Annotated in this window: 57 protein-coding genes and 1 riboswitch (2 of these 58 running past the window's edge); of the genes, 41 read left to right on the top strand and 16 right to left on the bottom strand. The window is 42.6% G+C overall.

Annotation, left to right across the window (positions count from 1 at the left end; translation table 11 throughout):
* A protein-coding gene (locus IEW05_RS20050) for a hypothetical protein (protein ID WP_188541651.1) crosses the window boundary here: on the top strand, positions 1-205 show its 3' end. Its footprint begins 281 nt before the window's first position; the window shows 205 of its 486 coding nt (coding positions 282-486); the start codon falls outside the window, past its left edge; it ends in the stop codon at positions 203-205.
* A 24-nt stretch (positions 206-229) separates the two neighbouring features.
* Here IEW05_RS20050 and IEW05_RS20045 read toward each other — a convergent pair whose 3' ends face one another.
* Positions 230-1066 carry a DUF4367 domain-containing protein gene (locus IEW05_RS20045; RefSeq protein ID WP_188541650.1) on the bottom strand — a complete coding sequence of 279 codons (837 nt, stop codon included), beginning with the start codon at positions 1064-1066 and terminating at the stop codon, positions 230-232.
* 3 nt (positions 1067-1069) lie between these two features.
* Positions 1070-1645: an RNA polymerase sigma factor gene (locus IEW05_RS20040; protein WP_188541649.1), complete on the bottom strand. Its 576-nt coding sequence runs from the start codon at positions 1643-1645 to the stop codon at positions 1070-1072.
* Between the two features lie 176 nt (positions 1646-1821).
* On the opposite strand from IEW05_RS20040, the gene IEW05_RS20035 reads away from it, so the two are divergent.
* Positions 1822-2325 (top strand): DUF3189 family protein, encoded by a 504-nt coding sequence (locus IEW05_RS20035; RefSeq protein WP_188541648.1) that lies wholly within the window; start codon positions 1822-1824, stop codon positions 2323-2325.
* Positions 2326-2336: 11 nt separating this feature from the next.
* Here the strand turns inward: IEW05_RS20035 and IEW05_RS20030 are convergent, their stop codons facing one another.
* The 4 genes from IEW05_RS20030 to deoD form a co-directional block, all read right to left on the bottom strand.
* Positions 2337-3074, bottom strand: coding sequence for a GntR family transcriptional regulator (locus tag IEW05_RS20030; protein WP_188541647.1), 738 nt, complete (start codon positions 3072-3074; stop codon positions 2337-2339).
* Positions 3075-3226: 152 nt separating this feature from the next.
* Positions 3227-4405, bottom strand: coding sequence for a phosphopentomutase (deoB, locus tag IEW05_RS20025; protein ID WP_188541646.1), 1179 nt, complete (start codon positions 4403-4405; stop codon positions 3227-3229).
* Between the two features lie 18 nt (positions 4406-4423).
* A complete protein-coding gene (locus IEW05_RS20020; protein ID WP_268238761.1) occupies positions 4424-5434 on the bottom strand; it encodes an MFS transporter in 1011 nt (336 codons plus the stop codon).
* Between the two features lie 138 nt (positions 5435-5572).
* The gene (gene deoD / locus IEW05_RS20015; protein ID WP_188541645.1) at positions 5573-6289 is read right to left on the bottom strand and encodes a purine-nucleoside phosphorylase; all 717 of its coding nucleotides are present in this window, start codon (positions 6287-6289) and stop codon (positions 5573-5575) included.
* Positions 6290-6572: 283 nt separating this feature from the next.
* Between deoD and IEW05_RS20010 the strand changes: the two genes are divergently transcribed.
* From IEW05_RS20010 to IEW05_RS19990, 5 genes are all read left to right on the top strand, one after another.
* Positions 6573-7532 (top strand): acetylxylan esterase, encoded by a 960-nt coding sequence (locus tag IEW05_RS20010; RefSeq protein ID WP_188541644.1) that lies wholly within the window; start codon positions 6573-6575, stop codon positions 7530-7532.
* A 99-nt stretch (positions 7533-7631) separates the two neighbouring features.
* Positions 7632-8363 carry a response regulator transcription factor gene (locus IEW05_RS20005; protein ID WP_229753572.1) on the top strand — a complete coding sequence of 244 codons (732 nt, stop codon included), beginning with the start codon at positions 7632-7634 and terminating at the stop codon, positions 8361-8363.
* A gap of 1 nt (position 8364) precedes the next feature.
* On the top strand, positions 8365-9303 hold the full coding sequence (locus tag IEW05_RS20000) for a sensor histidine kinase (protein ID WP_188541643.1): 939 nt from the start codon (positions 8365-8367) through the stop codon (positions 9301-9303).
* A gap of 124 nt (positions 9304-9427) precedes the next feature.
* A complete protein-coding gene (locus IEW05_RS19995; protein ID WP_188541642.1) occupies positions 9428-10351 on the top strand; it encodes an ABC transporter ATP-binding protein in 924 nt (307 codons plus the stop codon).
* Positions 10344-11051 carry an ABC transporter permease gene (locus tag IEW05_RS19990; protein WP_188541641.1) on the top strand — a complete coding sequence of 236 codons (708 nt, stop codon included), beginning with the start codon at positions 10344-10346 and terminating at the stop codon, positions 11049-11051. The genes IEW05_RS19995 and IEW05_RS19990 overlap by 8 nt, the downstream gene beginning before the upstream one ends.
* A gap of 76 nt (positions 11052-11127) precedes the next feature.
* Here the strand turns inward: IEW05_RS19990 and IEW05_RS19985 are convergent, their stop codons facing one another.
* Positions 11128-12423 (bottom strand): MFS transporter, encoded by a 1296-nt coding sequence (locus tag IEW05_RS19985; protein WP_188541640.1) that lies wholly within the window; start codon positions 12421-12423, stop codon positions 11128-11130.
* 206 nt (positions 12424-12629) lie between these two features.
* Here IEW05_RS19985 and IEW05_RS19980 point away from each other — a divergent pair, with 206 nt between their 5' ends.
* The 3 genes from IEW05_RS19980 to nagZ all read left to right on the top strand — a co-directional run bounded on the left by IEW05_RS19980 (position 12630) and on the right by nagZ (position 14840).
* The gene (locus IEW05_RS19980) at positions 12630-13271 is read left to right on the top strand and encodes a class I SAM-dependent methyltransferase (RefSeq protein ID WP_188541639.1); all 642 of its coding nucleotides are present in this window, start codon (positions 12630-12632) and stop codon (positions 13269-13271) included.
* A gap of 14 nt (positions 13272-13285) precedes the next feature.
* Entirely contained in the window at positions 13286-13489 is a 204-nt protein-coding gene (locus IEW05_RS19975) for a hypothetical protein (RefSeq protein WP_188541638.1), read from the top strand.
* A 70-nt stretch (positions 13490-13559) separates the two neighbouring features.
* Positions 13560-14840, top strand: coding sequence for a beta-N-acetylhexosaminidase (nagZ, locus tag IEW05_RS19970; protein WP_188541637.1), 1281 nt, complete (start codon positions 13560-13562; stop codon positions 14838-14840).
* An 11-nt stretch (positions 14841-14851) separates the two neighbouring features.
* On the opposite strand, the gene IEW05_RS19965 is transcribed toward nagZ, so the two are convergent.
* Positions 14852-15178, bottom strand: coding sequence for an MGMT family protein (locus IEW05_RS19965; protein WP_188541636.1), 327 nt, complete (start codon positions 15176-15178; stop codon positions 14852-14854).
* Positions 15179-15227: 49 nt separating this feature from the next.
* Between IEW05_RS19965 and IEW05_RS19960 the strand changes: the two genes are divergently transcribed.
* The 3 genes from IEW05_RS19960 (at position 15228) to IEW05_RS19950 (ending at position 17237) form a co-directional block, all read left to right on the top strand.
* Positions 15228-15515, top strand: a complete 288-nt coding sequence (locus IEW05_RS19960; RefSeq protein ID WP_188541635.1) for a GNAT family N-acetyltransferase — start codon at positions 15228-15230, stop codon at positions 15513-15515.
* Between the two features lie 100 nt (positions 15516-15615).
* Positions 15616-16389: a DUF1361 domain-containing protein gene (locus tag IEW05_RS19955; protein ID WP_188541634.1), complete on the top strand. Its 774-nt coding sequence runs from the start codon at positions 15616-15618 to the stop codon at positions 16387-16389.
* 236 nt (positions 16390-16625) lie between these two features.
* A complete protein-coding gene (locus tag IEW05_RS19950; RefSeq protein WP_188541633.1) occupies positions 16626-17237 on the top strand; it encodes a GNAT family N-acetyltransferase in 612 nt (203 codons plus the stop codon).
* A gap of 159 nt (positions 17238-17396) precedes the next feature.
* Here the strand turns inward: IEW05_RS19950 and IEW05_RS19945 are convergent, their stop codons facing one another.
* Positions 17397-18209, bottom strand: coding sequence for a histidinol-phosphatase (locus IEW05_RS19945; protein ID WP_188541632.1), 813 nt, complete (start codon positions 18207-18209; stop codon positions 17397-17399).
* 24 nt (positions 18210-18233) lie between these two features.
* Positions 18234-19136 (bottom strand): LysR family transcriptional regulator, encoded by a 903-nt coding sequence (locus IEW05_RS19940; RefSeq protein WP_188541631.1) that lies wholly within the window; start codon positions 19134-19136, stop codon positions 18234-18236.
* 301 nt (positions 19137-19437) lie between these two features.
* Between IEW05_RS19940 and IEW05_RS19935 the strand changes: the two genes are divergently transcribed.
* The 3 genes from IEW05_RS19935 (at position 19438) to IEW05_RS19925 (ending at position 25779) form a co-directional block, all read left to right on the top strand.
* A complete protein-coding gene (locus tag IEW05_RS19935; protein WP_188541630.1) occupies positions 19438-24288 on the top strand; it encodes a DUF2252 family protein in 4851 nt (1616 codons plus the stop codon).
* 232 nt (positions 24289-24520) lie between these two features.
* Entirely contained in the window at positions 24521-24973 is a 453-nt protein-coding gene (locus tag IEW05_RS19930) for a chemotaxis protein CheX (protein WP_188541629.1), read from the top strand.
* Between the two features lie 29 nt (positions 24974-25002).
* On the top strand, positions 25003-25779 hold the full coding sequence (locus tag IEW05_RS19925) for an SDR family NAD(P)-dependent oxidoreductase (RefSeq protein ID WP_188541628.1): 777 nt from the start codon (positions 25003-25005) through the stop codon (positions 25777-25779).
* Between the two features lie 39 nt (positions 25780-25818).
* Here the strand turns inward: IEW05_RS19925 and IEW05_RS19920 are convergent, their stop codons facing one another.
* Positions 25819-26604, bottom strand: a complete 786-nt coding sequence (locus IEW05_RS19920) for a response regulator transcription factor (RefSeq protein ID WP_188541627.1) — start codon at positions 26602-26604, stop codon at positions 25819-25821.
* On the bottom strand, positions 26589-28193 hold the full coding sequence (locus tag IEW05_RS19915; RefSeq protein WP_188541626.1) for a sensor histidine kinase: 1605 nt from the start codon (positions 28191-28193) through the stop codon (positions 26589-26591). The genes IEW05_RS19920 and IEW05_RS19915 overlap by 16 nt, the downstream gene beginning before the upstream one ends.
* Positions 28194-28365: 172 nt before the next feature.
* Between IEW05_RS19915 and IEW05_RS19910 the strand changes: the two genes are divergently transcribed.
* The 4 genes from IEW05_RS19910 (at position 28366) to IEW05_RS19895 (ending at position 33949) form a co-directional block, all read left to right on the top strand.
* Entirely contained in the window at positions 28366-30147 is a 1782-nt protein-coding gene (locus tag IEW05_RS19910; RefSeq protein ID WP_188541625.1) for a flavocytochrome c, read from the top strand.
* A 399-nt stretch (positions 30148-30546) separates the two neighbouring features.
* The gene (locus IEW05_RS19905; RefSeq protein ID WP_188541624.1) at positions 30547-31959 is read left to right on the top strand and encodes a DEAD/DEAH box helicase; all 1413 of its coding nucleotides are present in this window, start codon (positions 30547-30549) and stop codon (positions 31957-31959) included.
* Positions 31960-31984: 25 nt separating this feature from the next.
* Positions 31985-32731, top strand: coding sequence for an ABC transporter ATP-binding protein (locus IEW05_RS19900; protein ID WP_188541623.1), 747 nt, complete (start codon positions 31985-31987; stop codon positions 32729-32731).
* 3 nt (positions 32732-32734) lie between these two features.
* A complete protein-coding gene (locus IEW05_RS19895) occupies positions 32735-33949 on the top strand; it encodes an ABC transporter permease (RefSeq protein ID WP_188541622.1) in 1215 nt (404 codons plus the stop codon).
* 80 nt (positions 33950-34029) lie between these two features.
* Here the strand turns inward: IEW05_RS19895 and IEW05_RS25840 are convergent, their stop codons facing one another.
* Positions 34030-34155, bottom strand: coding sequence for a YjcZ family sporulation protein (locus tag IEW05_RS25840; RefSeq protein ID WP_229753570.1), 126 nt, complete (start codon positions 34153-34155; stop codon positions 34030-34032).
* A 109-nt stretch (positions 34156-34264) separates the two neighbouring features.
* Positions 34265-35560 carry an aminotransferase class I/II-fold pyridoxal phosphate-dependent enzyme gene (locus IEW05_RS19890; RefSeq protein ID WP_188541621.1) on the bottom strand — a complete coding sequence of 432 codons (1296 nt, stop codon included), beginning with the start codon at positions 35558-35560 and terminating at the stop codon, positions 34265-34267.
* A gap of 237 nt (positions 35561-35797) precedes the next feature.
* Between IEW05_RS19890 and IEW05_RS19885 the strand changes: the two genes are divergently transcribed.
* Together IEW05_RS19885 and IEW05_RS19880 are read left to right on the top strand one after the other, a co-directional pair.
* Positions 35798-36583 (top strand): helix-turn-helix domain-containing protein, encoded by a 786-nt coding sequence (locus IEW05_RS19885; RefSeq protein WP_188541620.1) that lies wholly within the window; start codon positions 35798-35800, stop codon positions 36581-36583.
* A gap of 172 nt (positions 36584-36755) precedes the next feature.
* Complete coding sequence (locus IEW05_RS19880; RefSeq protein ID WP_188541619.1) at positions 36756-37682, top strand: DUF4097 family beta strand repeat-containing protein; 927 nt, start codon at positions 36756-36758, stop codon at positions 37680-37682.
* A gap of 80 nt (positions 37683-37762) precedes the next feature.
* Here the strand turns inward: IEW05_RS19880 and asd are convergent, their stop codons facing one another.
* Positions 37763-38578, bottom strand: coding sequence for an archaetidylserine decarboxylase (gene asd / locus IEW05_RS19875; RefSeq protein WP_229753568.1), 816 nt, complete (start codon positions 38576-38578; stop codon positions 37763-37765).
* Between the two features lie 152 nt (positions 38579-38730).
* Positions 38731-38842: riboswitch (TPP riboswitch) on the top strand.
* 92 nt (positions 38843-38934) lie between these two features.
* Here asd and IEW05_RS19870 point away from each other — a divergent pair.
* From IEW05_RS19870 to IEW05_RS19860, 3 genes are read left to right on the top strand one after another with little or no spacing between them, the layout of a single operon-like run.
* Positions 38935-39540, top strand: coding sequence for an ECF transporter S component (locus IEW05_RS19870; RefSeq protein WP_188541618.1), 606 nt, complete (start codon positions 38935-38937; stop codon positions 39538-39540).
* A gap of 51 nt (positions 39541-39591) precedes the next feature.
* Positions 39592-41133, top strand: coding sequence for an ABC transporter ATP-binding protein (locus IEW05_RS19865; protein WP_188541797.1), 1542 nt, complete (start codon positions 39592-39594; stop codon positions 41131-41133).
* Positions 41130-41933, top strand: coding sequence for an energy-coupling factor transporter transmembrane component T family protein (locus tag IEW05_RS19860; protein WP_229753566.1), 804 nt, complete (start codon positions 41130-41132; stop codon positions 41931-41933). Before IEW05_RS19865 ends, IEW05_RS19860 begins: the two co-directional genes overlap by 4 nt.
* 83 nt (positions 41934-42016) lie before the next feature.
* Here IEW05_RS19860 and IEW05_RS19855 read toward each other — a convergent pair whose 3' ends face one another.
* Positions 42017-43168 (bottom strand): YheC/YheD family endospore coat-associated protein, encoded by a 1152-nt coding sequence (locus IEW05_RS19855; RefSeq protein ID WP_188541617.1) that lies wholly within the window; start codon positions 43166-43168, stop codon positions 42017-42019.
* A 228-nt stretch (positions 43169-43396) separates the two neighbouring features.
* On the opposite strand from IEW05_RS19855, the gene IEW05_RS19850 reads away from it, so the two are divergent.
* The 16 genes from IEW05_RS19850 to wecB form a co-directional block, all read left to right on the top strand.
* Positions 43397-44551 carry a glycosyltransferase family 4 protein gene (locus IEW05_RS19850; protein ID WP_188541616.1) on the top strand — a complete coding sequence of 385 codons (1155 nt, stop codon included), beginning with the start codon at positions 43397-43399 and terminating at the stop codon, positions 44549-44551.
* Positions 44552-44619: 68 nt separating this feature from the next.
* Entirely contained in the window at positions 44620-46017 is a 1398-nt protein-coding gene (locus IEW05_RS19845; protein WP_373285853.1) for a deoxyguanosinetriphosphate triphosphohydrolase family protein, read from the top strand.
* Positions 46018-46239: 222 nt separating this feature from the next.
* Positions 46240-47070, top strand: coding sequence for a glycosyltransferase family 2 protein (locus IEW05_RS19840; RefSeq protein ID WP_188541615.1), 831 nt, complete (start codon positions 46240-46242; stop codon positions 47068-47070).
* Entirely contained in the window at positions 47067-48206 is a 1140-nt protein-coding gene (locus IEW05_RS19835; RefSeq protein WP_188541614.1) for a glycosyltransferase family 2 protein, read from the top strand. The genes IEW05_RS19840 and IEW05_RS19835 overlap by 4 nt, the downstream gene beginning before the upstream one ends.
* On the top strand, positions 48203-48949 hold the full coding sequence (locus tag IEW05_RS19830; RefSeq protein WP_188541613.1) for a glycosyltransferase family 2 protein: 747 nt from the start codon (positions 48203-48205) through the stop codon (positions 48947-48949). Before IEW05_RS19835 ends, IEW05_RS19830 begins: the two co-directional genes overlap by 4 nt.
* Positions 48950-48976: 27 nt before the next feature.
* Positions 48977-49708: a sugar phosphate nucleotidyltransferase gene (locus IEW05_RS19825; protein ID WP_188541612.1), complete on the top strand. Its 732-nt coding sequence runs from the start codon at positions 48977-48979 to the stop codon at positions 49706-49708.
* A 181-nt stretch (positions 49709-49889) separates the two neighbouring features.
* Positions 49890-50852, top strand: a complete 963-nt coding sequence (locus IEW05_RS19820; RefSeq protein WP_229753564.1) for a GT-D fold domain-containing protein — start codon at positions 49890-49892, stop codon at positions 50850-50852.
* 9 nt (positions 50853-50861) lie between these two features.
* The gene (locus IEW05_RS19815) at positions 50862-52211 is read left to right on the top strand and encodes a glycosyltransferase family 2 protein (RefSeq protein WP_188541611.1); all 1350 of its coding nucleotides are present in this window, start codon (positions 50862-50864) and stop codon (positions 52209-52211) included.
* 103 nt (positions 52212-52314) lie between these two features.
* The gene (locus IEW05_RS19810; protein WP_188541610.1) at positions 52315-52602 is read left to right on the top strand and encodes a nucleoside-diphosphate sugar epimerase; all 288 of its coding nucleotides are present in this window, start codon (positions 52315-52317) and stop codon (positions 52600-52602) included.
* A 24-nt stretch (positions 52603-52626) separates the two neighbouring features.
* A complete protein-coding gene (locus IEW05_RS19805) occupies positions 52627-52971 on the top strand; it encodes an alpha-helical endospore appendage domain-containing protein (protein WP_188541609.1) in 345 nt (114 codons plus the stop codon).
* Positions 52968-53276 carry a hypothetical protein gene (locus IEW05_RS19800; protein ID WP_188541608.1) on the top strand — a complete coding sequence of 103 codons (309 nt, stop codon included), beginning with the start codon at positions 52968-52970 and terminating at the stop codon, positions 53274-53276. Before IEW05_RS19805 ends, IEW05_RS19800 begins: the two co-directional genes overlap by 4 nt.
* Positions 53276-53623 (top strand): hypothetical protein, encoded by a 348-nt coding sequence (locus IEW05_RS19795; protein WP_188541607.1) that lies wholly within the window; start codon positions 53276-53278, stop codon positions 53621-53623. Before IEW05_RS19800 ends, IEW05_RS19795 begins: the two co-directional genes overlap by 1 nt.
* Before the next feature lie 223 nt (positions 53624-53846).
* Positions 53847-54938 (top strand): CgeB family protein, encoded by a 1092-nt coding sequence (locus IEW05_RS19790; protein WP_229753562.1) that lies wholly within the window; start codon positions 53847-53849, stop codon positions 54936-54938.
* Positions 54939-54976: 38 nt separating this feature from the next.
* Complete coding sequence (locus IEW05_RS19785; RefSeq protein WP_188541605.1) at positions 54977-56113, top strand: CgeB family protein; 1137 nt, start codon at positions 54977-54979, stop codon at positions 56111-56113.
* Between the two features lie 82 nt (positions 56114-56195).
* The gene (locus IEW05_RS19780; RefSeq protein ID WP_188541604.1) at positions 56196-57629 is read left to right on the top strand and encodes a glycosyltransferase family 4 protein; all 1434 of its coding nucleotides are present in this window, start codon (positions 56196-56198) and stop codon (positions 57627-57629) included.
* Positions 57626-57671: the 5' end (the start) of a non-hydrolyzing UDP-N-acetylglucosamine 2-epimerase gene (gene wecB / locus IEW05_RS19775; protein ID WP_188541603.1), read on the top strand. The gene runs 1046 nt beyond the window's last position; the window shows 46 of its 1092 coding nt (coding positions 1-46); the start codon lies at positions 57626-57628; the stop codon falls past the right edge of the window. The genes IEW05_RS19780 and wecB overlap by 4 nt, the downstream gene beginning before the upstream one ends.

The following is a 57671-nucleotide window of genomic DNA, read 5'->3' as shown; positions in this document are numbered from 1 at the left end:
CGTGCAAAGATGGACCGGAACCGCTTGGGTTGATTATTATACAGGTAATAGTGCTACTAAATCCAATAATAGTTATATTTTAACTAGTGAAGAAAAAACAGTGAGCACGGGGTATTATTATCGAACCGTATCTACTCACTGGACGATTAATGGTGGAGTTAGGGAAGAAGGAACGAAAACTTCCTCAAGCATAGCCGTAAGCTAAGATTTCATAAAGAAGGCAGAGGATCTAGTGATCCTCTGCCTTTGTAGTTGATTTAGCCATTCTTAGTAGTTGTTCTTCAGTTAAGTTTCCTGAAATTTGTAATAAGGTAGAAGTATCAGGGGTAAGCCACTCTATTCTTCCGCCGCCATGTTCGTACATAATGGTTACACCTTCGCTATCATTTAATTGAACACTTTTGATCGTACCGGCATTTTCTTGAACGTTTGTCTGCATCTGCGTTCCGGATTCATTCATCCATCTTTGCATATAAGAGATTAGCTCCGTGTCCTTGTTGTGGTATTCAATTCTCAGAATATGATATTCTCCATCTGAATTAGGATACAGTTGAATGGAGTCAACCTGATATCCATTAGGAATCCATTCAGGGCTTAGTACATGAAACTTCGCAAGCTTGGTAGCTTCTTCTATTGAAACTTGCTTGGGTTCAGTAACGAGAGGGACGCTCGTTATTGGAGAAGGAATAGTCTTCTCTCCGGTAATATCCGGAGGAGGAGGTGTTAGCATGCCATTAGATGGTGGAGCATCTCTTTCCCCGAAAAAAATGTGTATGATCCCTTCTTGTGTATCTTTAATAATCTGTATAACCTGTTTAACAGCATAGGCTGGATTAGGGTTAGCTGCAAAAATTCCAATAGCTATAGAAATACAGGCAATCGCAACGCCAAGCTGGGATGCTCTTAACCACCTGGAACGTTGATTACGCTTTCTAAGCTGGATACGCATTTTCTTCCAAGATTCTTCCGGATCGGGAATTTCAATTTGAGCGTGTATGGCTTGAACAGCGCATTTCGTGAATTGTTCTAGCTGTTCTTCTGTTATTTCGTTGTTGTCCGGGCTCATGCTTCATTCCCCCCATTTGTCCAAGAATAATTCGGCTAATTTGGCCTTAGCGCGTTTGAGGCGCTTGCTCATTAAAGGCTCTTTAATACCGAGTAGACGGGCAATTTCTTTGCTAGGTAATTCCTCAATATATTTCAAATACAACACTATACGGTATTCCCATTTTAGGTGTTGCAAACACTCTACAAGTGATTGGCGTCGATTTATTTCTTCAACGATTTTTTCGACAGAGTCCATCATAGAGATCAATTGAAATTCGTTTTCTTCATTATCTATAACGGATTCAATGTCGGTAAATTGCCGATATTTTTTATTTTTTCTTAAAATATCATAAGCCGTATTTCTGGCTACTTGTTTCAACCAGGCTTTAATATTGGAATCCTCTCTAGTCTGAGGACCATGTTTCATAGCTTTGATAAAAACTTCATTAATAGCGTCCTCTACTAAATTATGATCATTAAGTAAAAAAAATAGATTGGAATATATGAGTTGATGTAACGCATAATACAAATTGCGTTGGGTGGCATCATCTAAATTACGAACATTACTTCGGAACACGCCAAATAAATCATCCGACAACTACATATCCCCCTCAGTTGCATTCAACCGTTCCCTAAATATATGTTGAATTTATAGTATTTTCCTATATGTACTTTCTTAATTATATGGATAGCATAGGAAGGATTCAATCATCTTTTGAATAATATGGGTAATTGGGGAAATATTAAATTCATCCTGATTGGAGGTGGGTAGTTTTGATTTATATATACAATTGTTTTGGTGGGACACATACGTCAGCTTTAGCTGCAGCATATCATCTTAGGAAGTTACCTTTGGACAGAGTTCCTTCAAAAGCTGAAATTTTAAATACGGATGCATTCAATAGATTAAGCCCTCAAGAGAGGGGGAAGATGGTATATCATGGCGATGATGGTGAAGGAAATAAAGTATATAGTGTAGGAAGAGGTAACTCAAAAGCGCTTATCCCTGCTATGAGAAGTGTGTTTAGGCTGTTTGAGAACAATAATAAATTAGAGGAAACGGTTGTTTTCTCCAATACGTCACCTACGGTTCCTTTGGTGATGACGGTTGGAGGCTTCCTTTCTAAGGCGTTAAAAATGGACCTTATTGGTGTTCCACTCTTGGTTATGGGATCCAAGCAGGCACACTATGATATTATCACATTGGTTGAGGAGACCGTTCGTGCTGGAAAGATAAGCTCTGCTAAGGTTGTAACGCTGAACAATAAGCACATATAAACCTCGTCAGTTTAATATGCGTTTAACTTAATATTGGAGAACTGCTGTGGTATATAAAATTTATTATACATTAACGGATAATCTACCTCTGTATTACTATAAAGAGATTCCAGTAGTAGAAAACATTCATTTTGACCAATTAATTTATCTTTCCGATCGGCTAAATTAACGGTATGTGTATATTTTATTTCAATATTTGCATGGTTAGCGCCTATATAGGCTTCATTCTCTAAAAACTCTAGTAATTGTTCCTTATTATTGAGGTCCAAGGATAAACTCTCTACCGTTTGCATTGACATAAAAGTAAAAGCATAAGCAAGTAGTTGGCCTTCCTTTCTATATAACCGTTCAAAAGCGATAACCCCCGATGAATCCCTCTTTAACACTTGTTTCGTATGTTCTGTCTCCGGGTCTATCCGATAATGTAAATCAATTTGATCAAATGTACTTATGTGGCATTTATGCAAAGGGTTACTTAGTTTTTCTAATTGAACATCCGCTTGTTTATAAAAAGTTTCGATAACATAGTTACCCTTACCACGTATATTTCTTACTAATCCATCATCTTGTAAAAGAACTAATGCTTGTCTTAAAGTGGCGCGACTAACCCCTAAATTTTTTGCTAGATCCGGTTCTGAGGGCAGTCTACTGCCTACGGGGTATTCTCCTTTTGAAATTTGAAGCAAAAGCTCGTCATATACATTTATATAAAGTGGTCGTTTCAATTTATCTAGTTTGTATGAATTCATGTTGTATTCCTCCAACTTCTCTGTTTAGGCAAATATAATATTCCATTATTGCATATCATTTTTCAGACGACAATGAATTGCATTTTTTTCTCCAAAATGTAAAGCATACAAACCTCCAAAAAAGATTTTGGAGGCTTGTACGAAGGAAGTTATTATTTTAGAAGTTGCAAGAAAGACTCACCAAACTCTGGCATAGTTACTTTAAAGTTGTCTGCAATCGTTGCACCAATATCAGCAAATGTATCATGTTCAGGTAATTTGCCGCTATCCTTCAATTGCTTGGAGTAGACCAACACAGGGATATACTCACGCGTATGATCTGTACCTGGGAATGTTGGATCATTTCCATGGTCGGCCGTAATGATTATCAAATCATCTTCACGGATTGAGTCGAACACTTCATCTAATCGTTTGTCAAACGCCTCTAGTGCTTGCCCATAGCCTTCTGGGTTACGGCGATGACCGTACACGGCATCGAAATCAACCAGATTCAAAAAGCTAATTCCAGTGAAATCTTGCTTCATAACTTCAAGCAGTTTATCCATGCCATCCATATTGTCTTTCGTACGAATAGCTTGTGTTACTCCTTCACCATCGAAGATATCATTGATTTTACCAATAGCGATTACATCATAACCGCCGTCTTGCAGACTGTTCATGACCGTTTTATTAAACGGCTTTAATGCGTAGTCATGACGATTGGATGTTCTCGTAAAGTTTCCAGGCTCACCTACATAAGGTCTTGCGATGATCCGACCGATCAAATAAGCAGGGTCTTTCGTGATTTCCCGAACCTTTTCGCAAATATCATATAACTCTTCGAGTGGAATAATTTCTTCATGAGCGGCAATTTGCAGAACCGGGTCAGCAGATGTATAGACGATCAAGTCCCCTGTTTTCATCTGATGCTCGCCATATTCATCAATAATTTCTGTTCCACTAGCTGGCTTATTCGCTACTACTTTTCGTCCTGTGATGTCTTCAATCTGCTGAATTAATTTCTCCGGGAACCCATTTGGGTATACATTAAACGGTTTATCAATATTGAGGCCCATGATCTCCCAGTGCCCTGTCATTGTATCTTTCCCGACGGATTTTTCTTGTAATTTAGTGTAATAGGCTAGAGGTTTATCCGCTTTGGGTACACCAGGAATTTCTTCAATATTGGACAGTCCTAATTTGGCCAGGTTAGGCAGATTTAATCCGTTCATATGTTCTGCAATGTGTAAAAGGGTGTGGGAACCAACATCATTAAATTGATCCGCATCTTTTCCTTCACCAATACCTACAGAATCCATGACAATCAAATGTACACGTTTAAATTTGTTCATACTACACGCTTCCTTCCATTAGTTCTGTGGAGTGCGATTATCAATTTTACGACCCAATAAGAACCAGAACAATACAATCGACAATACAGCAATCGCTGCAAGAATGATGATAATACTGCTATAGTTCAATGCGGTTGGATCATCTGTTACAAAACTTAAAAAGCTGAATTGTAAATCTTTCTTATCGATCAATAAGGCTGAATAGGTGAAACCAACGGACATCGCGATATTGAGACATAAATTGTAAAATCCTAATGCAGTCCCAGATTTTTGAGTCGGTACATGTTTAATACTAATATCAATAAGCGGGGCATACAACAATGCAAAACTGCAAGAGAACAAAATAAGTGATATAACAAATACTGCGATGGATGTTGTTATGAAGAAGGCACCTAGTAGTAAGCTGACAAAAATTAAACCAAAGGCTAGATATACACACTGCTTACTATTGAGGTGTTTTCCTATTTTACCAGACAGAGCCCCAACCAATGCCGCTAATAAACATGCGGGTATGAACAATAAAGACACCGTATCTAACTGAATGTCATATACGGTTGTTAACAAAAATGAAAGTGTATTCAGCGCATAAGCAGAATATAGCGTATTAATGATAAATGCAACCACTAACGCAAATAGGAATTGCTTATTTTTAAAGAAATCAATGGTAATAAAGGCATTCTTATTTTTACTTATATAGAATAGGAATGCGATCACAGAGACAATGAAGAGGATAAACAGTCCCCAGTTAAAAGAAGACATATACAGCATAATCGAAGTAGCAATAATGGCAACGATGAAAAGTCCTAAAAAGTCTACATTATTCTTCTTATTTTCTTCTTTTGGTAAATGCTTAAGAATAGAAGGTAACAGTAACAAGCTGAGCAGAGGAATCAAAAACAAGGTTTGCCATTCTAGATAAGTAGCAACAAATCCACCTGTTAATGTACCAATAACGGTCGCAATTTGGAAACTACTTGTACTAAACCCCATATATTTCTTCTGTTCTGCTTCAGTTGCATATTTCGTAATGAAGACTAGGTAAAGGGTTTCTCCTCCAATGTCAATGATGTAATAACAAGATGAATAATAACGCTTACATTGGGTGTGTAAGGCTCCCTTCTCTTCACCTCAAATTAGATGAAGTGAAGGAAGCTATAAATGCGAAATTTACGCTAATTCCAAAGCGATTTCCATCATTTTAGTGAATGCAGTTTGGCGTTCCTCTGGAGTCGTTTTTGCTCCTGTAATTATGTGATCGCTAACAGTTAAAATACATAATGCGTTTACACGTGCTTGAATAGCATTCCAATAAAGTGCTACGGACTCCATTTCAACAGCTAGTATGCCCATCTCCTGCCATTTATTCATCGCTGTTGGATCCGCACTATAGAAGATTTCACTGGATAAGATATTTCCAATATGAACATTTTGTCCTTTATCATCTGCTATTTTCTTTGCTTTTTGCAGAAGATCAAAAGAAGCAGTTAATGGGTATTGTCCAGGTAGATTAAATTGATGACCATAATTGGAATCTGTTGCAGTTCCCATACCAAAAATAACATCATACAGTTCAATGTTTTCTTGCATTGCACCACAAGTACCAATTCTGATTAGATTTTTAACTCCAAACACATTGATTAATTCCCAAGAGTAAATCCCCATGCTGGCTGGACCCATTCCAGTACCCATTACTGAGACCTTTTTTCCTTTGTAAGTACCGGTATAACCTAACATACCTCTTACTTCGTTAAAGCACTTGTAATCTTCCAAAAAGTTTTCCGCAATAAATTTTGCTCTTAAAGGATCTCCCGGCAATAGGATGGTTTCCGCAATTTCTACCCCGTTCGGTTTAATATGAGGCGTCTCTTTGATTGTAGTTGTCATTTGATTTACTCCTTTAAATAGAAAATTTACTTGTATGTTTTTTAGACAAGTACAATTTATCATAACTTTTTAGCCTATGCAAGTGCTTTCAAAAACACAAATTTTGGTTTTGCACAAAAAATTAACGTAGAAAAATCAATAGTATAGTAGATTTCAGTATAGCCAAGCATTTCAGCGATTGGGATGATGACTTGTTGAGGAATATGCAGGACTTTCACTTCACGATCAAGAACTAACAAGAGACATTAAAGTGAAATATTCACTAAGAAGAGGAGAAATCGAAATGCCTATTATCGATATGCCTATGAATGAATTGCATCAATATAACGGGAGTAATCCGAGGCCCGAGGACTTTGATGCGTACTGGGAAAGAGCACTTGCTGAGATGAGAGCGGTAGATGCTCAAGTTGAACTGATCCCCAGTAGCTTCAAGGTGCCTTATGCAGAATGCTATGATTTGTATTTTACAGGCGTAGGCGGGGCTAGAATTCATGCGAAATATGTAAAGCCAACTCATGTTCAGGGACCTCATCCGGCGATTATTCAATTTCATGGCTATACCGGTAATACGGGCAGTTGGACAGATAAACTCAGCTATGCATCTCTTGGTTATTCTTGTATAACAATGGACTGCCGCGGCCAAGGGGGATTATCCGAAGATGTGGGCGGAGTGAAAGGCACAACGATGAATGGCCATATCATTCGTGGGCTGGATGACCACCCGGATCAGCTGTTATTCCGCCAAATCTATTTGGATACGGCTCAACTAACGGGCATTGTCATGGAGTTTGCTGAAGTGGATGCAACCCGAGTCGGCGTCATAGGTGGTTCCCAAGGGGGTGGCTTGACATTAGCATGTGCTGCGCTGGAGCCTCGAGTCCAGAGATTGGCGCCATATTTCCCGTTTCTATGTGATTTCAAGCGGGTATGGGATATGGATTTGACCAAGGATGCGTATCAGGAGCTTCGGACGTATTTCCGTAATTATGATCCACAGCATGTAAGGGAAGAGGAAATATTTAAGAAGCTTGGATATATCGATGTACAATATTTAGTTGACAGAATTCAAGGCGAGGTACTTATGGGTGTTGGCTTAATGGATACCGTATGTCCTCCATCGACCCAGTTTGCCGCTTATAACAAAATTCGTTCACAGAAAAACTTGGAAATCTATCCTGACTTCGGACACGAGGAGTTGCCTGGGTTCTCGGATAAGACGGTTCAATTTATGCTGCAACTATAAAGAACAATTTATTAATATTGATGCTTACAGAAGCCCGGAGGGCTTCTTTTTTTATCGAATTAATAACCTAATTTCAATGCGGATATAGTATCATCAAGTATGACACTGTATTTTAATGGAATGGACGGGATAAATATTATGCATCGCATTTTATTAATAGAAGACGATATTTCTATCGTAGAAATGGTAGAAAAGGTACTCAGTAAAGAAGGATTTCATGTTACAGCAGCATATAACGGCGAGGATGGTATTTTTGCTTTTGCTAAGGGGGCCTTTGATCTTGTTCTAGTAGATTTGATGATGCCTAAGATGGATGGGATGGAAGTTATTCGAATCATTCGCTCGCGTAGTGCCCTTCCTATTCTGATTATGTCGGCTAAGGACAGCGATGTGGACAAGGCGTTGGGGCTTGGATTTGGTGCCGATGATTATATTGCTAAACCATTCTCCATGATTGAACTGTCCGCTCGTATTAAATCAGCAATTCGTAGAGCAACGACATATACACAGGTTGATCTCAAACAAGAGAAGATCACGACTGTTGGAGATTTGGAGATGGATTTTGATCATTTCTCGGTTAAAAAGCAAGGAGAAGAGCTTAAGCTTACGGCTAAGGAATTTGAGATACTGAAATTGTTCGCAGGTAATCCGAACCGTGTATTCACGAAATCTCAATTATACGGATTTATTTGGAACGATGAATATATGGGCGACGAGAACGTGATTAATGTACATATTAGGCGCCTTAGGGAAAAGATTGAGGATGATCCTTCCAATCCGGTCTATATTAAGACATTATGGGGTATCGGATACAAATGGGAAGGTGTCTAACATGTTAACCCTAGCTATCATCGTAATTATAGTTCTAGTTATAATCATTTACCTTCAGCACAGAGCGAAATCAGTGCGAAGCGCCCAAATCAATAAAATTGGCGAGCGACTAGAAGTCATTATGGCAGACAAATCTGGAGAGAAGTTGTTGCTCTTCACAAGTGATCCGGCACTACAGGTGTTAATGACGAAGATGAATGCGCTGCTTGAGATGAACCTGAAGTCAATTGCTGAGAATGCCAAATCGCAAATCATGGTCCGCAAAATGTTATCTAATATCTCACATGATTTGAAGACACCATTGACCGTTGTGTTTGGATATGTGGAGGCGTTAGCTCTAAATCAGGATATGAGTACAGAAGAACGCCAAGAATTACTCTCTAAGGTGCATCAGAAAACATCTCAGACGATCCATTTGATTGATACCTTCTTTAATTTAGCTAAGTTAGAATCGGGTGATACAGCTTTTCCACTTACTCGTCTGGATATGAGTGAACTATGTAGGGTGAATATACTGCAATTCTATGACATGTTAGCAACCAAGGGTTTTGAAGTACATATCGATATTCCAGACCATGCGGCATTTGCACTTGGCAACGAGGATGCGATAAACCGAGTTCTGAATAATTTAATATCCAATGCCATTCGGTATGGAGCAGACGGAAAGACATTGGGACTGAAATTGTATGAAGAACAAGATGAGGTATGCGTAGTTGTATGGGATCGTGGACAGGGGGTTCGGGATAGTCATAAGAATTTCGTGTTTGAGCGAATGTACACATTAGACGACTCACGAAATAAAGCGGTACAGGGTAGTGGATTAGGCCTAACTATCGCTAAAAGACTAATAGAAACGATGGGCGGAAGTATTCATCTGTCTAGTAAGCCGTATGAGAAAACGGAATTCTTGTTTCGGTTAAAGAAAGTGAAAATGAACTAATCTCTCCGATACCTAAAGAATATTTCTTGCATACTTAAGAAACACGTAAGATTTGAGTAAGAAAAATAAATCATTTCGTTTATTACAATGAGACCATAAGAGATAAGCGAAAGGAGAAATAAGTATGGCTTACGTATTACGAACACATAGTTTATCGAAATCATTTAAAGAGAAAGACATTGTATCTAATGTCAGCATGAACATCAAACAAGGTGAAATTTACGGTTTTCTTGGCCCCAATGGTGCAGGTAAAACAACAGTTATGAAAATGATAACGAACCTAGTGAAACCAACATCGGGGGAGATCGAGTTATTTGGTCAGAAATTAACGTCTATGTCCTACGATGTACTTGGTAGAATGGGGACGATCATTGAATACCCGATGTTTTATGATAAGCTGACTGCACGTGAAAATCTGGATCTGCATTGTGAATATATGGGCTACTATAATAAAAAAGCCATTGATGAAGCGCTTGAGCTTGTTAATTTGAAAGGGATTACTAACAAGCAGGTAAAAGACTTCTCTCTCGGTATGAAACAGCGGCTCGGTATTGCAAGGGCGATTATGACGAAACCAGAGTTACTCATTCTCGACGAGCCTATAAACGGACTTGATCCGATTGGCATTAAAGAGATCCGAGAGCTATTTATAACACTAAGTAAGGAATATGGCATCACAATTTTAATTTCAAGTCATATTTTGGCTGAAATTGAATTAATGGCAGATACGATTGGCGTTATCAATCACGGATTGCTGATCGAAGAGGTTTCGATGGACCAAGTTCGGGAGAAAAATACAGATTATATCGAGATTGCAACGAATGATTGTAATAAAGCAGCCTATGTACTATCGCATCAACTGAACATTGATAATATTCGGGTGATCGATCAACAGTATATCCGCGTTTATGATAATAGTATTCCGTTGAAACAGATTACCAAGATGCTAATTATGCACGATGTGGATGTGAATTCTATCCACTATAAAACTAGTTCGCTCGAGGAATATTTCATGAATCTGTTAGACGGAGGTGTTGTTCATGCTTAAATTAATGAGACTGGAATTCAAGAAGTTTCGTTTCGCCACTTACATTCGGGCAGCATTGATTGCGAACCTATGCATTTTTGCATTGATAAGCCTGATTAGTATTGATTCATTGAGTGAGAATGTAATTGAGTTTTCTAGTTTTGAAGGTATTTTTGAAATTCTGGATGCCCTGGTGAGAGGCACATTTATTATATTCGCAGGAGTTCTGTTGTCAAAATTAATTATTGACGAATTCAAAAGCCAGTCGATTACGGTATTGTTTATGTATCCGATCAACCGGAAAAAATTAATGGTAGCAAAACTGCTTATTGTTATTTGCTTTACCTTTTCAGCTATAATTTTATCCTCGCTTATTCTCACATGCGCTATATATTTACTTGATCGGTTTATAAATATCATTCCAGGGAAGTTAACTCTTGAGATGGTCGTCAAATACGGAACTTCCACGATTGCGAATGCAGTGGCTGCGAGCTTTATGAGCTTGATTCCATTATATTTTGGAATGCGTAAACATTCGATAACAACTACACTTGTTAGTTCGGTTCTCATAGTTATGGCTGTTTGCTCAAATAATGGTGGCTTCAACTTGAATTCAATTATTTTTGTTCCGATTACCTTGGCCTGTATTGGAGCATTGATTGCCTACGCAGCGATTCGAAGAATCGAAGATGTCGACTTATTATCGAAATCCGGGACGTAAGAATGCATCCCATCTAAAAATTAATAAGGGGATTATCTATCAGTTATTAGACAGCTGATAGATAACCCCCTTTATTTTATAAACTAGTGGATACTAGTGATTCATTCATTACAGGTTGGGAAGGCTTGCGGAACATTATGTAATAAAGGGCTGCGGCGCTGACATAGAGCGCTCCTGTTATGCTGAAGGTAACTGCGTAACCCCAATAATAACCGTATGTAGTAACTAAGTAAGATTGAATTGATCCCATGAAAGCCCAACCCATCATGAACGCAGTTTGGGTGACGGAATTTGCTATTCCACGTTTGGAATCAGATACCCTTTCAATGAGAACAGTGGATTGAATAGGATTAGCTGCATTCATTAATGCTTGCCTAAATAGGAAACTTACTGCGGCGATCGCAAACAAATTCGTAAAACCAGTTAATATGAGGAATGGAAGAGAAAGTACCTGGAAACATACCACGGCTTTTACGGAACCAACCCTAGCGGCTAAAGAAGGGCCGATGAGCATGGATATGATCGTCATGATTTGCCCAAGTGAGATAAGGATGCCTACAGCACTTAGGGATACAGAGAAACGGTTAGTGAAATATAAGTTTAAGTAGGGAACAACTAGTCCAGAGCCAATACCGATGATCAATTGAACAAGTGCGAACTGAGCGATCTTTATATAATCCGATTTTGAATTTCTAGTGGGACAAGAAACCTGTCTCCCTGTCCTAGCGGTAGAGATTTTTGGCTGCGTCGATACAACCTTATGTGGCATTTCCCTGATGAAAAGTAATGGAATGAAAGCAGCTAACGTAGCGATTCCACCAGCTGCCAGAACGATTTGCAAACTATAAATACGACTTATACCGAATGTTTGTAATAGATCGGCTAACATGCCACCTCCCATACTACCAAAGACTTGTGATGCAAGTACGATAGAAGAGAAATAACTGAAAATACGTAGTCTCTGATGATCAGGAATACTCTCAGCTAGGAATGGAATAGCCAGCACTTGAAATATGGCAGCAAACAGACCAGAGCAGACGGCAAGGGATAATAGACTAAACTCCGATGCAAAAAAGGATCGACCCACAAAAGCTAAACCACTAAACAGAGCTCCTATAATTAGTAATCGTTTACGGCTAGTCCGATCCCCTAGAAGTCCGACAGGAATGAACATAAGGGCCGTGGCTAATGATTGAATACCTACCACTCTACCGTTCATAGCATCTCCATAGCCTAGACCTTGGATGTAGAGATTATATAATACGGAGAACATACCGCCTCCGATTTGAAATAACATATTTGCTAGAAAGAATAATTTAATATTTAAGGATAAATGATCCCATCCCGTTTTTAATTTATGTATGTATCGCATGATGAATTAATAATCCCCCTAATTTTTACTAGCCAACTTTACCATTCTAGCAGTTTTGGAGAGACATAGGAGTAATCTTTTTTATAAAGGGGAGTAGAGGAAAGTAAAGAAGACAAAAAACATTGAAGGTTAGTGAAAATTGAAATAATATGGGAAATACGTATGGGCTGACCTATTAACGAATTGAACTGGGGGAAGTGGATTTAGTGAGCGATTATTGGAGTAGGAGATTCAAGGTAGAAGGGATGATCTGGGGTAAAGAACCGAGTCCAACAGTGCTTCATTCCCGTAATATTTTTAAAAAATATGGTGTGCATAAGGTTCTTGTTCCAGGAGGGGGTTATGGTCGGAACTCCAAAGCCCTTTCTTCCCACTTTCAAGTCGATGTGATAGAGTTGTCACCAGATGCTATTGCAATAGCAAGAGAGTGGGATCCTGCATCGCAATATATCGAAGGATCAGCCCTAGAAATGAATTTGGACAAGACCTATGAAGGAATCTATTGTTATGACTTACTTCATTTATTTTTATGTCGTGATCGACACCGTTTGATACAATGTTGTGCTCAGCAGCTGAGTACGGATGGTGTAATGTACTTTACTTGTTTTTCTGACGAAGATCCCAATAACGGTATCGGTAAGAACCTTGAACCTGGTACCTATGAATATAAGGAGGGGAAATACGCACATTTCTTCTCTGAAGCGGATTTAAGGGAACATTTCCATGGTTATCCTATATTAGAGATGGGGACGATAGAGGAAGTATTAATCAAACAAAACCATGATCCGTATTCATATTTGTTAAGATATATTGTAGTGCAGAATAATAATAGCAAATTATTAAATTGAAATGAGTGATCGTCATGAAGTTAGAAAAAGGGATGAAAGTTTATTTAGTTATATCAGTGGTGTTTCTGGCCTATGCCATAGGATTTGCGGTTTATTTCAAGAGTCAATCCGATGAGATTCCCATGTGGTTTTTAGGGTCACTGTTATTGGCACCATTATTGGTATTCTTCCGTGGCATATGGAGTTTTATCAAGCAATGGAACCAACCACGTTCATAAGCATGATTCGATTCGTAAAGTGGAATGGTAATACTTCATAGAATCATAAGTGCGATATGGAGGTTAGAACATGAGATATGCTTTGCGGGTTTGCTTGCTAGTTATACTTAGTGTTGGACTTATGGTTGGGTGTTCGTCCCAGAACAATCCATCTGGAATGGTGAAACCAACTCCTTCCAACAGCCAAGATCCACAGGGAGGAGAAGTCACAGAGCCTACACCTACGGAGCCCAGCGAGTTAACAGACCCCATTAAGGAACAGCTTAAGACTCTCAGCACTGCCGAGAAGGTAGGACAACTCGTCTTAGTAGGTATGGAAGGGACGAAGCCTGATTCATCTGCTCTAGAGTTGATCGAGACTTATCAGGTGGGAGGTTTTATCTTTTACAAGGATAATATAAAAGACAGTGCTTCAGCGCTCTCCCTGTTTAATGAGTTAAAGCTGGCAAATGTTAATGCTGATCATTCAATTCCATTGTTTATGAGTGTGGATGAGGAAGGTGGACGGGTTACCCGGATGCCCAAAGAATTTACTAAGGTGCCAACAGCCGCAAAGATCGGGGAAGCAGGTAGTACAGAATTGGCAAATGGTATAGGTCAAGCGATAGGTACACAGTTGTCCGGCTTTGGCCTAAATATGGACTTTGCCCCTGTACTAGACGTGAATAGTAACCCAGACAATCCGGTTATAGGTGATCGCTCATATGGGGATACGGCGGAGATTGTTAGTGAAATGGGGATTGCGGCGATGAAGGGACTTGACTCGCAGGGTGTTGTGCCGGTTGTTAAGCATTTTCCCGGACACGGGGATACCTCGGTGGATTCTCACCTTGGATTACCAGTAGTGAATCATGGGATAGACCGATTAAGGAATCTAGAGTTGCGCCCATTTAAGGATGCTATTGCTGAAGGGGTCGACGTCGTCATGATTGCTCATTTGTTGATGCCTAAGCTGGATCCTGATCATCCAGCCTCTTTCTCGAAGATTGTTATTAACGATCTGTTAAGAGAGGAGCTTGGATTTGAGGGTGTGGTTATTTCCGATGATATGACCATGGGTGCGATTGCAGAGCATTATGAAATTGGAGAGGTCGCGGTACAATTCATACAGGCTGGTGGAAATATCGTCCTCATTGGTCATGACTATGAGAAAGAACGAGCAGTAATCAATGCTTTGACTGAAGCAGTGGAACAGGGAACGATATCAGAAGACATGCTTGATGAACGGGTATATGCTATTTTGAAACTGAAACAAAAATATCAACTAAGCGATGAGCCAGCCAAAGGACCAGATGTTAAGGAAATTAACGCTGAGCTTAGCCGTTTATTGAAGGATTATGGATTGAAGTAAGGGAAGCAACTCTAATCACCTTGTACAGAAGGGCTCGGGTGAAATTGATAGGTATCCAGATTTATTCGGCCCCCTTCCATCACTTCGACGCCTTCTGCCTCTAGAAACATTCTCTGCATAAATCTCGACTCATCATCCGAAATGGCGATTTCCCCAGCTTTATTAAGCACTCTATGCCAAGGGAGAGCGTATTTACTGCTCATAGAATGTAGGATTCGAACTACTTGTCTCGCGGCACGTGGGCTTCCTGCTTCTCTTGCGACTCCGCCGTAAGTCATGACTTTCCCTTCGGGAATCGCAGCTATAACTTCGATGACTTTTGCAGTGAATGGTTGCATGGTCTGAACTCCTATCTTTTTTTTATAAAGAAATAAATGAGGTGGTACTATGGATACTATTTTACATTCGGATCGGCTAGTATTGAAAGTCCTTGATGAGTCCCATGTAGAAGCTGTATTGAATTTTGTGCAACGCAACAGATCTTATCATGAGCCATGGGGGCCCCTTAGAGATCCAGATTACTACACAATTCAGGATCAGCGAAATGGTGCTTCATTAAGAATTGCGGAGAAGCTAGGATTTTACCATGAAGGATTGGCCCCTAAATATTTAAAAATTAATGGAGTCTGGGAAGATCATATCCATATGGTCTTAAGGAATGAATCCATGGAATGAGTTGGACGCAAGTAACTAACCCCCTCTTTCAATCGTATATAAGCTAACTAGTGAGAGATATACACTCTCGAGAGAAACTGCAGATGGGGAGGACATGCGAGTGAATAAACTGAAAGAACTGGGGTATCCCGTTAAAATATACCTATATATCGTCCTATTTATAGCAACTGTGATCGGCATGAAGTTTGTAACAGAGATCAAGCTTCCGAATGGGGGGAGATCTCCCTATCTATTTCTGATCTGGAATACATTTCTAGCCTGGATTCCGGTAGGACTTGTCATTGTACTTGATGCGGTTAGCTTATTAAAGAATAAACTCTCACGAAGATTGTTGTATCTGGTGTTTGGATTGGTGTGGTTGTTCTTTTATCCTAACGCGGCTTATATGATTACAGATCTATTACATCCTTTTGCTAGATATCCGGTAAGTGGCTATCGATTCTGGCAGGATATGCCCTTCTGGGATCATCTGTTTACGGTACTTTTTGTTGCTTTGCTTGGTCTGGCGCTAGGCAATGTATCATTAGCATCGGTTCACCACTTGGTTCGCAAAAGTTATGGCTCCGTGGTTGGTTGGGTTTTTGCTGTTGTCATTCTAGCCCTCAGTAGCTTCGGAGTATATCTAGGTCGCTTTAACCGCTGGAATAGCTGGGATATTATGAAGAGACCGGGATATGTTCTGCGGGATATGTTTGATTATTTTACGGATATGGAAAATCTAAAACATACATTGGATTTTTGTAAATGGATTTTCATCATCACTCTCTTTAGTTATGTGATCCTTTATTTATTTGGAATGATAAGAAATCATTCTGTTCATCCAAATAATGCGAGTTCAAAAAGTCAGCTTTTCAGCACCGAGAAGGTTGAATGAAGCTAGGGATTGAGGAGCGGAGCTACACGTTTTCTGAGAAAACGACTTCGTTAGCATATGCTTGGTAAACCTACGTGAGCACCTGAAATGTTTCCATAGGAAACATTTTACGTAAGCATATGCTGGTTCCGGCTGAACTCAAGATTCGATGTCGATTTCCCCCAGGGTATACTTCGTGATCAAAAGATGACTTTTTGAACAACTTCTAATAAGGAGAGAGAATCTGAGGTGGAGTAATGACTAACATTAAGCAGCAACTATTGGATCAGTTTCCGATTTTGGAGAGTCCACGGTTAATTATGCGGCAAATATCAGCAGATGATACTATGGAGATGTTTCGTTGTATTACCGATCCACTAGTTCAACGTCATACGTCATTTCAGCCAGAAACACTACGCTTCCCTGCCCGAATGTATCGTTATTTCGAAGAATCCTACCGGACACTTCGAGATCTACATTTTGCGGTTGTGCAAAAACGGAATCAGGAGCAAGAGGAACAATGGGTGGGCATCTGTTCACTTCAGTACTGGGATGAAGCAATAGGCAAAGCCAGACTAGGGTATTTGTTCTCTCCGTCAAGCTGGAATCAAGGATTCGCTACTGAAGCGGTAAAATCCCTTTTGTCTTTCGGCTTCGAGACGATGCGACTTACCGTCATTGAAGCCAGATGTGAAAGAGATAATCCAGCTTCAGAAAGAGTATTACAGAAGTCAGGGATGTCCTATTGCGGAAATATCTCAGAGTACAGAAATGATGCAGGCAATGAGCGGCATAACCTCTTAAAGATCTACTCGATAAGTTCATTTCTGGACAAGGAGCATAGAGGAGCTCATTTGTTACACAAATGAAATATAACTGTGATTCAATCCTAATACTAAGGGGTTACACTTACTACATGACCCCCTTTTGAATATATTTGTTTTAGGAATCCGGCGGAATATCGTGCGGGTTCCCTTTTTTTTGTGGAGTATAACTTTGAGATCAGGAGGGTTGAACTTATATACCGCTTATTTCAGCGGAACAACCACCTTTTGCTTGTTCTTGTAATATACCCATTCTTTAAATCCAATTTCCAGCAATTTGTTTGCGACGGCATCTAAATCTTCGGCTACACGTTCAGGTTTATGTGCATCTGAACCAAAGGTCACGTTAACCCCGAAATACAGCGCACGTTCCAAAATCTCATCGGATGGATACCAACCACCACTGAGTTTTGTCTTTCCTGAAGTATTAATTTCAATTGCTATGCCACTTTCTGCAATAACCTCCAATGTCTCGTCAATGGCTTTGGCAGCAGGGATATCCGAGAAGGGCGGATAATTACCTTTCATCGCGTCGATATGTCCAAGAATTTGAAACATCCCACTGCGGGCAGAATCGCGGATCAAAGCGTAATAAGCTTCTTTTACGGCGATATGTTCCTTCTGGCTAAGCCCCTTCCAACGATTTTTATTGAAGATACTGACATTTCCCACACTGTGAACAGAACCGATTATATAATCGAACGGATATTGAGCCAAAATGTGCCGATACGTCTCCGCATGTTCAGGAAAAAAATCACTCTCGATACCTAGTAATACATCGATGGTGCCTTCATATTTCTGTTTGAGTCTTAGAACTTCTTCAACATAATTTGAAAACTCCTGTTTTGCCATGGCAATCTTGGGAAAAGGCTGCTCTTCCTCACTACCAAAGTAAGGGGTATGGTCGCTGATGCCGATGACTGACAAACCTGCGGCAATTCCGGCTTCAATATAATCGCTGATATTTCCATCCGCATGACCGCAGCGGAAATGGTGAGTGTGAAGATCAAATTTCATGATGTTACTCCCTTCTTAGTATGGTTATTCAGAGCTGATAAAGTTAGTTTCAGGCATTCCTTTCAAGTCACAGAGGAATTGCTGCATAGCAGAGTTGACGTATCGACTTGATTTATAGATTACCCCAACAGGATGGGTAACTTCTAGTTCAGGAATCGTAACGACTTTTAATGAGCCTTGGCGAAGTTCACGCAAGATGGACTGTCTGGAAATGACCGCAGCCCCCAAGTTAATCTCGACCATCCGCTTCACCTCTTCACTACTGGATAGTTCCATCACAATGTGAGGTTCAATTTGGTGTTTCTTGAAAATGTCATCGATGAAGCGCCGACCGACCGTGTCAGGTGAGAGCATGATAAGAGGAACATCTCTTAACGAGTCCAATGTAGGCATTTTGACTCCAGCTAAGGGATGTTGTGGTGACACAACCAGTTCAAAAATGTCGTAATATAGCACTGTAGACAAGACCTGTGGATTGTTCTCGATTAAATAACCAATACCGATATCGACTAGACCTTGTTCCACATTCTGATAAATGAGTGAGGATGGCATGGATTGGATCGTCGTTTTGATTAGCGGAAACTGATCTTGGAAGTAGGAAAGGATCCGCGGTAGTATTTGAATGGCAATCGAGGTTGTTGTACCTAATACAATATGCCCTTGTGGAGTGTGTTCCATATCGGACAGCTTTTGCTTAAGCTCCTCTGTGATATCAAGGATCCGCTCGGCCCTTTCCAGAAACACTTGACCTCGATCTGTTAGAGTTACAGGTTGATTTCGGTCGATAAGTACGGTGTTAAATTCATCCTCCAAGCTCTTGATCTGCGCAGAGACGGCAGGTTGGGTAAGATTCAATAATTCCCCGGCTTTACGGAAGCTTTTTGTTTTAGAAATAGTGATTAGTGTTTCCAGTTGACTAATATTCACCTGAATCCCTCCTTTCAACTATGGTCCCATCTGTTTCTGAACTTTAAATACTAATTATTTCATTAATTATAGGTGATTCAACTTGTTAAACGCAATGATACGGAACTTTTTACGGGATGTTTGTCAGATTGATCGTTATGTGTTTTGTGAATTAGCCTTACGAATTTCCTACGTATTCATGGGATGAATGGTTATGTAAGAGCATAGTCAACGAGCAGTGAAATAGAGTTTACATTGAGAAAATCTTCTGAATACACTGTTAACATAAAATTAGAATAAATATAATAATTGGAGGTTGGACATGCCATACGTAGAGCGCCAAAGAACGTGGACAAAGAAATTAACGATATTGCTAATGATCGTTCTCATGGTAAATCTATTTGCTAATTTTGGGGGACTTAATAGCAATATAGCTAATGCAGCTGAATCGAATCATGTTGTCATCAGTAAAATATTTGGAGGTGGCAGTGAGCATGGAAATGCTGACTACCCATATGATTTTATCGAATTATATAATCCGACGAATGAAGCAGTAGATTTAACAAATTGGTCGGTGCAATATGCTGATAGCTCAAGCGCTTCGGACAGCAGTTCATGGCAGGTTACTGCCCTGACAGGTATGATTCCTGCTAAGGGATTTTACTTCATTCAAGAGGCAGGAAATTCAACGCTATATGATGCAAATTTACCTTTGCCAGATGCGGTAGGAACTATTCATTTGGGGAACCAAGATGGTAAAGTGGCGTTGGTATCTGATTTGGAGAAATTAACGATGGAGAATCCAACAAATCCAGTGTCCTCTTCACTTGTGGATTTTGTTGGATATGGAACGGCACAAAGCTATTATGGTTCAGGCCCAGCTCCTTCGCTCTCAGCTAATTCAGGAATCATACGTTATGCATTAGATGAGGATAGCCAGGATAATCGTGTTGATTTTGGACAAGTTGATTCTTCGAGCTTGTCGGCAATGATGAACACGCTAAATGATACATACAATTCTCAGGAGGCACTTGAAGAGACTCCTGAAGAGACGATTGAAGGTCCTGTTGATCTTAGCGTGAACAGCCCCATTGTCATTAGTAAGGTGTTTGGTGGTGGGAGCCAGAACGAAAATGCGCTCTATAAATATGATTTCATAGAGTTATACAATCCGACGGATACAGCAGTAGATTTGAGTAACTGGTCTGTTCAATATGCAGTAAGCACAAGTAAAAAAGACGCTAATTCTTGGGAGGTAACTCCGTTAAGTGGAACAATTCCAGCGCGAGGATATTATTTAATCCAAGAGGCTGGGGATGCGACGTCGAAAGTACCAGAATTACCGTCGCCGAATGTTATAGGAGCAATCAACCTGGACAATAAAGATGGAAAAGTAGCGTTGGTATCGGATTCAGCACCATTAACTGTTGTGAATCCATCGATCACTCCAGTAGTCTCTTCACTTGTTGACTTTGTCGGATATGGAGCTGCACAAAGCTATCAAGGTTCAGGAGCTACCCAAGCACCTTCAGCACAGAAGGTCATCGTACGTAAGGCCCAGGATCCTAACAATCAAGCCCATGGAATCAGTGCGATTGGAGAGGAGTCAGAATTATACGGTAATGGTTGGAATAGTCATGATAACAGTGCTGATTTTGATATTGGGCAACTCGGAAATTTTTCACCCTACAACACAAGCTCTTTAATCCCGCTATCCGTCAAAGTAGACAGTGCGAATAACACGATCAAAATGGATTCTCTGCGGGAAATCAGCGTTTCGGATAACCAGTTTACAGTGATTATGAACACAGGTGCTATAAAAGATGGAGATTTGAATGTTGCTGATTACGACGTGAATGGTCTACCTGCAGGTCTAACAGTTTCACGTGCAGTCAGTGACTCCGTTCATAAGAAAATTATGTTTACCATTAGTGGTACAGCAATTGCAGATGTTACTGAGGATGTTAATCTGAGCGTTGTTATTAAAAAGTCCGCTAGTACAGTTGGAGCGTATGATGATTCTAGAACTGTGGGCGGCATTAAGCTACTGAATAATGTACCTAAAGTTAAGGGGGAAGTCGTTTCCAATAAGCTAAGCATGACTGAACCTACAAAGGCAAGCGGATCGTTCTCTATCCATGTAACCACAGGAACGGTGAAAGATGGTCCTTTGGAAGTTACTGATTATGCAATAACAGGTTTGCCAAACGGATTATCTGTTCAAGTATCTGGAGACACGGTAACAAACACAGTTACTTTTACAATAAGTGGAATAAGCCTCTCAGCAGTGACGGAGGCGCTTCCTCTAACCGTTACTTTGAAGGCTTCCGCTGTTGTCTCAGGGGCCTCGCTAGACTCCGATCCGATTACAGGTGTAACATTAGATCGGTATAAGACTCCAGTTCAGTCGGATGCAGCGCGTAAAGCAACCCTGACGCAGCGAATTAAGGAAGCCAACTCGTACTATAATGATCCAGTTACCAAGAACTATAAGTACGGTACGGATGGGATGGCAGCTACGGGAGCCGCATTTTACCGTGGAGCTCCTTATCTGTTGTATCAGGATTTGGGTGAAGTTATTCCTCTTCCGGATAATTGGAAGAATCTAACCAATGTTAAGACATGGATTGAAGGCGACGCGCATGTTGCGAATGTTGGCTTTTACGACGATAAGTTTGGAAATATAATTTTTGATTTAAATGACTTCGATGGGGCGTATATTGCGCCGTTCTATCTGGATTTGCTGCGGATGACTTCGAGTTTGTATTTAACTCGTGACGCAGACCCAGATATGCTGAAGAACGTTTCGGATGCAGAAATTCGAAATATGGCCAAAGACATGTTGAATGAATATATGTTGTCGCTTCAATCATTGGTTGGTAACAATGACAAGAATACTTCGGCAACGAAGTTAGATACGAAACATATAAGTGACGGATTCACTAAGACTGTGATGAACAAGCTGGCGAAAAAGACACAGCTGGATCAATTAATTAAATGGACTGTACCTACTGTGGATGGTAAGCATTCGACAGGTGTATTTAACGTCGCAGGCAAACCGGATAAATATCGCGAGCCGACGGCTGCAGAAAGAGCAGAAGTTGAATTGAATTGGCGACAGTATGTAGATACGTTATCACCTGATTTTGTAAGTGCGAAGCTTGCAGAGAATACTAATTATTTTGCGATAAAGGATGTTGCCGTTCGTATCTATCAAGGGCTTGGTAGCATTGGATCTCAAAGGTATAATGTACTGATTGAAGGCCCAACGGTAAGCCATGATGATGATCTCATTTTGGATGTTAAACAATCATTTAAGCCAGACATGTTCGAGAATCCGGACGGGGCACAAACAACTCCTTATGATAGCTTCCCTGGTGGAGATGGTGCTAGAATCAAAACGGCATACGAAAAGTTATCGCTAGATGCAGAGGACTTCCTTGGATATTTTAATAGTGATACCCGCTCCTTCTTTGTTCACAAAATATCGCCATACAAAGGGGATTACGAGGATGCATCTGGAGGTACGTTTAAAACAAAAGATAACCTCGCGGATTATGTGAGTTATATTGCCAAATCGTATGCTTATGCTCACGCGCGTTCGGCTGAATACGGTGGCGATACGTTTGAGCAGAGTGTACTAGATCAAGTTTTTAATGATAGCGATGTCTGGAATGACTTCCAAACATCACTTCTCAATCTTGGCGAGGATTACTACCGTCAGGTCAAGTCTGATTATGAACTAATGAAGTCGGATCTAATTAACGGTAGATTAATTGATGTGGCAAGCTTGAATGGATTAACATTAGACGCAGGTAAGTTATCCCCTGAGTTTGATGAGAACAAGCTTAGCTACACTGCATCGGTAAGCAGTGACGTGTCATCTATTCATGTGACAGCATCGTCACTCGACAGTAAAGCGACAATCAAGATTAAGGGGATAACCTACACAAATGGTTCATCTAAATCAATTGCCCTTTCTACTGGGGTAAACGTAATCGACTTCGTCGTGACAGCTCAAGATGGAACAACAACCAAAACGTATACTGTTGCAGTTACAAGACAAGCTGTAGGTGGCGGTGACAATAATAATAATAATAATAATAATGGAAACACTGGAAGCAACGGCAATACAGGTAATGGCAGCGGTAGTTCAACAACAACACCAACGGTTAACACCGTTACTGCAACTGATGGTAAATTAACGCTCCTCCAAGGTCAATCAGGCGTAGTTTCTTTGGGAAGTGATATTGTGATCTCAATTCCGGCGGGTGCTTCTCTCGAAGAATTGAAACTATCTATTACCAGAGTATTAAATACCGATGGCCTATTAACGAACAAAGAGATTCTGGCCAGCCCTGTATTTGAGATGCTGAAAAACTTCAAACAGAACTTCAATAAACCGGTAACATTGACCTTTGTATTTGATCCGGCTCACTTGAAGAGCGATCGAACGGTGGCTGTCTTCTATTATGATGAAGTGAAGAAAGCATGGATGAAAGTCGAAGGCAGTAAGATAAACGGGAATCGAATTTCCGTGGATGTCAATCATTTCACGAAGTATGCGGTACTCATTGTAGACAAAGCTTCGGGTTTACCGGTAACTGAACAATCAACAGACATCGTACCGGAAGTTAGCTTTAGCGATATTGCGGGACACTGGGCTGAAGCAACGATTCGACAATCGGTTAGCAGTGGAATTGTTCAAGGCTATCTTGATGGTACATTTAAGCCAGGTAACGCGGTGACTCGTGCGGAATTCGTGGTGATGCTGATGAATGTACTACAGCCACAAGGAGCAGGCACTGAGCTGTCTTTCACGGATTCTACTAAGATCGGAGCCTGGGCACAGAAAGCAATTGCACAAGCCGTACAGACAGGAATTATTAAAGGTTATGGGGACGGATCCTTCCGTCCGAATGCGGTAATAACACGTTCTGAGATGGCAACGATGATCGCTAATGCACTTGAGCTTCCTACCGAATCTAATATCCCTACGTCCTTTAAGGATGACCCAAACATTCCATTATGGGCAAAAGGTGCCGTGGAATCATTGAAGAAACTCGGTCTAATAGAAGGTACAGGAACAAACGAATTTCATCCGAGTACCCAAACAACAAGAGCAGAAGCTGTAACCGTCTTATTAAACATGTTGGAGAATATGAGTAATTAGTACGTAAAGTATGTATAAAAATAAGGGTTCTTCTGAGGGCGGTTTGACAAGCTACTCCAGGATAACCCTTATTTTGCATACGCTAGGGATGAGCACTTCCAAAGACTGAGGCTAATCACCTGATATATTAAATAATGACTTATTAATAGGAATAAAGTATAATGTGTTTTAGCCAAAAGATGGGACTTTTGTATTAAAAATTTTACTTCCTAGTGTAAAGGAGAGCGAAATTGTGAAAGCAGAAGTAATTAATCCTTTTCTTGAATCCGCTCGTTCTGTTATTGAACAGGTTATACAAATATCCCCTTCAATTGGGAGTCTCGGGGTTAAAGATATTATTCCGGGACAAGATCATATATGGATACAAATCGGAATGTCAGGTCATTTTACCGGCATGGTAGTGTTTGAGATACATGAGAAGGTTGCTTTACGCATTGTATCTGCCATGATGGGTGGATTTGTGCTGACAGAAATGGATGAGATGGGACAAAGTGCTATTTCGGAGCTCAGCAATATGATCAGTGGTAACGCAAGTACAATTCTTTCGAGTCAAGGCTTTGTAGTGGATATTACACCACCGCAGATTAAGATTGCATCGATGGAACACTCACCAGGTAAGGCGCTCTGTATCCCTCTAATGATGGAAGGTATTGGGGAACTAGACATCCAGGTCATGATCTCCTAAAATGAGAATGATTAGGAGGGACTGTGATTATGTCATTGAACGGACAAGTTATTGTTGTTACGGGTGCTTCTAGCGGGATTGGTGCTCTGACAGCTCAGATGCTATCGGAACGCGGAGCAATCGTGGTACTGGCTGCTCGGTCAGTTGATAAGCTAGAGACTATTGGTTCAGGAATGCACGGACCCTATAAGGTAATTGAACTGGATGTAGGGAATGATAACTCGGTGGAGGTCGGATTCAACCAAATTTATTTGGAGTTTGGACGGATTGATTGCCTTCTGAATAATGCCGGTTACGGGAAATTTGAATATTGTGATGACATGCCACTGCATGAATTCTCAGATATGATGAACGTGAATTACTTAGGTATGGTTCGATGCACCAAAGCGGTGCTTCCATATATGAAGAAGGCGCGTTCGGGCCGGATCGTTAATGTTGCTTCGATAGCGGGGAAGATCGGAACGTCCAAATCAACGGCTTATACAGCGACAAAGCATGCGGTGTTAGGTTTTAGCAGTGCACTTCGCCAAGAGGTGCGGGCTGATGGAATTACGGTGTCTACGATAAACCCTGGACCGATTGATACGCCATTCTTCACTGTGGCAGATCCTGAAGGTCATTACGTCAAAAATGTGAAATGGTTCATGATGAAGCCTGAACGGGTGGCTAAAGCCATGGTATCAGCACTTGATAAAGGAACGACGGAGATTAATCTGCCCTGGATCGCTGGGGTAGGCGCTAAGTTGTATCAGTTATTTCCGCGTCTGGCCGATCGTTTAAGCTATCGCATGTTGAATAAGAAATAACCCGCCATGAAGGCGGGTTATTTTCTTATTTACATACAGTTAGGCGCGGCATTGACCATTGGCATTTTTATAATCTACTGGACATATACCTACTCGGCTTTTGAATAGGCGACTGAAATAATATTGATTCGTATAACCTACTTTGATCGCCAAATCGCCGATTTTGATATTTTGCATAGAATCATCTAATATTTCCTTTGCTTTTGAGATGCGGAGCTCTGTCAAGTACTCTAAAAAAGATGCCCCAACCTCTTGTTTCATTCGTTTACTTAAATAATTTGAATTCATGTGAAATAATTCTGCGACATTAGGTACAGCCAGTTCAGGATCAGTGTAATTTTGATTGATATAATCTATTACCTTATCCATAATTGGCGAGAGATTAGAGGGTTCTGAAAAAAATTCTAATGTTATATCCTTCTCGACCTTTGTAACTAAGTCCGGATAAAGTTTACTTAAGTGGTCGTTTAGCTTTGCCAGCATTCGGTTCAGATCGCTCTTGGGTACCGGCTTCAGTAAGTAATCATAAGCATGCAATTGCAATGCTCTTCGTGCATATTCAAAATGATCATATCCACTGATGATCACTACGACCAATTCCGGATATCGCCTCATGACAAGCTGGATTAGATCAAGACCATTCAAACCGGGCATGTTAATATCTGCTAATAAAATATGTGGTGTAGTTTGCTCGATTAGTGACAGTGCTTCAGTAGCGTTCCTTGCTTCTCCAGATGCTTCAAAAGGTAGCCGACTCTCTTGAATATATTTCCGTAAGCCTTTACGGATAATTTTCTCGTCATCCATGATTAGAACTTGCCACATGATTTCTCACCTCCAAGTGGCATATTTAATGTCATACGTGTTATCCCCTGCTCGCTGCTTATCTTTAAACCATAGAGATCGCCGTACGCTAGTCGGATACGATGGCTGACACTATAGAGACCAAAACCGATCGCTTCATTTCTGCCCTCTTTTCCATTTCGCACGGTCTCCTGAATTGACGCTAGCCGGGATTCAGGAATGTCGACTCCGTTATTCTCAACTGTGATTATCAGTTGATCCCCTTGTTCATATGCATGAATTGATATTTTACTTTTCTGGTCCGTCAGTGGCTTTATTCCGTGATAAATCGCATTTTCAACGAGTGGTTGTAAAATGAACCGAATGATTTGTTGCTGTTCCAACTGCTCATCATAGCGCAGTTCGTACTCCAGAATATCTTCATATCGAACACACTGGATGTTTAAATAGCTCTCGACATGCTGAAATTCTTGCTCCAGTGTTGCAAATTGGCTGCCACTGCCAAGCCCTAGGCGGAAGTAGGTACTAAGGGATTCCACAATGTCTACCACATCGTTTGCCTCATGGCTTGCAGCCATCCATTGAATCGTATCCAGTGTATTGTACAGAAAATGGGGTTTAATCTGTTCGTGAATCATCTGTAGTTCCATTTCCTTCTTCTCTTGTTCGGATTCATATAGATTAATGAGCATTTGATTGAAGCTACGCCCTAACTCTCCAATTTCATCTCGTCGCTGATTGTTGGAACGAACGCTCCAATCGCCGCTTTCCACTTGTCTCATCAATTGACTTAACATTTGTATTGGCTTCACGATGGATGAGCCCAGTAGTTTGACGAGAATCAAGAAGAAGATACCAACGACGCTCCCGACCATAAGGGCGGACCATTGGGTCTTTCTCATACCCTGGGAAAGTTGAGCTTTCGGCACTTGGAAGTTGAGTTTCCAGCCTGGAACTCCATCGATTGAAGCTGTAAAGGTTGACATGTTAGTTCTAGAGTCCTCAGAGTCTGGAGTCTTGGAATTTACTATAAGCGATCCTTTGCCGTCATAGACTAAGATTTCTTGGGCGATTTCTTTCATTTTACCGATGGGTACAGCGGCGGCAATGTAGGCTACATCCTCATTTGCAAGTGGTTCAACACGGTATAGAATAACGACAATCTCTGCTTCATTTGCATGGGAAACGATAACATTACTAACAACATAGGGAGCTTTGGACGAAATAAGCTCTTTATAATAGTCTCGCTCTAATATAGAGAAAGACTTGCCATCGGATGCCCAAGAGTCTCCATTTAGATCAACGATCCGAATAGACTCATAGTCCTGACTGCGTCTTTGTTCTAGCTTACGACTTTCGACTAGCAGATCATCCCGAGTCCAGTGATGATCTGCCGCTAGTTTGGCAAGCATTTCTATTTCTCCGGTTCTTTGTTGAAACCAATAAGATATTTGTTCGCTTCGGGCATTGACGATTTGTTGTGTCAGAGATTCATTGAGTGGAACAACCGTTCTCTCCATCTCTAAGTAAATGGCACCTGATAATGTGAAAAATAGTAAGAGAAAACAACCTCCAGCATAAAACGTGATTTTACGTTGTATAGAGTTCATATCTTTATTACACCATGTTGTACTTCATCTTCAAATGATAACGATCACTTGTCCAAAATGTATAAATAAAAACTGAAATGTGCAAATACTTTTGGAAATCTATCGCCTATAATACACATTGTACATTTTTTCACAATGTCAAAATTTTAGCATTCAGCATGGGGGAGGAACTATGAGAAGACACACGGGAAGAATATTATCACTTATTTTGGTGCTGACGATTGTATTTACGATGGCGGCTTGCGGTTCTAAGGAAAACTCGAAAACAGCATCCGATGGAACAACGACCGCGATTGGGGTAGGTAGTGGTAAGCACGGAGATATTAAAGTTGAGGTGACCTTGACGAATGGACAAATCACCGAAGTAAAGGTTCTGGAGCAGAAGGAAAATGAAGTTCTCGCCGAGCCTGTATATACCCAGTTGAGAGAGACTGTAATGCAGGCCAATAGCGTGGAAGTAGATGTTATTACCGGATCTAGCGTAACGAGTAAAGGGTATTTGGATGCGATCCAAGATGCAATTGTTAAATCGGGAGTTGTGTTGGCCGCTGGCAGTGCAGTAGCAGATGCCAAACAGACCGAAGAGTCAGAGCAAACATACGACGTTGTCGTTATTGGTGCGGGCGGAGCTGGATTTAGTGCTGCACTTGAGGCAGGAGAGGCAGGGAAAAGTGTAGTCATCTTAGAGAAAATGCCAACCGTTGGTGGCAATACATTGATCTCCGGTGGAGAGATGAATGCGCCTAATAACTGGGTTCAGCAGGCGCTTGGTATTACCGATGATAGCGCGGAACTATTTTATGAAGATACGATGAAAGGTGGCGACAATCTTGGTCAACCGGAAATCGTGAAGATTCTATCCGAGAAAGCACTAGGTTCAGCCGAATGGTTGCGTGACGTGGTAAAAGTAGAGTTTTTACCAGATCACCTCTTTCAGTTCGGGGGACATTCGCGCAAACGTGCACTTATTCCTGTCGGTCATACAGGAGCCGAATTGATTACTAAGCTTAAGACCAAGGCCGAAGGACTTGGAATTACGATCAAGACGAACATGAAAGCTGAGGAATTGCTCACGGATGATAGTGGTAGGGTAGTTGGAGTAGAAGCTAGTACAAATGGTCAAAAGGTGACGTTCCACGCGAATAATGGCGTGATCATAGCTAGCGGTGGATTTGGCTCTAATATCGAAATGCGTAAGCAATATAATCCTGAGCTGGATGAAAGTTATATGTCTACGGATACACCAGGGACGACCGGCGATGGAATTATCATGGCCCAAGCCATTAATGCAGATATTACGAATATGGAGAATATTCAAACTTATCCCATCTGCAATCCGATTACTGGTGTCATTTCACTCGTGGCCGACTCAAGGTTCGATGGTGCGATCCTAATCAACCAGGGGGGAACACGGTTCGTAGAGGAATTGGAACGACGTGATGTAATATCTAAAGCGATTCTGGCACAAGAAGGTGGCTACGCTTATCAATTCTGGAATCAGGAAATCGCCGACATCGGTAAGACGATTGAAGTGCATCAAGATGAGTATGAGCAATTAATAAAAGAGGGTATGCTCTATAAGGCTGACACCATTGAAGATGCGGCCAATTTCTTCAAGGTAGATGTACAGACATTGAAAGAGACGGTAAGCAAAGTTAATGAATATGCAAAGACAGGTAAGGATCTTGATTACAACCATCGTGGCGGGTTAGTGTCACTGGAAAAAGGCCCGTATTATATTCAAAAGGCGGTTCCGTCGGTCCATCATACCATGGGTGGATTGGTCATTGATACAAAGGCGCGTGTTCTTACGACTGAAGGAAAGGTTATTCCGGGACTGTACGCTGCCGGAGAAGTAACAGGCGTTGTTCATGGTGCTAACCGTCTTGGCGGAAATGCCATTTCAGATATTATTACTTTTGGCCGAATTGCAGGTCAGGAGGTAGCGAAGTAAACTTTTAGAATATTTTTTTGAGAATAGACTGGGCATGGGGAGTATCCTTTTTGCTCAGTCTATTTGTTGTCTCTTGTTATTTCGGATAATCGTTTGGTGTCGCTTGGGTTTATGACATATAATGAAAATAATGATTTCTGTGCGTGCGGTGAAAAAAAAGTAACTATGAGGAACATTTGGGCCTTCGATCGCTGTTATCCTCAGATTTCTTGATTGTATACCGCCATAGCGGATGAAATCTGAGGATAAAGGCGAACGCGTTCGCTTCTCCAGCTCCAAATTTCCTCTTCGTTACTTACTCACCGCACTTATAGAAGTGGGGCGGGAAGAAGAGATTAAGCTTGTGTACTTATTACTGACACTACGCTTCTACTAAGAAATAAAGGATGAATATAAAAAATGACTAAGATTACTTTTGCTGGACTCGGAATCAACGAGCAGCTTACCTCGAAACTGGCGGATTACGGGATTACTGATCCGTCACCTGTTCAATCGGAGAGCATACCTGCCGCATTGGAAGGTCGAGATGTACTAGCCCAGTCTCAGACGGGAACTGGGAAGACACTAGCGTATCTTCTACCTTTGTTACAGAGAATAAATCCTGAGGAGAAGACGCTGCAGGGGCTTGTACTGGCACCAACTCAGGAGCTGGCGATCCAGATCCTAAGGGAAGCAGAGAAATATGGAGAAGCATTGGGTATACAAGTCCAAGCCCTCATTGGTGGGGCAGCGATCAAACGACAGCTAGAGCGGTTAAGATCACACCCTCAATTGGTAGTTGGTACGCCGGGGAGAATCCGTGAAATTGTAGCTCTACGTAAACTGAAGCTGCACACGGTGCGTACGGTCGTAGTGGATGAAGTGGATCAGATGTTTCAGCTTGGTGGCACAGCGGAACTCGAGCATATATTACGCGGAACGCTTCGTGAACGGCAGCTTATGTTCCTGTCGGCGACGATTAATCCGGAAATTAGGGCGCTTGCTGATCGCGAGATGAAGGATCAGGTCGTAGTTGGCATTGAACCTGATCAGCGAACTTCGAAAAGTCTTGAACATGCCTATTTTATCTGCGATGAACGGGATAAAATCGATACTTTACGGCGCGTTATTCGTCACTATAATCTCGCAAGAACGATAGTATTCATTAACAGTACGGCTAATATTGCTGAAGTAGAGGCAAAAATGAATCATGTCGGTTTGAGTGCGGGAGCACTTTATGGCGATGCGGATAAAACGGCGAGAAGCCTGACACTTCAACGCTTCCGTGATGGAAAGCATAAGGTGCTCGTTGCTAGTGATGTGGCGGCACGTGGCTTGGATATCGAGGATTTGGCCTTGATCGTTAATCTGGACCCACCAATTGATGCCGAGCATTATGTACATCGATCCGGTCGAACAGGGCGGATGGGACGCAAAGGATTAGCTGTGTCGATCGTCACACCAAAGGAAGAGTTTATTATGCGTAAATTCTCCAAGGAGCTAGGTATTGAGATCACATCTTTGAGCATGTATGGCGGAAAAGTTATGGAATCGGCAAGTATATCAGGTCCTGATAAGAATTTAAGAAATATTGGCGATAAAGCAAGAGCAAGTTTACGGGGGAAAACGAATGGAACAGGTTCTGCTAGAAAGGCAGAAGGTGCTAGTACTTCAGTCGTTCGCCCTGCAGGAAAGCCAGCTAAATCGCGTACTACTCCATCTAACACTACACGTAACACAACGCCTTCTGGCCAACGCAAGAAGGATAGCATCTTAGATCGAAAGAACAAAGGGGCTCCAAAGTGGCTCAAGAATAAGCCACCTCGTGATTAATAATCAAGTTAAGGGGGAGTAAGCATTGAGTGAAACGCCCGTATTGCAAATTGAGGAGCTAAGTGGCGGCTACAGCTTGGGTCGTCCGGTACTTCATGATATTAGCTTTGAAGTGAAACCAGGAGAAATGGTTGGCCTGATTGGACTGAATGGCGCGGGAAAAAGCACAACAATGAAGCATATTCTGGGCCTAATGGCCCCACACCATGGTGGTATTCTTGTGCACGGGAGAACAAGGGATGAGAATCCGGAGGTCTATCAATCTTCACTAGCCTTTGTCCCAGAATCCCCTCTACTGTATGAGGAATTAACGGTAAGGGAACATCTTGAATTTGCAGCTCGTGCCTATGGTGTGGAACCGGAGGCTTATCTGGAGCGATCTGAGCGATTACTGAAGCTATTTCATATGGAGGAGAAGGCGGACAGCCTATCTATGCATTTATCCAAAGGAATGAAGCAGAAGGTAATGATCATGTGCGCTTTTGTCGCACGACCACCCCTCTACATTATAGATGAGCCGTTTCTTGGACTTGACCCATTAGGCATTCGTTCTTTGCTTGATTTTATGCTGGAAATGAAGGAGAGCGGATCCTCTATTCTGCTTAGCTCACATATTTTGTCGACGATAGAAAACTATTGTGATCGTTTTATCGTACTTCATCGGGGCGCTGTAATCGCTCAAGGAACACTAACCGAAATTGCGGAACAAGCGAAAACACCAGGCGCAACACTTGAGAATATTTTCTACGCCTTGGTTAAGGACGAGGGTTAACTTATGGAACTCAAGGCGCTACGTAGTCGGCGCAAAGCATCGTTCTGGAGTAAAGTACTTCCTTATTTCCCCTATGTTATGCAAAGTGGGGTTGCTGTACTACTCCTTCTGTTGTTTATCGCGTTCTCTGCTTGGTATACTTCTTTTCTTCAGGACTTGCCTCCTGGTCTACCCGTTCGCTGGATCATGTTGATTCTGATTGGACCGCTCACAGTGTATTCCGGGTTTAGAACATATGTACAACCTGCGGATCTTATCTTCCTGCTCCCGCAGGAAACGAAGATGAAGGAATATTTGGCACCTGCTTACCGAAGTGGGATCATTTATAAGTTAATCGGGCTGTATGTTATTACCCTAACACTTTGGCCACTTTATATCCGAAGCGGCACCTCCACGCAGCCTTTATGGCTGATGTTAATCGTCTTGTTAGGGCTAAAACTCTTAAGTGGATATGGTGCTTGGCAAGAGCTCCGTATTACAACGGTAAGGGCAAGAGCAGGTTATAGGTTGTTACGTTGGTGCTTCATCCTTCTGATGTTAGCAGCATGGTTGTGGCAACCCGCTTGGAAAAGTGCGCTCTTCACGGTGCTGGTTAGTGTAAATTACATCCTGTCTTTACGTTTTCCAATGAGACATGCCGTACCGTGGGAGAATCTGATCGCGGCCGAGAAAACAGGAGCTGCTCGGGTAATGTTATTGCTTGGATGGTTTGTGGATGTAGCTGCGGAAGGGCAGAAAGTTGTTAGACGCCGTCTACTTTCTAAGATTGGCAATCGGATTCCATGGGAGAAGAAAACAGCCTATCGTTTCCTGCTTATCAAAACATTAATCCGAAGTGAGTTATTGGGCATTGTAATTAGGCTTACATTACTAGGTATGGTTCTTACCGGATGGAATAGTGGCTCCTGGGTTGGGGCTGCGATTTATTTATTCTTTATTTTCTTAACGGGGACTCAGCTTACGACACTGCGCCATGTTCATAAAGATTCTCCTGCAGCTTCGTATTACCCGATCCCTGAGGGCATACGAATGGAAACTGTGCTTCGTTTGATATCACAGTTACTTCTCGGATTAAGTGTTCTGATGTGGGTACCGATGATTGTTGTTCCCGGTGGGGACCTGTTGTTAACAATAGGAACGCTTGCTGCGGGATTACTTCTGGTGTTCGCGTTGCGGGCAAATTGGTCACGTAAATGGAGTAAAGAAGAAGAGGAATAGAATCAACCAAAAAAATGGATACCGCTCCAATGCGGTATCCATTTTTGCTTATTATAATCGAGCTTTGTAGAGTTTGTTGCTTAGATGAACGCGCGGCTCACGATCACTAAGAGGATAAAGAGAACCAAGATTACACCAGTGCTGGTCCAAAGGCCTGCTCCACAACTACAACTACAACCGCCACGTTCTTCAATAATTCCACTCATATACATTCCCCTTTCAAATTTTAAGAATTTGTTCTTACACCGTATTGTATGAAAGGGGCGAATGACATGCTTGGGCGATTGTTCTGGTGAGGGATCGGGATATTTTTATTTAATTTTGCAGGTCTTGAACACCTTTGTAAACGAGATCAAACAGTTCTTCTAAGTCTTCCTCAGCAATACAAGAGAAAGCGATGCGAAGATCGTGATCGCCTAAAGCGATTGTTCCTACGCCATATTCATGAATCAAATGCTGACGAAGTGCTTCAGCGTTAACGTCTTTTAACTTAAGGCACATGAAGTAACCTGAATTAAATGGATAGTATTCCCAAACGTCATCATATTTACCGCTGTCCAATAGTGATTTAACCTTATTGGCGCGTCCCTTCATAATGACGAACTTCTCTTCCTTCTGTGCTTCAAACTCTGGTGATTTCAGTGCTCTAAGAACAAATGATTGTGAAGGATGGGAGCCGCTGGAGATCGTAGCACGAATAATCCCGAGCGTTTTTTGTTCCAGTGCTGCTAGGACGTCCTTGTGCTCCGCAGCAAATGTGATGAAGCCTACACGGAAGCCCCATACGAATTCTTCTTTCGTTGCACCATCTACCTTCACAGGCAAGATACGGGGATGAAGTCCTGCTAGCTTACCGAATAGCGACTCGGTTAAAGAGTCCTCGAAGAACAAACCGAAATAGGCATCGTCCGTAACAACTACAAGATTAATACCAGCATCAGCAGCTTCAACCAAAGCGGCAACGATTTCTTCGCCTTCCTTCGCCCCGGGAGTGTAGCCAGTTGGGTTGTTAGGGAAGTTAAGAATAACGACAGCCTTGCCTTTGCCTTGTTGTGCTAAGAGAGCCTCGCGAAGTCCTGCACTATTAAAAGTCATGTCCTCAGTAAAGAGCGGGTAGTTAACGATAGATCCGTGACGGCGGATGCCGAAAGTCAACTCGTAGTTCTCCCAGTTCTTATCGGGATAGATCACCGCATCGCCTTCATTAACGAACAAGTCAGCTACAATACTGAGGCCATGCGTAAGTGCGTTCGTAACAACGGGATTACCAAAGGATTTGTCCGCAAGTGCTGGATTCTCTCCAATCATTTTGTCACGCCATACACTCCGTAGTTCTGGTTTTCCCGCAGGGGGGGCGTAAGGATACAAATCTTGTGGCTTGTATGCTGATAGTGTTTCTTGGATAGCAGCCAGATGCATCGGGCCACCATTTTCTGTAGCAATACCAATCGTGGCATTAAATTTCTTGGCGTTAGCGGATGCTTCTGCAGACTGACTCAGAATGCCTTCCTTAGGGAAATAAATCTCTTGGCCTAGAGTAGACAACATATCGTAGATATAGGGATTGCCGGACTTTAGGTGTTGATTCAACTGTTCCGCAAGTGGGTTCATTACATTTCATCCTTCCGATCACTTTGGTATATGACAGTGCCGCTTTAACTGCCTAACATTATATCATCTCACTATAGAACCGTCACGATCAAAACAAACTGATATTCCGGTAATTATGAACATATATAGGATGTGGTAACGTGAAAATATCTTCAGTGTTTGGCAATTAGAGGTATAATAAAAATAATGGACAAGTAAGAGGTCCTTTGCACTATTTTTTCTCTAGGAGGGAAGAGCATGCTTCACGTTTCACCAACCTCATTTGAATTAAAGCCAGCCTTCGCTAAGATTGTGTGTGAACCGGGCTGGAAATGGCGTAAGCGGGAAATTCCGCTTCAGAATTATGATTTGTTCTACGTATGGAGCGGCGAAGGTACGATCGTACTGAATGGTCAGTCTTTTGCAGTTAGTAAAGGTAGCTGTTTCCTATTCAAACGTGGGGATTATACAACCGCTACACACAATCCACAGCGTCCACTAGTGCTAACCTATATACACTTTGATATTAATGAACCGGTAACGGAAGTGCCAGGATCATACCGTATTCTAGAGGATACGCTTGATTTTGAATATATGCTGGCTAGATATGTTCGTCTATTTCTCATAAATGCTTATGCTGCAGAAGAGGAAGCACGGCTTATTCTGAAACAATTGCTGATTCATCTGCTGCGAGAGGAACGTCAGCTACCCATAGAGAAGAAGGTTAGCAACCAGTTGAATGAGGTGATTCACGAAATAGCGAATTATGTTGTTCAGCATCCCGGACTTCCTCATAAGGTTGAAGATTTAGCAGCTCGCGCAGGATTATCTCCACGTTATTTTTCAATTAAATTCAAGGAAATTATTGGCATGTCAGTACAGTCGTATATTATTAAATCCAGAATTGATCGGGCGCAGCATTTGTTGCTTCATGCCGGTATGAATGTGACCGAGGTAGCGGATGCCCTTGGGTATCGCGATATTTTCTTTTTCAGCCGTCAATTCAAGCAATACACGGGTAAAAGCCCTTCTGAGATCAGATAATGGTTATATCATAACTTCTTTGTAAGACGGTTTTATCCCCCCCGACTTAGGTCTAGTTGGATTTACGTCTTCAGACTGTTTGTGAATATTCCCTGGTGGGATATACTGGAACATGAAGATGACCGTCAAAAGCGTACGAATTACCTGAAATGTATAGTAAGAGGGGGATATTATGAAGAAGTACCATAAATCATTAAGTATATGTGCTGCTGTCATTACACTTACATTGTTGGCTGGTTGTGATGGAAGATCCAATAATAGTGCTGATTCAGTAGATGGGGCAATTGAAGGTGCGATGAAATCGATAACTGAATCATTAGGAAATGCGGTAGGAAGTGTCGGAGCTGGGCTACATAATATGTCGCTGGACCTTGTCAAAGATTTAAAAACCAAAGGGGTCTCTAAAAAGTTTACAGTTACGGATGAGGTTAATGATGTAACTAAACTAAAAATAGATCACACCGTGGGTAACATTGAGCTGAAATCTACTTCGGGAGACCAAATCATCGTAGATGTTGCGATTTATGCTTCAAATTCAGCTACTCATAAGAAAAAGGTTGAGAAAATTTTGGATCAAGCTGAGGTTTCTGTGAATGTAAGCGGGGATCAAATACAGATATATGCTTATTCCAAGGACAATCCAAAACAAACGTTATGGGATTGGGCGAGTAGTAAGTATGGATTTTCTGAATTTGTGATTGACTATGTTGTTCAGATTCCTGAGAGCATTGAAACATACGACATCTCTAACGATGTTGGGAACGTTAGTCTACAAAATTTGAAAGGTACATTCCTAGTACATAATGAAGTTGGACTTATCACGATCGGCGATGCACATATTACCGGGAAGTCATCTCTAGATACCGAAATGGGAAGTCTCGAATTGGGCATCACTCAAATGGACAAGGATAGCAGTCTTACAGCTACAACTGATGTCGGTAAAATTAATGTTACGCTTGCAGAATCACTTGAATGCAATGTAACAGCACAAAGCGATCTTGGTTCAATTTCGGGAGTGTCAAAAGGTACAAGTACAATTAACGGTGGTGGTCCCGAGGTGTCACTGAGTTCATCGGTAGGTTCGATTACTGTAAAATAAACAAGAGTAAGAAACGTTAACAGGACCATTCTCTATGAGAATGGCCCTGTTTTTATTGACACGATAGATATATAATTTCGTTAATCCTTGTGTTCTTTAGGAGGTGTTGCAGATGAATAGAAGCGGCCAAGCCCAGCACCCATCTTAACCTTTTGTCCAATCTCTAACCCTGGTAATGGCTGAAAAGTATTGTTCTTGGTAAGCAGTACGACAGTGGAGCCAAATTCAAAATAGGCTAGGTCGTCACCTTGATTCCATTGTTTGCGATCTTTATCCGTGTATTTAATGCTACTAACATTCATGGCACCAACCTTAACCACGGCTACTTCTCCATATTCATGGGAGATATAAGTGATCAATCGTTCATTGCGGCTTAATACAGTTCTCATATTCCTCATCCCAAAGTCATTAACGGGATATACTTTCCCCTTGATATGTTCGCTCTCCGATTTAACGCCCGTAACTGGGGCATGGATCCGATGATAATCGGTTGGACTAAGGTAGAGTACAAATACGAAACCATTTTTATATATCTCCGCACGTGGAGAGTGATTGAGCAGTTCATCTAAGGAATAATCCTGACCTTTTACATTTAGTATGGTGCCAGATTTAATTTCTCCCATCGCCGTAATAAGGGCATCGACTGGACTGATCAAGCTTCCTACTTCTGAATAAATCGGTCGCATACCTGGTTTTAATCTGCGAGTGAAAAATTCGTTCAGCGTGCGGTATTCTCCGATCGTCTTCTCTGCCTCATCTAGCGGAATTCCGTAGGATTTGATAAAGGCAGGTATTATGAATCGGCTAATTCTGGAATGAGAGAAGGTTCCCATGAGCTGTGAGATCCATTTCCTGGAGGAAAGTTCAGTCATCCATTTCATCCAATTTGCTGTCAAATCGTATCCTCCTAACACTATGATGAACAAGAGCAAGTACAACTACTTCCGCTTATATTGACATAGAATAGAGAGGAAATCAATATAGAAGGCGGTTTCAATTTTTTAATACTTGATTAATTTGGAAATATTGTTGTATTGTAATATCAATCGAATATGGATACGGGGGCTTGAGTGAATCAGGCTGAGATTACAGTATATTCCGCTGTGGACCGTTAATCTGATCTGGATAATGCCAGCGTAGAGAATCGTAAGCCCGGGATAAGTGTACCCCTAGGCCTATCAACCGTCTGAGCATATCCAGCCGGTTTTTTTGTTGTCTGGAGAATAAATCAAATTTAGGGAGAGATGGGAAAATGAAAAATACGGTAGTTCAAAGGAGAGGCCGTACTCTCAAGCTGAGTGATCTGCTCGTCACGGTACTTATATCGATCGTTCTTGGTGTGGTGTATCATTTCTGGAGTTCTGTATACAATTTGTTCTCCCCTTTATTTCCACAGGCAGATGAAATTGTCTATGGTATGTGGTTCTTGGCACCAACACTTGTATTTTTACTTATTCGTAAGCCTGGTGTCGCACTGATCGCAGAAGTGGCAGCTGCGCATGTCGAGATTCTGTTTGGGAGCCAATGGGGTATTCAACTTGTCATGTACAGTGTGATTCAAGGTCTTGCTGCCGAATTAGTATTTGCGGCATTTCGTTATCGGAAATTCTCTGGAGGAGTTGCAGCCCTTGCTGGTATTGCTGCTGCTATCGGCTCGGTCATTCCTGATATTTATTATGGATATGTCAGTGATTATGAAACTTGGTTGCTTATAGCTAAATACGCTATGCGTTTGGTTAGTTCCGCTTTAATTGCCGGTTATCTAGCCTATGCACTAGCTAAAGCTGTGGAAGTAACCGGGGTAACCAGTCTGCTCCGCCCTGTAGAAGACAAAGATTATGCGGCGTTGGAAGATTAGTCTATGAATGCCCATCAAACTATACAACCTACTGAGGATCATGCTCAAGAGATGGATAGAGATATAGTGGCAAAAGTACGTGACCTCAGACTTAAATTCCCAGGAGAAGCGGCATTTATATTCAAAGATCTTTCTTTCAGCGTTCTTCGTGGAGAGAAGATTCTCTTGCTAGGACCTAGCGGGAGTGGGAAATCCACTCTGCTACAAGTGCTTTCAGGCATCATTCCATTGTTGATCGAGGTACCCATCCGTTGTACCGAGAAGACTATCCCATCTTCCTGGGGATTACTGTTCCAGGATCCAGACACGCAGTTCTGTATGCCTTACGTGGATGAAGAATTGGCTTTTGTACTTGAGAATTTAGGGGTATCCCGGTCACAAATGTCTTGGTGTATGAAAGAAGTACTTCAGCAAGTAGGGCTTCAGCTTAATGAGCTTCACATACCAATTGATTCACTGTCGCAGGGGATGAAGCAGCGATTGGCGTTAGCCTCGGTACTACTCAGTAACCCTGAAGTATTGTTTCTCGATGAACCTTCGGCCTTGCTTGACCCAGAAGGTCGTAAGCAAATCTGGGAGTCTATACGAGTGATTGCAGAGGATCGAACCTTGATCATCGTAGAGCACCGTATTGAAGAAATTATTGACTTTGTAGATAAAGTAGTACTATTTGATCCGATGGGAAATATTCTCGGGCAGGGTGAGCCAGAGTATGTGTTCCAGAAGTTTCATCGGGAATTACAAGAGTATGGAATTTGGTATCCCGGAGTATGGGAAGATTTCTTGGAATCCCCCGCTGGTATTAAGCTGACTGAACCGGTAAGGTCCGTTCCTGTCGGGGAGGCACATTCTTCAGAGCCTATTTTAGAGTTGGCATCATTTCGAGGGATGAGGTATGGAAAATCAGTTATCGAAGTTGAACGCGCCGAGGTATATCCGGGTGATTTCATCGCTGTCACAGGTCCGAATGGAGCTGGAAAAAGCTCATTATTACTGAGTCTCTTGGGATTAGTCCCTTCCGAAGGATCTTATTTGCTGAGGGGAACAAGCATGGACCTAATCAAGAAACGCAAGCGAAAGATTGAACGGACTGTCCGTGAGATTGGATTTGTGTTTCAGAACCCTGAGTTCCAGTTCATCGCAGACGAAGTATACGAAGAAATTGCCTACTCTCTTAAGGGGGATGTTTTATCACTTCAGGATGAAACGAAGCGAGTTGCCAATATCTTGACTCAGTTTGGGCTGGCGGGACTAGAACGAAGACACCCGTATCAGTTGTCGCTTGGGCAAAAGAGAAGGTTAAGCGTGGCAGGTGCTGCGGTGCTTGGGAAATCTGTGTTACTACTGGATGAACCTACCTTTGGTCAAGATGCCGCAAACACTTTTGCAATTCTGCAATACTGTGAGGAAATGCGCTCTCGCGGTGTAGCCATTGTAATGGTTACTCATGAGGAAATGATTGCTGAATTTATAGCAACACATCGTTGGGTAATCCAAGGGGGACGATTGGTAGTGCAACAGGAAACGAGGAGAGTTAGTAATCAGCAGCTAGTGTCCCTTGAAGCGGTGGCCGAAGGGGGCAGGACGATGTGAGAGAATTTCTGAAGCCGAGAATAGTGACATGGATGCATCAGGCGAATCCTGTTACGAAACTGGTTCTAGTGGTATTAGCCTTTTTCATAACGTTGTTTACTCATAACTTAGATTTTATGATGAGCCAAACGATCATGTTCACGTTATTGCTATTTTTCTTAAGTGGTCATTCCCCGTGGAAGGTAATGCTCATTACTATGCCTTTTCTATTGGTATTTGTGTCTTCCTCGTCTACGATGATTCTATTCGGTAAAGGGGATCACCTTTGGTGGAAATGGGGGCTGATCCGTATTTCGGAGGAGAGTTTCTTTCGAGGAATTCATATTGGATTCAAATCGGTAAGTTTTGGTGCAGAGGGTCTACTATTTGTATTAACAACTCAATCGGTTGCTTTGTTCTACGCTTTGATGCAGAAGGCTAAGCTTCCACCTAAATATGCGTATAGTTTCATGGCTTCTATTCGTCTATTACCGATGGTATGGGAGGAATATCAAGTTCGGCGAAATGCATTGTATATCCGCGAAGTTAAGATTTCGAGAGGACCCCGGGGTTGGATTAGACAGGCACAGCTATATGCAGTACCTTTATTAGCACAGAGCATTCGCAGAGCGCATCGTGTTGCGGTCGCGATGGAGGCAAAGGCATTTGATGGGAGGCGTCCTAGGACATTCTATTATCTCTCAACCTTCTCGCGAAGTGATTTATGGGTAATTCTCATTCTAATTGGAGCGTTTGTGATTGCCTATGTAGGGGTCACAGCATATCCTACGTTTGGTATCTCAGACGTAAGATATCGATAGAATCGTAAGTTGTAAAGCAAGAGGAGTCCAAGTTCGATAAGGTGAACTTGGACTTTTGTGTTGTCTTCGTATTAAAAAGGACTTTAATTGATTTCATTTCTCGTGTGGTACGGGTTAGCTATATGCTCAGGAAGACCAGCTAGATTGGGACTATTAAGCAAATACCAGGCGAAGGACATTGGCTTACGATAGCTGTCTTTCCATAGTTCATCTAGACCTGCTTTACGAAATCCGTAACGTTGGTCGCGTCCGTTACATTCAATGAAGTAAGGACGTCCGTCCATGGTGAGGCCGATATCCATACCAAGATCACCGAGTAAGGGGAACTGGGAAGACAAATGAGCAGCAACAGTAAGGGCGAGCGTTTTTACATGGGCGACGATAGAGCGAACATCATGAGGTGGAAATATTTTAGGTAGTACTGTTTCTACAGGATATGCACAGCCACCTTTGGCAATGTTTGATATGAAGCTTCCCTGTGGAGCAACTTTAGCGAATAGGCCAGTTACTGCCCAAAGTCCATGAAGTCCTCGTTGAACGGTTACGCGGATATCCAAGGGCCGATTCTCGAATTCTGCCAGAGGAATGCGTTCCTGAACAAGATAAGGAACGTGCATGAGTAACCGCCAAGTCCAGTTTGGTAGCTCTCCACGCTTCAGTCTAACAGTATTCCATCCCCTCTTGCCTTTGCCTGATCGTGAAGGAAAAGTGATCTTCCATCCCTCTTTGTCACGCTGTAATCTCAAGATACCGTGACCCACAGATCCACGGATGGGCTTAAGAATGAGGTCGGAATATCGGTTCATCATCATCCGTAGGGAAGAAGGAGACACAGAGGCAGTGTTCGGTAAATAGTTGCAGAGATGCGGGTTACTCGACAGTAGCCGATGTATTACATCTTTGCTGTATCGGTTGTTTACGTTAAAAAGGATCTTGCCTTGAGAGATCATACTGCGGATTTTTTTATGTGCCGCGCGGTCGGCGTATAGGGCTCGGTTGTGAATGACGGACGGTGTGGGAATCACAGTCCTAACGTAATCACGGCCGTTAAATATATAGGCTGTGCTGACGCCTTTTTTCACATCGATATCACCTAAGCGGAGAAAACAAGGCATGATTCCATAGAGCTTTGCTGCTTCCTCATAATTAGATATCGATTCCTGGCCGGTTCTCCGCTGGGGTATTCCCCGGTACATGCTGGTATTAAGCAGAATACCGACTTGGTCCTGCCCCATGGATCTCCCTCCTTCTAAATTTAGCGTCGTATGTCTTGATTCAATGTATGTTCGTCCGTTCAAGAAGGAGTGGACGACTGCTCCTCGTCAGCAGCCTGTTTTGGAACTCCGGCAGGGAGTTAAGATAATAAGAGCTTGGACTTAAGTGCGTTTCAGGCACATTCTTCAGGCGGATTTCGTATATTTTAAAACAATGGTTGGAAATTTGATTGGAGGAAGGGTTATCCCATGGGAAATGGACAAAAGGTTGCGGTCATCTCACCAGGATCGTTCGTTATACCTTCGGGAAGAAGTAGCTCCGTGGAGAGGGTCATCGAGAAGGTGGTTCCGCTTGCGGCGGGACAACTACAAATTCGTATTTTTGGATTGGCAGATGGGCAGCTTCCTGCACAAGGTTCTCTTGGAAACGTGCCCTGTTATCGACTACCGGGTGGACGTCGTTATGTTGATTCGATCCTGAAGCATCTTCGTAAATGGCTTCCAGATACTGTAGATGTGCATAATCGCCCTCAGCTAGCTTATCGATTAAAGGCCCGCTTACCATTTACCCGTGTCTACCTGACGCTTCATTCTACTACTTTCATTTCACCTTCTTATCATCCCGAGATTCGTACACTACGGATGCTGGAAAGCGTGGATGGTTTAATTGTGAATAGTCAATATTTAAAAGACGAGATTATGCGGCGGTTTCCTTCCTTAACGACGGAGATCTCTGTTAATCCTCTAGGTGTTAGTCTGGAGGATTTTGTGCCACGTTGGACACCCAATGGAGAGCTGCTACGTGAAGCACGGCTTGCTGATTTCGGCTGGGACAACCGCAAAGTGGTCTTGTTCATCGGCCGCCTCCTTCCAACTAAGGGGGTTCATCATCTACTAGAGGCGTTCCCCGCTATACTGGAGAAGGAAAAAGATGCTATGTTAATCATTGTAGGTAGTGTTTTTTATGGAGTAGATCGAGAAACGGAGTACGTCCGCAGACTGAAAGTGTTGGCTGAGCCGTACAAGGATCGAGTTATTTTTCTCCCGTATGCACCTTATCCAAGGGTGGCAGACTGGTACAATCTAGCTGATATCGTAGTTGTACCTTCTGGAGATGAGGAAGCCTTTGGTTTGGTTAATGTGGAGGCAATGGCTTCAGCGGTTCCAGTTGTAGCAACTGAGGTAGGGGGCATTCCTGAAATTGTGAAGGATGGTATAACAGGGGTACTTTTAACACCAGGAGAGTTGGATCACTGTCTCGGAGATCGTATCCAACGTTTATTGGAGAGTGAGGAAGTGCGCAGGAATATGGGGAGAGCTGGAAGAGAGCTAGCGCGTAGCCGTTTCCGGTGGCAGCATACGGCTGAGCGTTGGATTTCAATCATGAGGAGTCAAAATTTATAAATAGTAGTAGGATATAATAATAGATGATTAAGATTATAGAGAGGGTGCAGTTTATGGATATCAGTGCAATGAGACAGCACCGCGAACATCCGGATAATATTGGGTATGAGACTACCAGGGCTACTTTTGAGCGCGATTATTCGCGGCTCATTCATTCACCTACCTTTCGGCGTCTACAAGGCAAATCACAAATCTTTGGAGCAGGAACAGGAGACTATTATCGCACGCGATTAACTCATTCACTTGAGGTAGCGCAGATTGCCAGGGAAGCGGCAAGAAGTCTATTACGTTCTTATCCAGAGGTTGAGACGGGACAAGCGCTCCATCCAGGATTAATTATTGATCCCGAAGTGGTAGAATGCGCAGCAATTTGTCATGATTTTGGTCATCCTCCTTTTGGTCATAAAGGTGAAGAGGTGCTACAAGGAATTCTCAAGCGATTAATTGAAGATAAAGTGGCAAAGGCGTTGGGAACTACTCAAGGGCGCTCTCAGCAGGAGATAGATGCGGTTAGGGAATCTATACAGCGTAAATATGAACATTTTGAAGGTAATGCCCACAACTTTCGATTGATTATGTTCTTGGAGAAACGTGAAAATATAGACGGGCTTAATCTTTCGGATGCAGTGCTACTCGGAACCAATAAATATCCTTATCCCAGTACGGAGAATAAGAAGGGTGTATATTTGCGGGAGTGGGAATATATATCGCATATTCGTCAATTATGGGACATCCCGAATGGGAAAAAGACATTGGAAGCTCAACTGATGGATTTATGTGATGATATTGCTTATTCCTCTCACGATCTGGAGGACGGTATTAAGGCTGGAAAAATTGAAGTTCATGAGCATTTTATGGAGGATCCTTATATTTGTCGGCTGATTGTGGAGAAGATTAAGACGTTGGAGGATTCTGTCTGGGAAGGCTGGCAGGAGGAAACGATCGGTAGAAAAACAAGGGAGGTATTAACTTCGTTCTTACAGGTCTGGAAGGCCAAGCTACCGATATGCGGAAATGACAACTCACGGACACGACGGGAAGTTAAGGCTTACTGGGTGAGTCTGTTTGTGAATCATTTAGGTGTTGTTGATGATGGGGGTTGGAAGAAGGTAACTTTCGTATCGGAAGGCCAGGAGGATGAAGATATGCTTCGTACGGTAAGCGTATTGAAAAGCTTCGCCTGGGTGACCATGATTTCTGATTTACGTGTGCAACGGTTGCAGAAACGGAGTGCTTGGATCATTAAACGTCTGTGGGATGCGTTTGTTGATTCGGATTCTTCAAAATCGATTATTCCTAGCGACTGGTTGCTTCGATTCGAGCAAGACCAGCGGAGTGAAAGACCGATTTGGACATGGGAGCATATGGTGGTTGATTATATTGCTGGAATGACTGATGCATATGCTGAGAAAGTCTATAACGAGCTGTATGGATTGAAGGTAGGCACGATATATGAACTAGACTGACTGCGAATATGGATGTATACCGTGATTGTATATAGTGAGATCATTTGAATAAACAATGCTGAAAAAACTTGCCGGAAGAGTGGATTCCTGGCAAGTTTTTTTGTGCAGTTAGCAGGAAATGTTGAACATACAAGACTGTACGTTTGCCGTTACCATGTCTTCAAAGCGACATACACTGTGATATATACTCCGGCATAATCTGGATCTCTAGGAGGTGAAGGTATGATCAGAAAGCGCAAATCACGAAGACAACTTAGCCGGAGGACCCTATCTCCAAGGTTACCGATTCGGCGTTTGTTCAACCATCCTGAGCCTCTGGTCTCCATCATTATTCCGGTGATGAATGAAAAGACTACACTTCCGGCCGTCCTATATCAGGCAAGTCGGGTACATCCTAATAGTGAGGTCATTGTAGTAGCAAATGGCTCAACGGATGGAACGGCTGAAATTGCCGCGAAATGGGGAGCCAGACTAATAAGATTTGATGAGCCGCTTGGTCATGATGTGGGGCGACGAGTTGGCGCTGAAGTTGCCAAAGGAGAAGTATTACTATTTATCGACGGAGATATGGTTATTCCGGCCAAAGAATTACGTCCTTTTGTAAAGGCAACATTAGCTGGGGTTGATGTGGCTTTGAACGGATATTCGGGTCCTGTGGAGAAGCAAGAAGCTCATCCGGTTGTTTTGGCTAAGTATGTGTTGAATGCAATTTTGTCACGTTCAGATCTGAAGGGAGCCTCTATGACCGCTGTTCCCCATGCGTTAAGCCGGCGATGTCTTCAAACCGTTGGTTCTGCAGCGTTAGAAGTTCCTCCACTTGCTTATGCCATGGCGGTGAGTAGGGGGCTTAACGTACAGGCTGTTCATACGGTTCCTGTGGGAAAATTGAATCCGGTCCGAGTCCGGCAGCAAGCCAGCAAGCGGAAGGGCGATCCACTTACTACCCTTGTCGCCGGAGATCATCTAGAAGCCTTGCATTGGCTAGTCATGGAACATGGGGCTCGTGGTGGATTTAGTGATCTTGGTCGTCAACGCGGTAGGGTAAGGGGATGAGGAAGATTAGAAAAATTTCTCAGAAATCTTCGCGGGTTGGCAGATCAGCTCTGAAGATAACGTATAGCCGTCGTCGTAGAGTGAACAGAGGAAGGACTGCGCAGAAGCAGAGTGCACGACCATTAGCCCATCGTTCAACTCCCGCTTACAATTTGACACGGATGGAGCAAAGAGCAGTAAAAGCTGGATTTATTGCTGCCTCAGTTAAGGATCGGGATCTGTTGTCTTCGGAACACATGCAGGAATCGCTAAAGGCTTGGTACCGTGACAACATGAATTTGAGTGGTGGTACGACAGTTTCCAGTGTGTTGGCTCTTTCTTTAGCTTATCGCCGCGGATATGCCTTAGCATCAAGAATTCCTAATCTCGGAATCGCGCTTCCGCTTCAAGGTACAGCGTCGGCTGTTGTATCCGTCAGCAACGAGGAACAGACGCTACCTGCTGTCTTAGCAGAACTTCGAAAACTCCCATTACAAGAGATTATTGTTGTACTTAATGGCTGTACTGACGGCAGTTTTGCAGTTATAGAGAGGGATCCTCGTATGTCCCTAATTAGTTTCCCAACAAGACTTGGTCATGATGTTTCCCGAGCATTGGGGAGTGCAGTAGCTACGGGGGATATCATTTTATTTAGTGATGGAGATATGTCTTTGCTTGCTAAAGACCTAGCAGCATTTCTTATCGCTGTTGATTTGGGGGTTGATATGGCTCTGAATAACCTGACTCCTTTTCTGCCATCCATGTTTTCTGCACAAGACGATGTTACCCGCTGTAAGACTTTTCTAAATCGGGCGCTTGGCAGGTCCGATCTGAGAGCCAATTCCATGACCGCTGTGCCGCATGCTTTGTCTAGGCGAGCGATTTCTACAATTGGAACTTCGGCTCTAATTGTACCTCCAAAGGCTCAGGCATTGGCTCTTGTGCGCGGACTCAAGGTGAGTGCCCCTCACTCGGTAAACGTGTTTCGAACCAATCGAATTCGTAGTGGAAATACTGGAGAAGGGAACGCTGTTGCCGGACTGATCTTCGGTGATCATATGGAGGCGCTTGCCGAGGTGATGAAATCGGAAGGCGTTCGTTTACGACATATCACGTTCTCTCGAAGCACTCTTGCGAAAGTGAGGAACGCAAGATGAGAGAATCAGGACTGACTAGCATCATCATTCCTTCATATAATGGTCTTCATCTACTGACATCTTGCGTAGAGGCAATACGACTTCATACCTTTGAAAAGTATGAGATTATCGTTGTTGATAATGGATCAAGTGATGGTACAGCTGAGTACTGCCTTAGAGAAGGGATCATTTTGGTGTCGATACCACATAACGCGGGATTCCCTATCGCTTGTAACAAAGGTCTTGCCATCGCCTCAGGTGATCAGTTGTTGCTATTGAATAATGACGTTATTGTCTCTCCAAGATGGCTCTCAAAAATGCTTCTAGCCTTGACCAGCACGGATAATATTGGGATTGTTGGGCCGGTAACGAATTATGCTAGTGGCAAGCAGCAGGTAGAGGTTACTTTGAACGGGATAGAGGAGTTTACCGAAGTAGTAGAGAGATATAATATCTCTGATCCGGGTAAATGGCAGGAAGTGTACCGTATTGTAGGGATGTGTTTCCTCTTTAAAAGAAGTCTATTAGATAATATAGGCCTATTGGATGAGCGTTTCTCACCAGGTCACTATGAAGATGATGATTATTGTTATAGAGCCAGATTACAAGGATATCGGCTGTTGATTTGCGGAGATACGTTTGTATACCACGTGGGAAGCGCCAGCTTCAAAACTAATCATCCGGATGGATGGAACTCCTTGGTGAAACGTAATAGGGGATTGTTTATTGAGAAATGGGGAGTAGATCCCTGGGGATTTATGTAGATTACTAGCATTTAGGGAGGCGAGTTCATGAAAGGTGTGATTTTGGCAGGGGGCACTGGAACACGGTTATACCCGTTAACCCGATTAATTAATAAGCATCTGCTTCCTGTCGGGAGGCATCCCATGATTTGTTACGGCATAGAGCGACTGCGTCAAGCCGGAATTACGAATATTCTCATTATTATTAGCAAGCAATCTGCTGGGTTATATACAGATTACTTTGGTAGCGGTGAAAATTTCGGCGTTAACCTTATCTACCGGGTGCAGGAGTCAGCAGGAGGAATCGCTGAGGCGCTTGATCTTGCAGAAGGCTTCGTTGGTCAGAAGGAAAAATTTGTTGTACTACTTGGAGATAACTTGTTCTTGGATGACTTAACCCCATTTGTGGAGAAATTTAAGCAACAACCTTTAGGCACTGCCCAGGTATTGTTGAAATCAGTTGATGACCCCCGTAGGTATGGAGTTCCCGTATTTAACACGGATCATCCTAAACAGATCGTTTATATCGAGGAGAAGCCAAAGAAACCAAAATCCAAATATTCAGTTACTGGGATCTACATGTATGATGATTCTGTATTCCATAGGATAAAAGAAATCAACCGTTCAGCACGTGGTGAATTGGAAATTACGGATGTTAACAATCTCTACGCTCATCATGGTCAGCTAGAATATAGTGTATTGCAATTGTGGTGGGGAGATGCGGGTACATTTGACTCGTTACATGAGGCCGAAGTCCGCATGAGAGGGGTACTTCCATAGAACCACTTCTTGTAAGCAGTGCACCTTGCAGGGTAGATAGAAGAATTTGAATGGAGGGGGTAGGATGACGGTCAGAAGAAACAGAGTCTCCAAGCCGCGAAGATATCGGAGGAGAAAGCGAAGCCTTCATTCTGCCGTTCAATCATATAGAAGGCATCTTAGAAGACGGGCCAGAAGTAGAATGATGAATAAAGGACATAGAGATAGAGATCGTGATAAGCCTGTGGAAGAAAGCAAATCAGACAGTCTGGGCAGCACGAATACAAATGAAAGCTCATCTTCAGAGGTGGTATTGACTGGAAAAAAAATAACTGAGGCCTACGAAGAGGGATATCGTCAGGGGTGTTTTGACGGTGGTGAGGCGAAAGTGATGAAACTCCTTCCTCCTTTAAACATTCTTCCGGAATTGACGGTAGACGACTTAATCGCAATAGGTTTTCAAACGGTTGCTTCCACACTCTTCCCACTCATATCACCTGAGGGGATATATGCCGAGATGGAAACTGCTCTAAATCAAAGGAAACCAATGTCGATCGTTCGTTTGGGGGATGGTGAACTTCTCACACTTGCTCATGATACGATAATGCCGACCTTCGAGGTTGTGCGTTGGGGACATTTCCTTCCTTATGCTGGGGTAAATCTCCCTGATCCGATCACCCGTGAAGATTTGGTACAGTCTTTGCTACAGGCTGACATAATAGGAATACCTGAGTCTAGGCATCCCTCATATCAGGCATTGTTATTTCCCATACTCCGTCATTACGGAATAGACTACAGGGGGCTACGAATGACCTCATCGATCATAAATTATACATTGAACGACGAGGGTTATCTTGCACAGTTGCTTGTGGGAAGAAAAATATTGATTATCGGCAATGAGGCACCAGGATTGTCTAGGTTGCTAGCGCAGCAAGGGTTCCACATTTCTGGAATCATTCATCCCGTTCAAGGGGTGGCTGATGTTCCACGGGTTATGAGGCAAACATCCGAAATAGATTTTGATCTAGCTCTAGTAGCGGCGGGGGTTGCAGCGGTGTTGATCTGCACAAGAATTGCCAGAGAACAAGGTAAGGTATCTTTTGATCTGGGTCATTTGGCCAATAGACTGGTGAGCGGTGAAGCTACTTTAAGGTCCCGCTTGTGAGGTGTAATTATGCCAAACAGAAGAAATAAAGCAACTGGAAGACAGAGAATCCTCAGGGGTTTTTCTAGAAGGAAAACAGAAACAGGCGCCTTGGATTTCCAAAGGGGATATGATGCAGGATATGCTCGTGGTGTCTTGTCGGGCCAGCAATCCTTCGGTTCTTATTTTGATGGGACTAGTATTATTATTCCTACTTTTAATCAGAGGGAATTACTGCTCCAATGTATCGAAAGTATTGAGGCATATACCACATCACCCTATGAAATCATCGTGGTGGATAATGGCTCCAAGGATGGAACAGTCGAGGAACTACAGGCCAGAAGGGGGACCATCCGGGTCGCGGTGCATCCGCAAAACTTAGGGTTCGCAAGAGCCATTAATACCGGACTCATGATGGCTAAAGGTCTTACGATTGTTCTGCTTAATAATGATATTTTGGTAACAGAAGGCTGGTTAAGCAATATGCTGCATTGTCTTAATGCTAACCCAAGTGTTGCGGCTGTAGGGCCAGTAACTAATTATATAGGTGGCAATCAGCAGATCGATGTTCCTTATGCTGGCGTTATTGGAATGCAGGAGTTTGCTGCAACTCATAATACCATGGACCCGCAGAAATGGCGAGATACCGATAGATTGGTTGGGTTCTGTCTATTGTTTAATCGTAAAACTTTCGAAGAGGTCGGATATTTCGATGAAGGATATGAGTTTGGTAATTTTGAAGATGATGATTGGATTATACGATTGCGACTTCAAGGCAAAAAATTGAAAATTGCAGGAGACACATTTATCCATCATTTTGGCAGTATTACAATGAAGGGCCTTGGTATTGAGGGATACACTAGAGTGAATGATCAGAACGAGACTTTTTTTACGGAAAAATGGGGAAATGTATACAAATTACTACAGACGCTACCGGAACGAGTTCTAACCGATGGAGCAAAATCGGTAGAATTTTTTCCTACTCATACATGGATTAGAGGGTTATCAAACCGAATGTATTGGCTTGAACACGGTGTGAAATACCCAGTAAATCAGGAACTAATGGAAGGTAATGAGAGAGAAACGGCTGTAAGACTGTCTGTAATTGACCTATTACAAATTCCTACTGGACCGCAGCGGACTGAGATAGCGGAGCTCATTCGCAAGGATGACTCGTACGAAGGAATGCTATTTCGGGGTGAGGACAGTAGTATTTACCAAGTGGATCAAGGCAAACGGCGTGAAATGATCTCATCCTATGCGGTTCAATCTTGGGGGTTGTCGCTTAGGGAAGAGAAGGCATGGTTATCCGAGGCGGCTAAACTTCCGGTAGGTTTACCTATCATGCCTGCGTCACGATTGAAATCGGATGATTTATAAATTGTATTTGCACATGTAACGCCAGTCTTTACTTTGGCATATGTTGAAGTAGGCGGTGCTGAATATCTGACTTTTTGAACACACACTTTTAGGAGGAATAAGAGTGGAGCAGAAAATTACAGAAATCATTGTCCATATGTCCCACTCCCACGGGCAGATGGCACGAGTGATCGATGCTGAACGCCAAATTGCTGTTCGTATGGCACAAATCGTGCATGGCATACCTGATTCTACTCCGGGTTTTGAAGGTACGGACGGACTAATTGAGAATGCAGGACGTGTCAATAAGAGCGTAATCTCATATTTAAATGCCATAGCCGATCTTCAAGAAGCGATGGCCGAGAACTTAGGCTTCGTGATGAAAGAGATGAACAACCCGGATGAAGAGTAATCACACCAAAGCGGGGATGATGACATGAGTAGGGAGCAGGCATATTTGAACATGTTGGGTGCCGCCGCCCAAATACAATGGAACGTGGCTATGATTCTGGAAGCGAAAGCCGTAGAAGCGGAGAAAGTACGTAATTGGATACTAAATCATGTACATGAGGATTGCTATGAGGATCATGAGAAGCAGTTAACTAATCCTCTTGAAATACATGAACAGTTGGTGGAAGTGCTAGAGGGATTGACCAAGCTCCAAAATGGGCTTTGCAGCAATCTCAAGACACTGCTTCCATCTGAGGAGGAATCCAGCGGGGGGGGGGCAATGGGTGGACTATTTGGTGGGGACCTAGATTTAGGGGATTTGGGCAAATGAATACCGAATTATTAGGCGGTGAGGTGGCCAAACATAAACTGATCGATTCCATCGCTAAGAGCCAAATGGCGTTAGCCCGAATTTTGAATAGTCTGGCTGATATGTCGGACCATTCCATCGACACAGCGCGGCATTTATCACAGAACATTGAAATTCTAGCAAAATATCAAAACGCGATGGCTCGAAGTGTGTGTGGGATTTCTCTGCATCGCGTTCACTATGGAACTCCTTCATCACCATGGATTACAAAATCATGTTATAAAGCAACTGATGCAGCCCAAGGAGTACAGGAGGATGTTAGGTAATGATAAAAAAAAAGGTTCGGAGAAGCAGCCGGACGAAATCGAAGAAAACGAAGGTTACCTCACTTAAAAATAGACGCAAATTGTCTCTGAAACGGAGACGAAAGCTGGGTGGTAAAAAACTTGGTGGAAAAGTTCTGAACCGTCGTCGTCTTCGTAGGAGACGGCGGATTAACCGTCGGTCCGTGCGACAAGTTCCAAAACAAAAGACACCTGCGCTTTCTTTAGAAGGTAACCCTGCCCCTGCATACCAGCATGCTTATAATGAAGCATACCAGCAGGGCTTTAATTCTGGATTTAATAAAGGCCTTGAAGACGGGCATAAGCTAGCGTATCAAGCGCAGGTTTAGATAACATACTAGAATGCTCAGTGTATAGCGAGCCTCCTTTTCCGATGTGTACCCGGGATGAGGTTTCGCTTATTTTGTTGTGTATACATATTCATTAAGGTTATTGGCCTTCAAAGGCATTCACACAATTTTCCAACCTACGGGGTAGTCGTCCATGATGCACTTGCCCCCCAAGCATATATTTATAGGGACCTAGGAAATCCACATAGATAGGATGAATGCTTTGAAGAGCGTAAAGGAGAAAAATATCAACTCCAATGAGGATTATCGTGCCGGATATAAAGAGGGCTATCGTTATGGTTGTTGCAGCGCAGTTCTCTCACGAATTCCTCATTTTTCGCCCGCTATACGTAACCTGCGTGTTCTTTATGTGACCCAAGGGTTTGAGGGGATTGACGGCGGAGTGTCAGAGGCCCTCAGAAAGCTGGTACATGTCTGCATTATCGCTTCCCCGGAATCGATGCTACAGGAGGCAATGAATCATCGTCCTGATCTCTTATTAGTAATGAACGCACTACATGTATTTCCCCCGGATCATGCGGAGAAGATTAGTCAAATCAAGCAGATGGGAATTCACACAGCCGTGTGGTTTGTAGATGATCCGTATTTTAGTGATGATACGGTCTCGTTGTCTCTTCAATACGATGAGGTGTTTACCCATGAACTGGGATGTGTATCTTTTTATCAGGAAATAGGATGCTCTCATGTTCATTATTTGCCGCTTGCTGCTAATTCAGAGATGTTTCGTCCGCTTCATGTAGCTCCAGAGTACCAGAATGATATTTGTTTTATTGGAAACGCCTTTTGGAACAGGGTAGAGTTGTTCGAACAGCTTGCTCCGTATCTGGAGGATAAGAAGGTAATGATTGCTGGGGGACATTGGGATCGCTTGGAACATTGCAGTCAGTTGTCCTCGGCTATAAGACATGGCTGGATTCCGGTTGAGGAGACGGTGTCATATTACAATGGTGCTAAGATCGTCATTAATATGCATCGCCCTACTACGGCAGGGCAAGACAATCGAAACAGCATTAATTTAGGGGGAAGATCAATTAATCCCCGGACCTATGAAATCAGTGGCTGCGGAACGCTGCAAATTACGGACCTCCGGGAGGATCTAATTTCCTATTATCGCCCAGGCTACGATATAGAGACGTTCATAGATGCAGCAGAGCTTCAAAGTAAAATTGATTATTATTTGAATCACGAGGAAGAACGGCAATTGATTGCTTGGCGCTCGCTGTGGACGACACATCAGTATCATACGTATATCGATCGGTTAAGTCGTTTGTTAGACATGATTTCGATTCATTAAATCGATGTGAAGAATACCTGAAAATAAGGAGTGACAGCATGTTTAATTTAGAAGGGATAAAGACTCCGGCCCCCTATCGTGGGTATGAAATTAACGATCCCAGACGTACTGGATGGGATGCTGGCCTGAGAGATGGATTTGATGAGGGATATATGAGAGGCCGTGCCAACGTCATCGTAAATACACCCAGACCTCCTGCACCGATTAGGCAAATCAAGGTTATGTATGTCGGTTCGGGAAAGGGACTACCGTATTCGCCGATTGATGAAGCGGTTATTGCAACGTTACAAACGATGGTTACCGAATTGACGATTGCAGAGAGAGGCCAATCTCTATTGGAACTAGCGGCTTCGACCTATCCAGACTTGATGCTGGTACTTGACGGTATAGAGATACCGTTAGAGCAGATTGATGCTGTGCGCGCGATGGGAATTAGAACCGCAGTTTGGCTTACGGATGACCCTTACTACACAGATGTAACAGTTCCGATGGTAACACATTACGACTATGTATTCACATTAGAACGAAATTGCATTGATTTATATCGGGCACAAGGTGCAAGCAATGTCTTTTATCTACCGTTTGCAGCCCATCCGGGTCATTTCCGGCCAACATTTACTCAGTCGCCGATCCGAAGAGATCTAAGCTTTATAGGTTCAGCCTATTGGAACAGGGTTAACTTTCTTCAGCCTATTATAGGAAACCTTATGAATAAAGGATTGCACATTAATGGGATCTGGTGGGAACGTCTTCCTGAATACGGAGCTTATCCGGGGCAGATTGAGATTGGAAAATGGATGGGACCAACAGAGACAGCTGAAGTGTACAGTGGGACGAAAATTACGTTGAACATACATCGCTCGCCATATGACGAATTAGTCAATCAAAACCAATCAGGTATTACAGCAGTTTCTCCGAATCCCCGGACTTTTGAAATATCCGCCTGCGGTACACTCCAATTAGTAGATGCACGTGAGGATTTGGCTTCGTTCTATATTCCAGGACAAGAAATCGAAACGTTCAATAGTCCGGAAGAATTGTTAGACAAGGTGGATTTTTACTTGACTCATGAGCAGGAAAGAAGGGATATCGCACTTCGTGGTTTGGAAAGAACCTTCCGTGAGCATACGTACGAGAATCGAATCAATGAATTGCTTTCCCATATTTTTGGATAATCACAAAGGACAATTTTAGGAGCTGAAGTGCTCCTGGCAAACGATGCTGAGGTGACGGATGATGTCGGATGGGAAGAAGCTGATGCTTTTCTCGCACGTATGTAATACCCGAAATATTACGGGAGCTGAGAAATTACTGTTCTTTATCGCCAGAAAGTTGTCTGCTCACTTCGAATGTACAATTGTGGCCCCCAATGAGGGACGGCTAACTCAGTTAGCACGTGGTAGCGAGTTGCGTGTAATTATTATGGAAACTCCCATGATATATGGGATGTGTTTTCCTTATGAAAACCTAATTCAAGACGTAGAAGACATGGGTTCAAATCATGCTACAGCCAAAATGGTAGCTCTGCTCAAAGAAGAAAATCCTGATTACGTATTCGTGAATACTTGCGTAAATGTTATTCCGGCTATGGCAGCGAAACATCTTGGAATCCCTGTGATATGGCATATTACAGAAATTGTGCAAAATAACGGATTCATCAATAATTCTGTGTGGATCATCAATAAGTATAGCGATTGGATATTGGGAATTTCTGAATCTACATTAGCCCCATTCAAGGATAGTCCAATGGAAGAGAAGTTGAGCTTACTCTACCCTTCTTGGGAAAGTGGAGAATTTCAACCTGCTCATTGGCCAAAATTAAGACGGCGCAAACGATGGGAGTGGGGTATCAATCCAAGGCAAAAGGTGATTGGATATATTTCTTCATTTCTCGTTAAGGATAAGGGTCCAGAACACTTTGTTAAAACAGCGATAAGTATTGGGAAACAGTATCCAGAGTCACGATTTGTAATCATTGGCGCTAAAGTAGACCGCAGCTTCTATCGTTCGTTAAAGCAGAGTGCGAAGGATGCTGGACTTAGTAAACATTTTATTTTTATTGAGTGTGAATTGAGTATCGAGGCCGCCTATTGCGCGATGGATATCGTTATTGTCCCTAGCCTTCTAAACGAGGGATTTGGAATGACAGCGATGGAGGCGATGATCTTTGGAAAACCTGTAGTTGCCTATGCTTCTGGAGGACTTAAGGAAATATTGGAGTCTACAGGGTCCGGGGACTATCTTGCTCCTACTGGAGATATCGAAGTATTAACGGCCAAGGTTTCTGGGTTACTACAATCCACAGACATGATGGAAAAGGTCGGCCTGGAGAATCAGATCCAGGTGGAGGCAAAGTTCGGCTCATCTGTCTATGAAGACAGATTCATGCAGTTTGTGGAATGCATCTATCAATTGAAGGGTAATCAGATACCTCTAACGGTAGTTCAATTGCTTCCTACCAAACACGATATTGCTTCACCAGGTATAGCGACTCGCAAGAAGCGAGGACGTGAAAGACGTATACGTATTACAAAGAAGCGGTTGAGACGTCGCCATAGTGGGAAGCGCCGCGTCGTCCATGCGCGTAAGTCATCCCATAAAAAACTAATCCGCCGTTCTGAGAAACTTGCTCGTTCTCGGAAACAGGTGCGTCGTCGTTCCAACTCAACGCGGCAGGGAGTGAGAATATGAAAATCATGACCTTACTAGGCACACGCCCGGAGATCATTCGCT

It is taken from the genome of Paenibacillus segetis (assembly GCF_014639155.1).
Lineage (GTDB): Bacteria > Bacillota > Bacilli > Paenibacillales > Paenibacillaceae > Fontibacillus > Fontibacillus segetis.
The sequence above is the reverse complement of the archived record's forward strand: the minus strand, read 5'-3'. Positions and strand labels throughout refer to the sequence as shown.

Bases quoted from the DNA above. Each gene is read 5' to 3' on its own strand.
- IEW05_RS20045 (WP_188541650.1), bottom strand. From the start codon at position 1,066: ATGAGCCCGGACAACAACGAAATAACAGAAGAACAGCTAGAACAATTC.
- IEW05_RS20030 (WP_188541647.1), bottom strand. From the start codon at position 3,074: ATGAATTCATACAAACTAGATAAATTGAAACGACCACTTTATATAAAT.
- deoB (WP_188541646.1), bottom strand. From the start codon at position 4,405: ATGAACAAATTTAAACGTGTACATTTGATTGTCATGGATTCTGTAGGT.
- deoD (WP_188541645.1), bottom strand. From the start codon at position 6,289: ATGACAACTACAATCAAAGAGACGCCTCATATTAAACCGAACGGGGTA.
- IEW05_RS20010 (WP_188541644.1), top strand. From the start codon at position 6,573: ATGCCTATTATCGATATGCCTATGAATGAATTGCATCAATATAACGGG.
- IEW05_RS20005 (WP_229753572.1), top strand. From the start codon at position 7,632: ATGACACTGTATTTTAATGGAATGGACGGGATAAATATTATGCATCGC.
- IEW05_RS20000 (WP_188541643.1), top strand. From the start codon at position 8,365: ATGTTAACCCTAGCTATCATCGTAATTATAGTTCTAGTTATAATCATT.
- IEW05_RS19995 (WP_188541642.1), top strand. From the start codon at position 9,428: ATGGCTTACGTATTACGAACACATAGTTTATCGAAATCATTTAAAGAG.
- IEW05_RS19990 (WP_188541641.1), top strand. From the start codon at position 10,344: ATGCTTAAATTAATGAGACTGGAATTCAAGAAGTTTCGTTTCGCCACT.
- IEW05_RS19985 (WP_188541640.1), bottom strand. From the start codon at position 12,423: ATGCGATACATACATAAATTAAAAACGGGATGGGATCATTTATCCTTA.
- IEW05_RS19975 (WP_188541638.1), top strand. From the start codon at position 13,286: ATGAAGTTAGAAAAAGGGATGAAAGTTTATTTAGTTATATCAGTGGTG.
- nagZ (WP_188541637.1), top strand. From the start codon at position 13,560: ATGAGATATGCTTTGCGGGTTTGCTTGCTAGTTATACTTAGTGTTGGA.
- IEW05_RS19965 (WP_188541636.1), bottom strand. From the start codon at position 15,178: ATGCAACCATTCACTGCAAAAGTCATCGAAGTTATAGCTGCGATTCCC.
- IEW05_RS19960 (WP_188541635.1), top strand. From the start codon at position 15,228: ATGGATACTATTTTACATTCGGATCGGCTAGTATTGAAAGTCCTTGAT.
- IEW05_RS19950 (WP_188541633.1), top strand. From the start codon at position 16,626: ATGACTAACATTAAGCAGCAACTATTGGATCAGTTTCCGATTTTGGAG.
- IEW05_RS19945 (WP_188541632.1), bottom strand. From the start codon at position 18,209: ATGAAATTTGATCTTCACACTCACCATTTCCGCTGCGGTCATGCGGAT.
- IEW05_RS19935 (WP_188541630.1), top strand. From the start codon at position 19,438: ATGCCATACGTAGAGCGCCAAAGAACGTGGACAAAGAAATTAACGATA.
- IEW05_RS19925 (WP_188541628.1), top strand. From the start codon at position 25,003: ATGTCATTGAACGGACAAGTTATTGTTGTTACGGGTGCTTCTAGCGGG.
- IEW05_RS19920 (WP_188541627.1), bottom strand. From the start codon at position 26,604: ATGTGGCAAGTTCTAATCATGGATGACGAGAAAATTATCCGTAAAGGC.
- IEW05_RS19915 (WP_188541626.1), bottom strand. From the start codon at position 28,193: ATGAACTCTATACAACGTAAAATCACGTTTTATGCTGGAGGTTGTTTT.
- IEW05_RS19910 (WP_188541625.1), top strand. From the start codon at position 28,366: ATGAGAAGACACACGGGAAGAATATTATCACTTATTTTGGTGCTGACG.
- IEW05_RS19905 (WP_188541624.1), top strand. From the start codon at position 30,547: ATGACTAAGATTACTTTTGCTGGACTCGGAATCAACGAGCAGCTTACC.
- IEW05_RS19895 (WP_188541622.1), top strand. From the start codon at position 32,735: ATGGAACTCAAGGCGCTACGTAGTCGGCGCAAAGCATCGTTCTGGAGT.
- IEW05_RS25840 (WP_229753570.1), bottom strand. From the start codon at position 34,155: ATGAGTGGAATTATTGAAGAACGTGGCGGTTGTAGTTGTAGTTGTGGA.
- IEW05_RS19890 (WP_188541621.1), bottom strand. From the start codon at position 35,560: ATGAACCCACTTGCGGAACAGTTGAATCAACACCTAAAGTCCGGCAAT.
- IEW05_RS19885 (WP_188541620.1), top strand. From the start codon at position 35,798: ATGCTTCACGTTTCACCAACCTCATTTGAATTAAAGCCAGCCTTCGCT.
- IEW05_RS19880 (WP_188541619.1), top strand. From the start codon at position 36,756: ATGAAGAAGTACCATAAATCATTAAGTATATGTGCTGCTGTCATTACA.
- IEW05_RS19870 (WP_188541618.1), top strand. From the start codon at position 38,935: ATGAAAAATACGGTAGTTCAAAGGAGAGGCCGTACTCTCAAGCTGAGT.
- IEW05_RS19865 (WP_188541797.1), top strand. From the start codon at position 39,592: ATGGATAGAGATATAGTGGCAAAAGTACGTGACCTCAGACTTAAATTC.
- IEW05_RS19855 (WP_188541617.1), bottom strand. From the start codon at position 43,168: ATGGGGCAGGACCAAGTCGGTATTCTGCTTAATACCAGCATGTACCGG.
- IEW05_RS19850 (WP_188541616.1), top strand. From the start codon at position 43,397: ATGGGAAATGGACAAAAGGTTGCGGTCATCTCACCAGGATCGTTCGTT.
- IEW05_RS19845 (WP_373285853.1), top strand. From the start codon at position 44,620: ATGAGACAGCACCGCGAACATCCGGATAATATTGGGTATGAGACTACC.
- IEW05_RS19840 (WP_188541615.1), top strand. From the start codon at position 46,240: ATGATCAGAAAGCGCAAATCACGAAGACAACTTAGCCGGAGGACCCTA.
- IEW05_RS19835 (WP_188541614.1), top strand. From the start codon at position 47,067: ATGAGGAAGATTAGAAAAATTTCTCAGAAATCTTCGCGGGTTGGCAGA.
- IEW05_RS19830 (WP_188541613.1), top strand. From the start codon at position 48,203: ATGAGAGAATCAGGACTGACTAGCATCATCATTCCTTCATATAATGGT.
- IEW05_RS19825 (WP_188541612.1), top strand. From the start codon at position 48,977: ATGAAAGGTGTGATTTTGGCAGGGGGCACTGGAACACGGTTATACCCG.
- IEW05_RS19820 (WP_229753564.1), top strand. From the start codon at position 49,890: ATGATGAATAAAGGACATAGAGATAGAGATCGTGATAAGCCTGTGGAA.
- IEW05_RS19815 (WP_188541611.1), top strand. From the start codon at position 50,862: ATGCCAAACAGAAGAAATAAAGCAACTGGAAGACAGAGAATCCTCAGG.
- IEW05_RS19805 (WP_188541609.1), top strand. From the start codon at position 52,627: ATGAGTAGGGAGCAGGCATATTTGAACATGTTGGGTGCCGCCGCCCAA.
- IEW05_RS19800 (WP_188541608.1), top strand. From the start codon at position 52,968: ATGAATACCGAATTATTAGGCGGTGAGGTGGCCAAACATAAACTGATC.
- IEW05_RS19795 (WP_188541607.1), top strand. From the start codon at position 53,276: ATGATAAAAAAAAAGGTTCGGAGAAGCAGCCGGACGAAATCGAAGAAA.
- IEW05_RS19785 (WP_188541605.1), top strand. From the start codon at position 54,977: ATGTTTAATTTAGAAGGGATAAAGACTCCGGCCCCCTATCGTGGGTAT.
- IEW05_RS19780 (WP_188541604.1), top strand. From the start codon at position 56,196: ATGCTTTTCTCGCACGTATGTAATACCCGAAATATTACGGGAGCTGAG.